Annotated in this window: 55 protein-coding genes and 1 pseudogene (1 of these 56 only partly in view); 18 read left to right on the top strand and 38 right to left on the bottom strand. The window is 61.5% G+C overall.

Annotation, left to right across the window (positions count from 1 at the left end):
• Positions 1 to 91, top strand: the 3' end of a protein-coding gene (locus tag HX855_RS04115; RefSeq protein WP_177088960.1) for a LysR family transcriptional regulator. It extends 800 nt beyond the left edge of the window; the window shows 91 of its 891 coding nt (coding positions 801–891); the start codon falls outside the window, past its left edge; it ends in the stop codon at positions 89 to 91.
• A 50-nt stretch (positions 92 to 141) separates the two neighbouring features.
• Entirely contained in the window at positions 142 to 816 is a 675-nt protein-coding gene (locus tag HX855_RS04110) for a GNAT family N-acetyltransferase (RefSeq protein ID WP_177088959.1), read from the top strand.
• Positions 817 to 967: 151 nt separating this feature from the next.
• On the opposite strand, the gene HX855_RS04105 is transcribed toward HX855_RS04110, so the two are convergent.
• Both HX855_RS04105 and HX855_RS04100 read right to left on the bottom strand, forming a co-directional pair.
• Complete coding sequence (locus HX855_RS04105; RefSeq protein WP_177088958.1) at positions 968 to 1345, bottom strand: hypothetical protein; 378 nt, start codon at positions 1343 to 1345, stop codon at positions 968 to 970.
• A gap of 116 nt (positions 1346 to 1461) precedes the next feature.
• Positions 1462 to 2064, bottom strand: a complete 603-nt coding sequence (locus HX855_RS04100; RefSeq protein WP_177088957.1) for a TetR/AcrR family transcriptional regulator — start codon at positions 2062 to 2064, stop codon at positions 1462 to 1464.
• A gap of 90 nt (positions 2065 to 2154) precedes the next feature.
• On the opposite strand from HX855_RS04100, the gene HX855_RS04095 reads away from it, so the two are divergent.
• Positions 2155 to 2760 carry an NAD(P)H-dependent oxidoreductase gene (locus HX855_RS04095; protein WP_177088956.1) on the top strand — a complete coding sequence of 202 codons (606 nt, stop codon included), beginning with the start codon at positions 2155 to 2157 and terminating at the stop codon, positions 2758 to 2760.
• Here HX855_RS04095 and HX855_RS04090 read toward each other — a convergent pair.
• The 5 genes from HX855_RS04090 to HX855_RS04070 form a co-directional block, all read right to left on the bottom strand.
• The gene (locus HX855_RS04090) at positions 2732 to 3160 is read right to left on the bottom strand and encodes a DoxX family protein (protein WP_218175944.1); all 429 of its coding nucleotides are present in this window, start codon (positions 3158 to 3160) and stop codon (positions 2732 to 2734) included. The two genes, HX855_RS04095 and HX855_RS04090, sit on opposite strands and share 29 nt — an antisense overlap.
• The gene (locus HX855_RS04085) at positions 3161 to 3550 is read right to left on the bottom strand and encodes a hypothetical protein (protein WP_177088955.1); all 390 of its coding nucleotides are present in this window, start codon (positions 3548 to 3550) and stop codon (positions 3161 to 3163) included.
• Between the two features lie 32 nt (positions 3551 to 3582).
• A complete protein-coding gene (gene aroA, locus HX855_RS04080; protein ID WP_177088954.1) occupies positions 3583 to 4839 on the bottom strand; it encodes a 3-phosphoshikimate 1-carboxyvinyltransferase in 1257 nt (418 codons plus the stop codon).
• 105 nt (positions 4840 to 4944) lie between these two features.
• On the bottom strand, positions 4945 to 5124 hold the full coding sequence (locus HX855_RS04075; protein ID WP_177088953.1) for a hypothetical protein: 180 nt from the start codon (positions 5122 to 5124) through the stop codon (positions 4945 to 4947).
• 119 nt (positions 5125 to 5243) lie between these two features.
• Positions 5244 to 6143: an NAD-dependent epimerase/dehydratase family protein gene (locus HX855_RS04070; protein WP_177088952.1), complete on the bottom strand. Its 900-nt coding sequence runs from the start codon at positions 6141 to 6143 to the stop codon at positions 5244 to 5246.
• 102 nt (positions 6144 to 6245) lie between these two features.
• Here HX855_RS04070 and HX855_RS04065 point away from each other — a divergent pair, with 102 nt between their 5' ends.
• Positions 6246 to 7157 (top strand): LysR family transcriptional regulator, encoded by a 912-nt coding sequence (locus tag HX855_RS04065; protein WP_375140055.1) that lies wholly within the window; start codon positions 6246 to 6248, stop codon positions 7155 to 7157.
• Here the strand turns inward: HX855_RS04065 and HX855_RS04060 are convergent.
• On the bottom strand, positions 7154 to 7954 hold the full coding sequence (locus tag HX855_RS04060) for an isocitrate lyase/phosphoenolpyruvate mutase family protein (RefSeq protein WP_177088951.1): 801 nt from the start codon (positions 7952 to 7954) through the stop codon (positions 7154 to 7156). The genes HX855_RS04065 and HX855_RS04060 overlap by 4 nt on opposite strands.
• 174 nt (positions 7955 to 8128) lie before the next feature.
• Here HX855_RS04060 and HX855_RS04055 point away from each other — a divergent pair, with 174 nt between their 5' ends.
• Positions 8129 to 8482: a DUF1428 domain-containing protein gene (locus HX855_RS04055; protein ID WP_177088950.1), complete on the top strand. Its 354-nt coding sequence runs from the start codon at positions 8129 to 8131 to the stop codon at positions 8480 to 8482.
• Positions 8483 to 8694: 212 nt separating this feature from the next.
• A complete protein-coding gene (locus HX855_RS04050) occupies positions 8695 to 9324 on the top strand; it encodes a lytic polysaccharide monooxygenase auxiliary activity family 9 protein (RefSeq protein WP_177088949.1) in 630 nt (209 codons plus the stop codon).
• Between the two features lie 173 nt (positions 9325 to 9497).
• Here the strand turns inward: HX855_RS04050 and HX855_RS04045 are convergent, their stop codons facing one another.
• From HX855_RS04045 to HX855_RS04025, 5 genes are all read right to left on the bottom strand, one after another.
• On the bottom strand, positions 9498 to 10052 hold the full coding sequence (locus HX855_RS04045) for a UPF0149 family protein (protein ID WP_177088948.1): 555 nt from the start codon (positions 10050 to 10052) through the stop codon (positions 9498 to 9500).
• An 87-nt stretch (positions 10053 to 10139) separates the two neighbouring features.
• Positions 10140 to 11393, bottom strand: a complete 1254-nt coding sequence (locus HX855_RS04040) for a chloride channel protein (RefSeq protein ID WP_177088947.1) — start codon at positions 11391 to 11393, stop codon at positions 10140 to 10142.
• 114 nt (positions 11394 to 11507) lie between these two features.
• Positions 11508 to 12191, bottom strand: coding sequence for an anti-sigma factor domain-containing protein (locus tag HX855_RS04035; protein WP_177088946.1), 684 nt, complete (start codon positions 12189 to 12191; stop codon positions 11508 to 11510).
• Positions 12188 to 12715 (bottom strand): sigma-70 family RNA polymerase sigma factor, encoded by a 528-nt coding sequence (locus HX855_RS04030; RefSeq protein WP_177088945.1) that lies wholly within the window; start codon positions 12713 to 12715, stop codon positions 12188 to 12190. The genes HX855_RS04035 and HX855_RS04030 overlap by 4 nt, the downstream gene beginning before the upstream one ends.
• Positions 12716 to 12786: 71 nt before the next feature.
• Positions 12787 to 13305 (bottom strand): DUF3455 domain-containing protein, encoded by a 519-nt coding sequence (locus HX855_RS04025; protein WP_177088944.1) that lies wholly within the window; start codon positions 13303 to 13305, stop codon positions 12787 to 12789.
• Positions 13306 to 13442: 137 nt separating this feature from the next.
• On the opposite strand from HX855_RS04025, the gene HX855_RS04020 reads away from it, so the two are divergent.
• Positions 13443 to 14222, top strand: a complete 780-nt coding sequence (locus HX855_RS04020) for a class I SAM-dependent methyltransferase (protein ID WP_177088943.1) — start codon at positions 13443 to 13445, stop codon at positions 14220 to 14222.
• An 82-nt stretch (positions 14223 to 14304) separates the two neighbouring features.
• Complete coding sequence (locus HX855_RS04015) at positions 14305 to 15090, top strand: sulfite exporter TauE/SafE family protein (protein ID WP_177088942.1); 786 nt, start codon at positions 14305 to 14307, stop codon at positions 15088 to 15090.
• Here the strand turns inward: HX855_RS04015 and HX855_RS04010 are convergent.
• Positions 15087 to 16322, bottom strand: a complete 1236-nt coding sequence (locus HX855_RS04010; RefSeq protein ID WP_177088941.1) for an acyl-CoA dehydrogenase family protein — start codon at positions 16320 to 16322, stop codon at positions 15087 to 15089. The genes HX855_RS04015 and HX855_RS04010 overlap by 4 nt on opposite strands.
• Positions 16323 to 16585: 263 nt before the next feature.
• Between HX855_RS04010 and sfnG the strand changes: the two genes are divergently transcribed.
• Entirely contained in the window at positions 16586 to 17677 is a 1092-nt protein-coding gene (gene sfnG, locus HX855_RS04005) for a dimethylsulfone monooxygenase SfnG (protein ID WP_177088940.1), read from the top strand.
• A 13-nt stretch (positions 17678 to 17690) separates the two neighbouring features.
• On the opposite strand, the gene HX855_RS04000 is transcribed toward sfnG, so the two are convergent.
• On the bottom strand, positions 17691 to 18287 hold the full coding sequence (locus HX855_RS04000) for a hypothetical protein (RefSeq protein ID WP_177088939.1): 597 nt from the start codon (positions 18285 to 18287) through the stop codon (positions 17691 to 17693).
• Between the two features lie 44 nt (positions 18288 to 18331).
• The gene (locus HX855_RS03995; RefSeq protein WP_177088938.1) at positions 18332 to 19450 is read right to left on the bottom strand and encodes a GNAT family N-acetyltransferase/peptidase C39 family protein; all 1119 of its coding nucleotides are present in this window, start codon (positions 19448 to 19450) and stop codon (positions 18332 to 18334) included.
• Positions 19451 to 19544: 94 nt separating this feature from the next.
• On the opposite strand from HX855_RS03995, the gene HX855_RS03990 reads away from it, so the two are divergent.
• From HX855_RS03990 to HX855_RS33780, 3 genes and pseudogenes are all read left to right on the top strand, one after another.
• Positions 19545 to 21131 (top strand): RimK family protein, encoded by a 1587-nt coding sequence (locus HX855_RS03990; RefSeq protein ID WP_218175943.1) that lies wholly within the window; start codon positions 19545 to 19547, stop codon positions 21129 to 21131.
• Between the two features lie 6 nt (positions 21132 to 21137).
• Positions 21138 to 22079 (top strand): magnesium transporter CorA family protein, encoded by a 942-nt coding sequence (locus HX855_RS03985; protein ID WP_177088937.1) that lies wholly within the window; start codon positions 21138 to 21140, stop codon positions 22077 to 22079.
• A pseudogene (locus tag HX855_RS33780) lies at positions 22076 to 22201 on the top strand (outer membrane lipoprotein carrier protein LolA); the annotation flags it as partial. The gene HX855_RS03985 and the pseudogene HX855_RS33780, both read left to right, overlap by 4 nt.
• Positions 22202 to 22574: 373 nt before the next feature.
• On the opposite strand, the gene map reads toward HX855_RS33780, so the two are convergent.
• Both map and HX855_RS03975 read right to left on the bottom strand, forming a co-directional pair.
• Positions 22575 to 23330: a type I methionyl aminopeptidase gene (map, locus tag HX855_RS03980; RefSeq protein WP_177088936.1), complete on the bottom strand. Its 756-nt coding sequence runs from the start codon at positions 23328 to 23330 to the stop codon at positions 22575 to 22577.
• A complete protein-coding gene (locus HX855_RS03975; protein ID WP_010169638.1) occupies positions 23327 to 23530 on the bottom strand; it encodes a ParD-like family protein in 204 nt (67 codons plus the stop codon). The genes map and HX855_RS03975 overlap by 4 nt, the downstream gene beginning before the upstream one ends.
• Positions 23531 to 23788: 258 nt before the next feature.
• Here HX855_RS03975 and ilvA point away from each other — a divergent pair, with 258 nt between their 5' ends.
• Entirely contained in the window at positions 23789 to 24808 is a 1020-nt protein-coding gene (ilvA, locus tag HX855_RS03970) for a threonine ammonia-lyase, biosynthetic (protein ID WP_177088935.1), read from the top strand.
• A 503-nt stretch (positions 24809 to 25311) separates the two neighbouring features.
• Positions 25312 to 25581, top strand: a complete 270-nt coding sequence (locus tag HX855_RS03965; protein WP_177088934.1) for a DUF1652 domain-containing protein — start codon at positions 25312 to 25314, stop codon at positions 25579 to 25581.
• On the opposite strand, the gene HX855_RS03960 is transcribed toward HX855_RS03965, so the two are convergent.
• From HX855_RS03960 to HX855_RS03950, 3 genes are all read right to left on the bottom strand, one after another.
• Positions 25578 to 25976 (bottom strand): hypothetical protein, encoded by a 399-nt coding sequence (locus HX855_RS03960; RefSeq protein WP_177088933.1) that lies wholly within the window; start codon positions 25974 to 25976, stop codon positions 25578 to 25580. The genes HX855_RS03965 and HX855_RS03960 overlap by 4 nt on opposite strands.
• 96 nt (positions 25977 to 26072) lie before the next feature.
• Complete coding sequence (locus tag HX855_RS03955; protein ID WP_177088932.1) at positions 26073 to 26333, bottom strand: DUF2790 domain-containing protein; 261 nt, start codon at positions 26331 to 26333, stop codon at positions 26073 to 26075.
• A gap of 158 nt (positions 26334 to 26491) precedes the next feature.
• Positions 26492 to 26713, bottom strand: coding sequence for a hypothetical protein (locus tag HX855_RS03950; RefSeq protein ID WP_177088931.1), 222 nt, complete (start codon positions 26711 to 26713; stop codon positions 26492 to 26494).
• Positions 26714 to 26968: 255 nt separating this feature from the next.
• On the opposite strand from HX855_RS03950, the gene HX855_RS03945 reads away from it, so the two are divergent.
• Together HX855_RS03945 and aqpZ are read left to right on the top strand one after the other, a co-directional pair.
• A complete protein-coding gene (locus HX855_RS03945; RefSeq protein ID WP_177088930.1) occupies positions 26969 to 28210 on the top strand; it encodes a hypothetical protein in 1242 nt (413 codons plus the stop codon).
• A 114-nt stretch (positions 28211 to 28324) separates the two neighbouring features.
• Positions 28325 to 29017 (top strand): aquaporin Z, encoded by a 693-nt coding sequence (gene aqpZ, locus HX855_RS03940; protein ID WP_177088929.1) that lies wholly within the window; start codon positions 28325 to 28327, stop codon positions 29015 to 29017.
• 519 nt (positions 29018 to 29536) lie between these two features.
• Here the strand turns inward: aqpZ and HX855_RS03935 are convergent.
• The 17 genes from HX855_RS03935 to HX855_RS03855 form a co-directional block, all read right to left on the bottom strand.
• On the bottom strand, positions 29537 to 32140 hold the full coding sequence (locus tag HX855_RS03935; protein WP_177088928.1) for an autotransporter outer membrane beta-barrel domain-containing protein: 2604 nt from the start codon (positions 32138 to 32140) through the stop codon (positions 29537 to 29539).
• A 156-nt stretch (positions 32141 to 32296) separates the two neighbouring features.
• Positions 32297 to 33235, bottom strand: coding sequence for a carbohydrate kinase (locus HX855_RS03930; protein ID WP_177088927.1), 939 nt, complete (start codon positions 33233 to 33235; stop codon positions 32297 to 32299).
• Between the two features lie 12 nt (positions 33236 to 33247).
• On the bottom strand, positions 33248 to 34729 hold the full coding sequence (xylB, locus tag HX855_RS03925) for a xylulokinase (protein WP_177088926.1): 1482 nt from the start codon (positions 34727 to 34729) through the stop codon (positions 33248 to 33250).
• A gap of 150 nt (positions 34730 to 34879) precedes the next feature.
• Complete coding sequence (locus HX855_RS03920; RefSeq protein ID WP_177088925.1) at positions 34880 to 36361, bottom strand: mannitol dehydrogenase family protein; 1482 nt, start codon at positions 36359 to 36361, stop codon at positions 34880 to 34882.
• 18 nt (positions 36362 to 36379) lie between these two features.
• A complete protein-coding gene (locus HX855_RS03915; RefSeq protein WP_177088924.1) occupies positions 36380 to 37483 on the bottom strand; it encodes an ABC transporter ATP-binding protein in 1104 nt (367 codons plus the stop codon).
• Positions 37484 to 37520: 37 nt separating this feature from the next.
• Entirely contained in the window at positions 37521 to 38351 is an 831-nt protein-coding gene (locus HX855_RS03910; RefSeq protein ID WP_088424302.1) for a carbohydrate ABC transporter permease, read from the bottom strand.
• Positions 38352 to 38361: 10 nt separating this feature from the next.
• Complete coding sequence (locus tag HX855_RS03905) at positions 38362 to 39288, bottom strand: carbohydrate ABC transporter permease (RefSeq protein WP_177088923.1); 927 nt, start codon at positions 39286 to 39288, stop codon at positions 38362 to 38364.
• Positions 39289 to 39453: 165 nt separating this feature from the next.
• Positions 39454 to 40764: a sugar ABC transporter substrate-binding protein gene (locus HX855_RS03900; protein WP_177088922.1), complete on the bottom strand. Its 1311-nt coding sequence runs from the start codon at positions 40762 to 40764 to the stop codon at positions 39454 to 39456.
• A gap of 277 nt (positions 40765 to 41041) precedes the next feature.
• Positions 41042 to 41947, bottom strand: coding sequence for an AraC family transcriptional regulator (locus HX855_RS03895; RefSeq protein ID WP_177088921.1), 906 nt, complete (start codon positions 41945 to 41947; stop codon positions 41042 to 41044).
• A 71-nt stretch (positions 41948 to 42018) separates the two neighbouring features.
• Positions 42019 to 43302 (bottom strand): glycosyltransferase, encoded by a 1284-nt coding sequence (locus tag HX855_RS03890; protein ID WP_177088920.1) that lies wholly within the window; start codon positions 43300 to 43302, stop codon positions 42019 to 42021.
• An 88-nt stretch (positions 43303 to 43390) separates the two neighbouring features.
• The gene (locus HX855_RS03885) at positions 43391 to 48055 is read right to left on the bottom strand and encodes a dermonecrotic toxin domain-containing protein (protein ID WP_177088919.1); all 4665 of its coding nucleotides are present in this window, start codon (positions 48053 to 48055) and stop codon (positions 43391 to 43393) included.
• 200 nt (positions 48056 to 48255) lie between these two features.
• Positions 48256 to 49332: a nucleoside hydrolase gene (locus HX855_RS03880; RefSeq protein ID WP_177088918.1), complete on the bottom strand. Its 1077-nt coding sequence runs from the start codon at positions 49330 to 49332 to the stop codon at positions 48256 to 48258.
• 27 nt (positions 49333 to 49359) lie between these two features.
• Positions 49360 to 50670, bottom strand: coding sequence for an MFS transporter (locus tag HX855_RS03875; RefSeq protein WP_177088917.1), 1311 nt, complete (start codon positions 50668 to 50670; stop codon positions 49360 to 49362).
• A 277-nt stretch (positions 50671 to 50947) separates the two neighbouring features.
• On the bottom strand, positions 50948 to 51580 hold the full coding sequence (locus HX855_RS03870) for an N-carbamoylsarcosine amidohydrolase (RefSeq protein ID WP_177088916.1): 633 nt from the start codon (positions 51578 to 51580) through the stop codon (positions 50948 to 50950).
• Positions 51581 to 51756: 176 nt separating this feature from the next.
• A complete protein-coding gene (locus HX855_RS03865) occupies positions 51757 to 52509 on the bottom strand; it encodes an Asp/Glu racemase (RefSeq protein ID WP_177088915.1) in 753 nt (250 codons plus the stop codon).
• Between the two features lie 11 nt (positions 52510 to 52520).
• Positions 52521 to 53330, bottom strand: a complete 810-nt coding sequence (locus tag HX855_RS03860) for an alpha/beta fold hydrolase (protein WP_177088914.1) — start codon at positions 53328 to 53330, stop codon at positions 52521 to 52523.
• Positions 53327 to 54460, bottom strand: a complete 1134-nt coding sequence (locus HX855_RS03855; protein ID WP_010169602.1) for an FAD-dependent monooxygenase — start codon at positions 54458 to 54460, stop codon at positions 53327 to 53329. Before HX855_RS03855 ends, HX855_RS03860 begins: the two co-directional genes overlap by 4 nt.
• A 307-nt stretch (positions 54461 to 54767) precedes the next feature.
• Here HX855_RS03855 and HX855_RS03850 point away from each other — a divergent pair, with 307 nt between their 5' ends.
• Both HX855_RS03850 and HX855_RS03845 read left to right on the top strand, forming a co-directional pair.
• Complete coding sequence (locus tag HX855_RS03850) at positions 54768 to 55820, top strand: 2,5-dihydroxypyridine 5,6-dioxygenase (protein WP_177088913.1); 1053 nt, start codon at positions 54768 to 54770, stop codon at positions 55818 to 55820.
• 292 nt (positions 55821 to 56112) lie between these two features.
• Entirely contained in the window at positions 56113 to 56547 is a 435-nt protein-coding gene (locus tag HX855_RS03845; RefSeq protein WP_177088912.1) for a MarR family transcriptional regulator, read from the top strand.
• Positions 56548 to 56582: the final 35 nt, after the last annotated feature.

The raw sequence follows: 56582 nt of genomic DNA, 5'->3' as shown, positions 1-56582 counted from the left end.
CACCGTATCAATGCTCTGGCACCCGCGCCTGGACGCCGACCTGGCCCATCGCTGGCTGCGGGGTTGCCTGCGGGAGGTGTGTGCGCAATGAACCAGCAGGTACACTCCGCGTCGTCATGACACGAAACACCAGGAATTCGAATGTTCAGCCTTACCCGTTACGAAACCCCATGCCCCGAGCCGATCAACGCGCAGATTCTGCAGATGGTGGTCGACTACCTGACCGACATCAGCATGGTCGCCATCCCGCCGAGCAACCTGCTGTACAACGTCTATCAGTATGCGATCGGCTACGAGGTGCACCTGTACCTGGACGCGCTGGGCGGGTCGAAGGGCATTGCGGTTGAATTGATCGTGGCGCTGGACGCGCAGGAACAGGTGATGGGCTTTCTGCTGTACCTGCCGGTGAAGGACGATCCCGAGGCGTGTGGCGTGGCGTATATGGCGGTGCATGCCAGCCATCGACGCAAAGGCGTGGCGCGGGCGATGATCCAGGACATGCTGGCCCGCTACCCCCATGCCGAACTGACGTGCGCCGTGGAGAAGGTGCCGGCGTTTGAGTCCATGGGCTTTCAGGTGCGTGGCGTACGCGGTACCCAGGTGCTGATGAACACCCGCGACTACAGCACCGACGGCTTGATGGGCCTGTTGGATGTGGCGTCGATCTACAGCTCGCTGGAGGTGCGGCAGATCCACACCTACCTGCTGCAAAAGCACGGCAAGCGAGCGATGGTCGATGCGGAGAAACAGCGCGATCGCCACTTCGACCAGATGACCCACAAAGCCCGGATGTTTGTGCACGCAAGGCAGGGATAACGCAGAACAATGTGGGAGCGGGCTTGCTGTGGTGAGGGGGCTTTTCCCCCGTCGGGTTCACCACAGATTGATGGGGCCGCTTCGCAGCCCAACGCGGGGCAAGCCCGCTCGCCACAGCAAGCCCGCTCCCACTTTTTGATGGGTATGTCTGTTATGGCTTGGCCAGGTTCCAGTTGCCGCCAACGCCGTCACCGGTGATGTCGCCCGGCTTGCTGTCCTTGACCCAGGTGTACAGCGGCTGGCCTTTATAGGCCCACTGCTTGCTGCCATCGTCACGGCTGACCACGGTGTAGCCATCGGCGTCCTTGGCGCCGGCCGAGGCGGTCAGGGCCGGCCAGTTGGCCAGGCATTGGCCGTTGCAGGCGGATTTGCCGGCGCTGTCCTTGGCGAAGGTGTACAGGGTCATGCCCTTGCCATCCACCAGGACTTTGCCCTTGGCGCTGTCAGCGATGGTGGCAGGGGCGGCGAAGGCCATGGTCGAAGCACACGCAATCACAACAGCGGCAGCAAGGGAGAATTTTTTCAGCATGACGAACTCCTGGGGGTTTTTCTTGGTTTGAGTACTGGCCTTGTGCTGTATTCACAAGGCGTACTCAGGTAAACACCCGTCGCGCCGGTTTATTCCCCGCCCTTGTTTAATTCTTTTTAAACACGTCCGCGATTGACCATCGCCTTGATGCTCGCAAACAGCTCTTCCTGCGCCTCCACCGGGCTGATTTCCCCGCTGGCGGCGGCCTGGGACAGGGCATCTGCCGCGCCCAACATTCCCCTCAGGCCGGCTTGGCTTATCATGCCGTCTACGGCAAACGGGGCGAGGGCATCGCGGCACTTGCCGAGGAAAATCACGTCGTACGCTCGCTTGATGCTTTCCAGTTCCGGGCTGCCGGCCAGCGCCGCAATCACGCCGGGAATTTCCCGGCCCTGCAGCAACACACAGTCGACATAACACGAGGCGATCACCCAGGCGCGGTCGTCCAGGGTGGGCTCGCTGGCCTCGATGGCGCTGGCGAACACCTGGTTCTGGCGGGCATCGAAGTCTTCATACAGCGCCGCCAACAGCCCTGCACGGGTGCCGAAATGGTCATACACCACCGGCTTGGTTACCCCGGCCAACTCCGCCAGGTGCCCCAGGCTCAGGGCATCGGTGCCTTCTTCGCGCACCAGTTGCCAGGCCATATCGAGCAACTGGCGCAACCGGTCATCCCGGGACAGGCGACGGCGAGGGGCAGGGGATTGATCGCTTGACATGCTTATATACCAAAAGTAACTTACCAACGGTAACTTAGCCCAAGCCTACTCAATTTGCCTTCCCGCCGCTACCCCGAAGGAGTCACTGCCATGCACGCCCTGATCGTTATTGCTCACCACGATCCCCACTCCCTGACCCACAGCCTCGCCAAACAGGCGGCGGCCGGCATCACGGCCGCCGGCCACACCTTCGAAATCGCCGACCTGGCCGCCGAAGGTTTCGACCCGCGCTACAGCGCCGCCGACCATAAAGTGCATCGCACCCGCGCCACGCCGCCCGCCGACGTGCTGGCCGAACAGGCCCGGCTCGACCGCGCCGACGCGTTGGTGCTGGTGTTCCCGATCTACTGGTGGTCGATGCCGGCCTTGCTCAAGGGCTGGATCGACCGGGTGTTCGTCAACGGCTGGGCAATCGACTACAGCCTTGAAACCAAGGTGGTGAAAAAGCTTGGCCATTTGCAGGTGCACTTGCTGGGTGTGGGCGCGGCGGATGAAGGTGTGTTTGAACGCCACGGCTACGCCAACGCGATGCGCACGCAAATCGACCACGGGATCTTTGATTACTGTGGGGCGAAAGTGCTGACCTCCGAGCTGCTGCTGGACTCGGAGAGCGGTGCCGCCGAGCAGCATCTGGAGACGGTGGCGCAGTTGGGGCGGCAGCTGTTTGTCAGTCTCGAGCCTTGCGAAACCGCCTGAATGGCCATGTGACCCAGTCGCCGCAGAACAACGCCAGCCACACTAATACCGGTTGAAACGCCAGTCGGGGCGCGTGATACGCCCAGCCCAGGTCTACACCACCCACCGGGATATGTTCGATTGCATGTTTGATATTTGCCGGAAATACACAGACCGCGTAGAGGGCAAACAGCGCGCCGGCAAGCCTGCGTAGCCTTGGCGCAAGCAGCGCCAGGGCACCCAGCAACTCCCCTATTCCGGTGAGTACCACCACGGAATACGGGTAAGGCACCCAATCCGGAACAATGCTAACGAACCCTTGAGTGGCGTATAGGTGAAAACAGCCCGCGACGAAGTAAAAAACAGCGAGTAACAGACGCAGGACTCGCCGGATTTTATCCGTGCCATTCGCGGCAACCACTCAAACCTCCCTGAACAAGTCATGGGCATCCAGCAACCGGTACGCAATCTCCGGCCGCTTCTCCATGCCCTTGCGAATCGCTGCCGGAATTGACTGCCGGGTCTTGCGACACAGCCCCGGCAGCTCATCGATAACGATCTGGATCCCGCGCATGCTTTTGACTTCCGTATGCCCGGGCGCGATGTGCACGCGGATGCCCAGTTGCTGGTGCATCAGCTGTTGCATGCGCTCCAGGTCTGGCAGGCTTTGCAGGTTTTCCAGGCGTTCGAGCAGGCGTTTTTCTTCCTGGCGCGTCAGGTGCAGGATGCGTGCATCGGCGCTGGGAAGGTCGAGCAGTTGCTCACGCTTGCAGTCGCAGGCGCCGGGAGGGCAGGGTTGGCGAATCGTCATCAATACTCCCTCCCGTTACCGGCGCCGACGGCTTACCAGGTCAGCTCGACCCCAAGGCTTTCCAGCGCTTTCCAGTACTCAGGATAGGTCTTGCCGACGCAGTCCGGGTCCTGAATCCTGATGCCCGACACCTTCAGGCCCGCCAAGGCAAAGCACATCGCGATGCGGTGGTCGGCGTGGGTGTCGATCAGCGCGTTGCAGGTAGTGCCCGCCAGGGCCGGATCGCTGGCCACCAGCAAATCATCACCTTCAATGGTCGCCAAACCGGCACGGATTTCATTCAGGCCGTCATGCAGGGCCTGCACCCGGTCACATTCCTTGACCCGCAGGTTGGCCAGTTCGGTGAAGCGTACCGGCGTGTGGTTGAACGCGGCCAGCACGGCGAGGGTGGGGATCGCATCCTGCATCTGCGAACCGACAACCACCGGCTGCATGTGCGGGAATTGCGCGATCACGGCCTGGGCTTTTGCATCGGGCTGGGTGAAGTCCTGCGGGGCGACGCCGAGGTCGATACGGCCACCGGTCAGCACTTCGGCGGCCCACAAGTAAGTGGCGGCGGAAGCGTCTGGCTCGATCAGGTAGTCGTGGGCGGTGTAGCCGGTGGGGGCCACGCGCCAGGTGCTTTCATCGACGATGTCCACCTGGGCACCGAAGGCGCGCATGCAGTCCAGGGTCAGGTCGACGTAGCCACGGGCGCCGATGTCCTTGCCGGTCAGGGCCACTTCAATCGGGGCTTCGCCGCACGCCGCCAGCATCAACAGCGCCGACACGTACTGGCTCGACAGGCCGCCGTCGATCTCGAAACGCTTGGCCTGCACCCGGCCGCTGCCGTGCACCGTCACCGGTGGGCAGCCGGTGGGGCTGTCGACCTTGATGCCGTTCTGGCCGAGGGTCGCGAGCAGCGGGCCGATCGGGCGTTTTTGCATGTAGGCGTCGCCGTCCAGCACCACGGTGCCTTGTACGGTGGCCACGGCGGCGGTGAGGAAGCGCATTGCCGTGCCCGCGTTGCCGAGGAACAGCGGCTGCGCCGGCAATTGCAACTTGCCTACGCTGGTGACCACGAACGTGGTGTCGTCCGGTTCATCAATCACCACGCCCATCTGCCGCAGGGCCACCGACATGTGGCGGGTGTCATCGCTTTTCAACGCGCCGCTCAGGCGGCTGGTGCCCTTGGCCAGGGCGGCCAGCAGCAGAGCGCGGTTGGTGATGGATTTGGAGCCGGGGGGCGCTACCTTGCCGTTCAATGGAAAGTTGGGCGGTGTAACGGTCACGGTTTTCTGCGAACTCAAGGTACAAGGCTCCTGCTTCAAGGCGGGTGGCGTTTGGCGGACACGAATAATCGGCCAAACACGCTACCGTTGTCGAGCGGGGATCGCAGCCGGCGTGACGCGAGCTCAGGTCAGCAGCATCACGTCGATGCGCTCCTTGCCCTTGCCAGTGTTTTTACGCTTGAGCGCCAGTGGCCCGATTTCACCGGTAGAGCGCGGGTGCGTGCCACCGCAGGCCATTTGCGCAAAACCGGCGATCCACCAGAATCGGCGCTCGGCGCCGCCGATGCGGATTTGCACGGGCATGCCGGGCGTCAGAGGGTGTTGTGAGTCAGGGGCCTGTCCGTGGCAAATGGCGTGCGCCTGATCATCGCGTCACGCCATTTTTCCTGGCTAGCGGATGCTTCGCCGTGGACAGCACGTACTCATAGCGGCATCTCATGGCCGATCCAGTCCAGGATCGAACGGTGGCGCGGCGTCCAGCCCAGTTCCGCGCGAGCACGCTTGGCCTTGACCCGACTATTGGTACCGAAGGTGTAATGCACGTGCGTCGGGTCCCAGTGTTGCTCGGCTTCCTCGGCCGGCCATGACTGCACCGCGCCCAGGTTCATGCGCCTGGCCAGTGCGGCGGCCATGTCGAAAAACGACGCTTCGCCGTTCTCCAGAAAGTAAAACGCGCCCGCCGGGGCTTTTTCCACGGCCAGCAGGAACAGGTGCGCGACGTCATCTATGTGCACGTTGGACCAGCGATTAATTCCGGCCCCGACGATGCGCATCACCCCGGTCTCTCGGGCGCGCGCCATCAGGAACGGCAACTGGAAGCTGTGATCAGTCAAGCCATGGCCCACGCCGTAGATGTTGCTCGGGCAGATCACCACGCTGCGAATGCCCAGTTCGGCGGCGGCCATCAGGCGCAGGTCGATATCGTAGCGGGCTTGCTTGGGTGGCTCGATGATGAAGGGCGTGTCTTCGTCGAAGATGTGTTCGGACAGCGTATTGCCCAACGCGTCATCGCCGATGATGCTGGAACCGCTGGTGTGGATCAGCAGCTTGCCGGAGCCACGCAGCGCCTCGATAAACGCGTCGACGGCGCCGGCGTGGTCGCTGTTGGCGGCATCGATCACGGCATCCGCCTGACGTGCTTCGTCGATTAGCAGCTGACGATCATCCAGGCTGCCGATCACCGGGGTAATGCCCAAGGCTTGCAGGCGTTCGGCTTTCTGCGGGTCGCGCAGCAGGCCGCGCACGCGGTGGCCTTGGGCGATCAGGTGATGGGCGACACTGCCGCCGACGAAACCATTGGCACCGGTAAGGAAAATATTCATGGGTAAAAGCCTGTGGCTGAGGAACGAGCGACCACCATAGGCTTGAACAATTAGCGGAAAAATGGGCTTGAGTTCTGTTTAGAATGGACTCCAGAGTCCTTAATGGATAAGCGTATGGAAAGCCTGAATGCCATCGGTGTATTTGTCGCGGCGGCCGAAGCCCGCAGTTTTGTCGGCGCGGGCAGGGCGCTGGGTATCTCGGCGTCGGCGGTGAGCAAGAGCATCGCCCGGCTGGAGGCAAAGTTTGGGGTGCGGCTGTTCCATCGCAGCACGCGCAGCATCACCCTCACGGCCCAGGGCACGCAGTTTGTCGAGCGTTGTCGGCGCGTGCTGGCGGAGCTGGAAGTGGCGGGTGAAGAACTCTCGCAAACCCTGGCAGCGCCTCAAGGGCCGCTGCGGGTGGGGCTGCCGATGATTGCCCGGCCGTTTCTGGCGATGTTCGGTGAATTCCAGGCGCTGTATCCGCAGGTCCAGTTGGACCTGGAGTTCAACGACCGCCTGGCTGACGTGATCGCTGAAGGTTTCGACGCGGTGATCCGCAGCGGTGCGCCGAAGGATTCGGGGTTATCGGCCCGCCCGCTGGGTACGTACCGAATGTTGATCGTCGGTTCCCCGGATTACCTGGCACGTAACGGCACGCCGAGTTGCCCGGAAGACCTGCACGGGCATCGTTGTATCCATTTCCGTTTTCCCGCCTCCGGCAAATTCCAGGCCTGGCAGATGCGTCGCGATGAGCGCGCACTGGAACTTGAGCTACCACGCTCGATGGTCTGCAATTCGGTGGAAGGCCGCATGGAGCTGGCCGTGCAAGGCCAGGGCCTGACCTACGCCGCTGACTTCGTGGTGCGCGATGCGCTGGCGGGCGGGCGTTTGGTGGAGGTGCTCGGGGATTACACCTGGGAGGGCGGCCAGTTCAACCTGCTGTGGCCGTCGGGGCGGCAGGTGCCGCCCAAGCTGCGGGTGTTTATCGAGTTTATTGTGAGCAATATGCCGCTGGTGCGCGGGGCGCCTTAATCCGCCATGCGACCATTCAAGTCGCCATAGGTGAACGCCTTGAGTTCGTGGGTATCCAGTTGCCCGGTACGCAGGAAGCCTTCGGCCAGGCTGTGCATCGCACCGTACAGGAACTCGGCGATGCTCGAGCCCGCCGTCAGCCGGCGCACGCCCAGGGCTTGCAGCGTCTCGGGCGCGGGCAGGCCGGCCCAGGCCAGGACGTTGACGGGCAGGGTGGTTGCCTGGCAAAGCTGCCGGATCTCCTGCTCCAGGTGGATACCGGCGGCGAACAGGCCGTCGGCACCGGCACCTTGATACAGCGCCGCACGCTTGAGCAGTTCCTCAAGGCGCTGCGGCTCGGGCGCCAGGCCTTTCAGGTACACGTCGCAGCGGGCGTTGATAAACAACTTCACGCCACAGCTGTCCGCCACACGGCGGGCGACCTCGATCTTGCGCGCCAGCAGGTCAGGCGTGCCGGCGCCGTCCTCAAGGTTGATGCCGACGGCGCCTGCGTCGATCACGGCCTGGATCACCCGGCCGACCTGCTCCGGGTCGTCGGAGTAACCCGCCTCGATGTCCACGCTCAGCGGTACGTCAATGACGCGGGTGATGGAATGCACGGTGCTCACCAGCAAGGGCAGGGGCAGGTGATTGCCGTCCTTGTAGCCGTGGGTCCAGGCAACGGCCGCGCTGCTGGTGGCGACGGCCTGGCTGCCCAGTTGCGCCACCAGGCGTGCACCGCCTGCATCGGCGACGTTGGGCAGGATCAACAAGTGGGCGTGGTGCAGGGCGTGGAAGGCGCTGGCGTGGGCGGTCATGGTGAGTCAGTCCTTTGAGCGGGTTGTTGTGTTGAAGGCGCCTGTCATATCAAGAATCGTCCCGGCCTCGCAAGGGTTAAACCACCGCTGGTCGATATTTCCCACGTCGATGTCGATTGAGCGCCTGATTGATCGACTACAGGCACAACAACCCGTCGCATCAGGAGATTGACCATGTCTTACGTAGATGGCTGTGTGATTGCGGTACCCACCGCACACCGCGAACAATTCATCCAGCATGCCAAGGCCGCGGCCGTGGTGTTCAAGGAGCACGGCGCGCTGAATATCGTCGAGTGCTGGGGCGACGATGTACCCCAAGGGCAGGTGACCTCTTTCCCCATGGCGGTGAAGCTCAAGGACGATGAAACCGTGGTGTATTCCTGGATCGTGTGGCCGTCACGGCAGGCGCGTGATGCCGGGATGCGCAAGGTGATGGAGGACCCGCGCCTGAAGGCGGACGCCAATCCGATGCCGTTTGATGGGCAACGCATGATTTATGGCGGCTTTGAGATGATCCTCAACACCTGAAGCCGGGTGTTCACGGACGGCAGCTGTAGTCCGATCGCCTGTCGCAGGGTAGGACCGACGATAGGCCCGCTGAAGGACTACTGTGAAAACGCCGCAAAACAAGGACATGGCGCGATTTGTCTGACAGAACTGTCGGGTAGACAACCCGGCGGGGTGGGCTAAGTTCAAGGCGCTTCCCATGACGGGAAGCCTTCAATCAAGGAGTGACTGAAATGAACAAACCCCAGACTCAACTCAGGCATGGTCGCGTCGTGACCCCGGCCAGCCGTGGCTCGGTGGCGGTGGAACGCGGGCTGCTGGAAAACTGGCAAGTCAACGAAATGGAAGGCGGCAAGAACTTCCCGGCCCTCAGCGCGGGGCCGTTTCCGGCGCCTTATGAAACCGACGACCAAAGCGTCACGCCGCCCGGCGATGGGCACATCCTCAGCGGCGGCAAGACCGATGCCCGCGACTGTGTGAACTTCACCGACGACGAAATGAGCAAGAAGCTCAACACCCCGTTTACCTGGCCCTTGCTGAATGTGGACGCCGGCCAGGTGTTCAAGGTGCAGTGGGACTACACCGCTGCGCACGTGACCCGTGGCTATCGCTGGTTGATCACCCGGGACGGCTGGGACCCCAAGCAGCGCATCAGCCGCGCTCAACTGGAGGCCACGCCTTTCCACGAGGATTTTTACCCTCAGGTGCCGTACTACCAGCACTCGGCTGAACTGAAGGCCAAGGTTGAACATCAAGTGACATTGCCCAAGGGCAAGAAGGGCGGGCATGTGCTGGTGTTGATGTGGATCGTGGCCAACACCGGCAATGCGTTCTATCAGGCGTTTGATGTCGACTTCAAATAGCGGCAACTGAACCTGGAGGCAAAACACACTGTGGCGAGGGAGCTTGCTGTGGGCAAGGGAGCTTGCTGTGGCGAGGGAGCTTGCTCCCGCTGGGCTGCGGAGCAGCCCTAAAAAGCCAAGGGCGCTTCGCACCCAGCGGGAGCAAGCTCCCTCGCCACAGGTGTTGCGTTAAATCAGCGCTGGGCCAACCAGTAGTCGTGCAACGCGCGGGCGGCCGGTTCGATAGCGGCTACCCGTTGCTGATGGGCATCAACATCCAGGTCTGCCGGCAGTTCGAAGTTGTCCTGCTCGGCGCACCAGGAAATCTTCTCCAGTTGCCCGGCCTGTTCGACGGGCAGCTCTGGCCAGTTGCCAATCGCGGCGCCACGGATATAACCAAAGCACCATTCTTCCGCCAGGGTCAATGGCTGGCCCTGATGCTCGGTTTCATCGAAACGTGCCTTGAAACCCTGGGCGTCGGTCGCCAGTTGGGTGGCGATAGCGTTCATATGGCGCACGCTCAGCTCAAGAAACCGCTTGGCTTCTTCCGGGCTTTCCCAATCCGGGTTCTGCCCACCGAAGATGCCGGGGAACCATTCGGCCACATCCACCTGGGCGGGGCTTGAGACCAGGGCGGTGAAGTAGCCGTCCAGCTCGGCCAGGTTCAGCACCGAATGGTCGTCGCCATACTTGAGCAGGGTTTCGTCGATGAACTCGAAATCGGCGGCGGCAAGGGGTTGATCGTGCATGGGGCTGTCCTTTGTGCGTAGAGCGCCGCTGATGGGGCGGCTTAAAGCGCGGAGGATGGCGCGTGACGGGTTTTTAATCCAGCCTCTTCAGCGCTTTTCCCACAACAGGCACAGCTTGCTCATGCACATCGAGCCCGCCACCGCGAGAATGATCGGCACCAGGAAGTCATGGTCGATGCGGGTAAATTCCGCCACCAGCACAATCGCCGTCAGCGGCATGCTCATGCTCGACGCCAGGAACGCCGCCGCGCCGATGATCGCAAACGCTCCCAGCGGTACGCCGGGCCACAGCAGGCTCCAGGCGCCGCCGAGGATGACGGCGAGCAAGGCGCCGTTGGCCAGCGCCGGGGTCAACAGGCCGCCTTCGGCACCGGCCCGCAGGGTGCCGGCAGTGATCAGCACCTTGACCACCAGCAGCACGGCGGCGAGGGCGATGGTCAACTCGCTGTCGAAGCCCAACTGCGCCGGGCCTTTGCCGTTACCCAGAATCTGCGGCAGGAAAATCGCCAGGCCACCGATGATCGTGAAGTTGATCAACGACAATACCGGCAGCCGCCAGCCACGGGCGGCGTTGCTGCGGGCCGCGCCAGTCAGGCGAGTGAAGCCATAGGCGGCCAGGCCAAACACCGGCCCGCAGATCAGCGCCCAGGCGATCAACCCGGGGCTGAGCACAAAGTGCGGCACCACGTATTGCGACTCCGCCCCCAGGCCGATCCAGGCCACCGAGGCGCCGATGGCCGAGGTGGCCAGGGCGATCACCGCTGCCGGCCAACTGAACACGCCCACCAACACTTCGAGCACAAACACCGCGCCCCCCAGTGGCACGTTGTACACCGCCGCCAACCCCGCGCCCGCGCCGCAGGCGACGATCAGGCGGTGCATGTCCGGTGCCAGGCGTGCCCGCTGTGACAACCAGGTGGCGGCCAGTGCGCCGACTTCCCGTGGCGCCACTTCACGGCCCAGGGGCGAGCCAAGGGCTACGGTGATGATTTGCAGCACGGCGTGGGCGAGGGTGGTCTTGGGCGGCATGATCGGCGCCTGGGCCGAGACCGCCTGCTTGATGCTCACCAGTGGCCGGCCATAACGGTAGATCAACCACCAGCCCACGCCCGCCACCAGGCCGCAGGTGATCAGCACGAGCACCCGGCGTTCGGGCGAGGCCGCGGTGACGCCGAGCAAAAAGGTTTCATGGCTGATCAGGCTGTCGAGGCTGTAGCCGTAGGCCAGGTGCTGGATGCCGTGCAGCAGCAACGCCAGGAGCATGCCCCCCAGGCCGGCGCCGATGCCGGTGAAGATGACGACGAGGGCGAGAATCAGCAGTGAACGGGTTTTTGAGGGCATGGAGGGTCCAGGGAGCCGGGTTTTCGAGCCCGATTCTATAGCGCAATGATGACGCTACAGCTCCGAGATGTAATGCACGTGCACGAACGGGCCTGCCACAACATTGCATTACCTTCAGAGTACTTTAACGGCCCGGCCGATTGCCTGAATCGGACCTGTCGGCTTGCCGGTTTTCGACCCGCCGGAGTTTTCCAGGGTCAGCTCAAACAGCTGGTTGGGGGCCAGCGGCGGGAGTTTGTCCAGGGGCACCGAGAGTGATTGCCCGGGCTTGACCAAACCGAGGGATACCGGGCCTTGCCAGTCTTCGCCCTTGGTCCAGAACTGCAAGGTCTTGTCCGCCGGCACTTCCATGATGCCCAGGGGGATCAGTTGGATTTCCTGGGTGTTACTGGCCTGGATCACCCAGCCCGGCGCCTGGTTTTGCGGGGCCACCAGCACCACCACATAAGCGGTCGGGTTGACGGCTGCCGGTGGGGTCAGCAGCAGCGTCGCCAATACCAGGCTCGCCGCGATGCCGGCACCCGCCAGCCCGCGCCACAGGGCCAGCCTGTTCCACCACGAGACGGGCGCGTCCGGGGCGGGGGAGTGCCCCAGGCTGCGCTCGATGCGTCGCCATAAATACAGTGAGGGTGTCACCGGTTCAGCCTGCTCGGTCAAGGGCAGCAGGCGCTGTTCCCAGGCGTCCACCGCCGCGCGCAACCCGGCGTCGGTGGCCAGGCGCTGTTCCACCTCGGCGCGTTGCTCGGCGGGCAAGGTACCGAGCACGTATTCGCTGGCCAGTTCGTCGATGCTGTTCATGCCATGCACTCACGCAATGCCGCGAGGCTGCGTTTGATCCACGCTTTCACGGTGCCCAGCGGGGTGCCGAGTTTGTGCGCGATTTCGCTGTGGGAGTAACCGTCTACATACGCATGCAGGATGCAGGTGCGGCGGCCCGGGTCCAGTTGTTCGAGGCAACGGTAGATTCGCCCCGAGCGCGCCTGATACTCGAAGGTGTCGCTGTGTTCCACGGTTTCATGCTCTTCGCCCAGGGGCACTTCGCGGCCATTGCTGCGCACCGCATTCAACGCCAGGTGCCGGGTCACGCTGTACACCCAGCCGCGCGCCGAGCCTTTGTGTGGGTCAAAGCCGGCGGCGCCGTTCCAGACCTTGATAAAGGCGTCATGCACGACGTCTTCGGCCAAAGCCTTGTCCCGCACGATGCGCACGGCGACACCCAGCAGCCGGCTGCTTTCCTGTTGATACAGGCGGCGCAGGGCCAGTGGTTCGCCCCGGGCGCAGGCCAGCAGGCAGGCTTCATAGTCAAAAACGGTTTCAGGCAAGGACACGGTTTCCAGGTCGATGCCCCGGCGGTGAGCCCGGGGCGCTTTTGCAGCAGCGTAGACGACTTTACTTAATTGGCCGCCCAGAAGATGTAGTCGGCCTGGTACTTCACCACTTCCTGCTTGCCCTTGTTGGCCGCCGTGCATTCGGTGCTCGGCGCAACGCCGCCCTTGAGGGCCACCCGCTGGATATACGCGACGCCACTCATGGCGCCCTTGCCTTCGGCGGGGTTGGCCTTGACCAATTGATAGGGCAGGTTGCCCGCGCTGGACGGCGCCACCGCCAACTGGGTGCCGGTGACTTTCGAACCGTCCTTGGCCTGCCAGGTGGCCGGCGGGCCGAAGTAGCTGCCCACTGCCTGGCCGCTGCGGTCATTGAGCACGGCCTTGGGCCCGACGAAGAACCATTCGGTCTGGCCGACGGCGTTGGCCTTGTCCCGGCATTCGTAGGTGATTTCGCCGACGCCGGTGGTTTCCATCGCCACCTTGTGACCGTCCGGCACCTTGATGCTGTCGGGCACGGTCTGGGCAAAGGCGGTGGGGGCAGCCGCTAACAGGCAGGTCACGCAGAACATTGCTTTGGCGTTCATCGGTGTCTCTCCATAAGGGCAGCGAGGCGCTGCTGCCTGTACTACCCACGACACGCACAAACGGATGCAGCGATTAGAAAATAAATCGGCAAAGGCGCACACTACGGGCCCCCGCACTACCAGAGGAGCGATTGGCAATGACCGGTGTTCACACGTCTGCTCAACAGGGTTTCTCTACTCAGGCCGTCACGTACGCCCAAGGCCGGCCGGACTATCCACGGCAACTCACGGGCTGGCTGACCGACGCCCTGCAGATCCATCCACACTCCACCGTCATCGACCTGGGCGCCGGCACCGGCAAGTTCACGCGCTTGCTCAGCACCGTGGCGCCGACGCTGATTGCGGTCGAACCGATAGGGGCCATGGGCGCGCAGTTGCAGAAACTGCTGCCGGACGTGCGCCTGCTTTCCGGCACCGCCGAAGCCATCCCGCTGGAAGCGGCCACCGCTGATGCGCTGGTGTGTGCCCAGGCGTTCCACTGGTTCGCTACGGAGGCCGCCCTGGCGGAAATTCACCGCGTGCTCAAGCCGGACGGGCGCCTGGGGCTGATCTGGAATGTGCGGGACGAGTCGGTGGACTGGGTCGCGGCGATCACCGAAATCATCACCCCCTACGAGGGTGATACACCGCGTTTTCACACCGGCCGTTGGCGCGAGGCGTTCACCGGTGAGTATTTTTCCGCCCCCGAAATGACCTGCTTTCCCTACAGCCATGTAGGCAGCCCGCAGGAAGTGATCATGGACCGCTTTCTCTCCGTGAGCTTTATCGCGTCCCTGGCCGAGCCGGAAAAGGCGCGGGTTACCGAACAATTACACACCCTGATCGACACCCATCCGGACTTGCGCGGTCGCGAGACGGTGGCCTTCCCGTATCAGACCCAGGCGTACCGCAGTCAGCGACTGACAAAAAAGGCATAAAGTCAGATCGTATTGATATAAGTCGTTATAAGAAAAATCGCTATGCTGCGGCCAGAATTTTATAAGGCCGCAGGTAGTTGTAATGGATGTGGGTAATTTTGGTTTCTCGATTGCGGGCCTGGTTGTTGGGTTTATCGTCGGCATGACCGGTGTCGGCGGGGGTTCTTTGATGACACCGATCCTGCTCTGGTTCGGCATCAACCCGGCCACGGCCGTGGGCACCGACCTGTTGTACGCGGCCATCACCAAGTCCGGTGGCGTGCTGGTTCACAGCAAGAACCGCAACATCGACTGGACCATCACCGGTTGGCTGACCCTGGGCAGCGTGCCGGCGGTGTTGTTGACCCTGTGGTTCCTCAAGAGCCTGAACACCGACCCCGCCGCCTTGAACGCCGTGATCAAGCAGTCCCTGGGCGTGGTGCTGTTGCTCACGGCCACGGCGATCCTGTTCAAGAACAGGTTATTGGCGTTTGCCCAACGGCATGCCGGCGACGACTACAAGATGGCGCCGCGCAACCTTAATGCACTGACCATCGTCACCGGCGCGATCCTCGGCACCATGGTTGCCCTGACCTCCATCGGCGCCGGCGCCCTGGGCACCGTGGCGCTGTTTATCCTGTACCCGTTCCTGGCCACCAAGCGCCTGGTGGGCACCGAAATCGCCCACGCCGTGCCACTGACCCTGGTTGCAGGCCTGGGGCACGCGAGCATGGGCAACATGGACTGGCACTTGCTGGGCTTCCTGCTGCTGGGTTCGCTGCCGGGGATTTACGTCGGCAGCCACATGGCCGGCAAGGTACCGGACGGGATATTGCGCCCGTGCCTGGCGTTCATGCTGGTGATGATTGGCTTCAAGCTGGCGTTTTAACGCGCCGGCCCGTTGCCGATCTGCCATACAAAGGGCGGCTCGGTGCCATTGATCACCCAGTCGCCGACAATCCGCGCCTTGTAGATCACCGGGTTGTGGGACGACACCGTCCGTGCGTTGCGCCAGTGCCGGTCGAGGGCTTTGCCCTGGCGCACATCCGAGGCCCCCAGCGCGTTGAACAGTTCGCTGGTGGCACGCTGGATCAGTTCCGAGACCACCACCTGCGCCGTGGCTGACTCAATCTCGGCAGCCACATTGGCTGCGCGCTCCACGGCATCGTCCCCACCGAACCGCGCCACATAAGCCCGCTGCGCCGGAACCGCGGCTTTCAGCGCACTGGCTTCGGCAGCGTATACCCGTGCCGCCACTTCACCCACCACCTGCTGAATCTGCGCATCCTGGCTCACATGGGCCGCGTTGCCGTGGCTGTAGATCCGTTTGCGGCTGCGCACCTGATGCGCCACATCCTTGAGGGCGGCGCGGCCGATGCCGGCCAGGGTGGCGAGCAGCACCAACTGGTAAAACGCGGTCTGGTATTTGAAGCGGGTGGCAAAGTCGATGAGGTTTTCAGCCTCCACGACGGCGTCGGTAAAGCGCGAGGTGCCGCTGCCGGTGGTGCGCTGGCCGAAGCCGTCCCAGTCATCACTTTGCACCACGCCCGGCTGGCGGGTGCGGGTGGCGGCAATCACGTCACCGCCGGTGTCGCTGCGTTGGGCGTAGACGTCGATCCAGTCGGAAAACAGGCTGCCGGTGCTGTAGAACTTTTCACCGTTGAGTTTCCATTTATCGCCGTCCGGGCTGACTTTGGTCACGACATCGCCGATGGCCACGCTGCCGATTTCGGTCCAGGCGCAGCCGACGATATCGCCGTCCACAAAGCGCTTGAACCAGATGTCCCGCGCCGCGCCGGGTGCGGCGTTCAGGCGGTCTTCGGCGAACGCGAAGTGCCCGCGCAGGGCCTGGGGCACGTTGGAGTCGGCTTCGGCCAGTTCGATCAGCAATTCAAACAACTGCGGCAGGGAGGCGCCGCCACCGCCGTATTCCACCGGCACGCGCACGGCGCCGAAGCCGGCTTGCTTGAGCCACTGGATGGGCTCGTAGGGCAGGGCGCGGGTTTGTTCGCGTTCTACGGCACCCTCGGCGATGCGCTGGAAAATCGGCCGGAAGCGTGCGGCCAGGGCGGGATAATCGACGCCGGTGGAGAGTGGATTGATCACGTGGTGTTCGGTCATGGGGACGGCTCCTGGGCAGTTGAATACGGGAGCCTTTGCACAGTCCATGCCGGGGGCAACAACCCGTGTTTATGGGGGCAGAGTGGATTCAACTGTTGCTGTGGCAACAGCGAAACGACAAACAGCTGCAATCCATGACACCGCTGCAGGGGGTGTTTTCCAGCCAGTTCACCGTGCAAAGGCCTGTAGCGCGTGGCTCTGGCTGCCACTGGCACACTTGCTGCTCAAGAGCGTGTACATCCCAATGCGCGAGGTACCGTTCAATGAGTCAGCAAGCCGTCAAATTTGCCTACTGGGTGCCCAACGTCAGCGGTGGGCTGGTGGTCAGCAAGATCGAACAGCGCACCCACTGGGGCATCGACTACAACCGCAAGCTGGCGCAGCTCGCCGAAGAGGCCGGGTTTGACTACGCCCTCACGCAGATTCGCTTCACCGCCGGTTATGGCGCCGAATACCAGCATGAGTCCGTCGCGTTCAGCCACGCGTTGCTGGCGGCCACCACCAAACTCAAGGTGATTGCGGCCATCCTGCCCGGCCCTTGGCAACCGGCCCTGGCGGCCAAGCAACTGGCAACCATCGACCAACTCACCAATGGCCGCGTCGCCGTGAATATCGTCAGCGGCTGGTTCAAGGGCGAGTTCCAGGCGATCGGCGAACACTGGCTGGAGCACGACGAGCGTTATCGGCGTTCCGAGGAATTCATCCGCGCCCTGAAAGGCATCTGGACCCAGGACAACTTCACCTTCAAGGGCGACTTTTACCGCTTCAACAACTACAGCCTCAAACCCAAGCCACTGGGCGAGCCGCACCCGGAAATCTTCCAGGGCGGCAGCTCCCGGGCGGCGCGGGACATGGCCGCACGGGTGTCGGACTGGTACTTCACCAACGGCAACACCCCGGAAGGCATCAAGGCCCAGGTCGATGACATTCGGACCAAGGCGGCCGCGAATAATCACTCGGTGAAAGTCGGCGTGAACGCGTTTGTGATCGCCCGGGACACCGAGGAAGAAGCCCGCGCCGTGCTTGCGCAAATCATCGAGCAGGCCGACCCGGAAGCCGTCAATGCGTTTGGCGACGCGGCGAAGCAGGCAGGCAAAGCCTCACCGGAAGGCGAGGGCAACTGGGCCAAGTCGACCTTCGAAGACCTGGTGCAATACAACGACGGCTTCAAGACCAACCTGATCGGCACCCCGCAGCAGATCGCCGAACGCATCGTCGCCCTGAAGGCCGTCGGCGTGGACCTGGTGCTGGCCGGCTTCCTGCACTTCCAGGAAGAAGTCGAGTACTTCGGCCAGCGCGTGCTGCCGCTGGTGCGCGAGCTGGAGGCCAAGGCCGGGATCAAGCAGGTCGCCTAGATTGATCGGGGCGTCAGTCTTTCGGTAACCAGGGCTCGGCGAGGGCCAGCGCGCCCCGGCCTCCCAGGCGCAGGCAGGTGAGTACGGGCAGGCACGCAAGCCCGGTGATTCGCACCTTGGCGGCGGGGAACAATTTGAGTTCCCCGGCCGTAGCGCCGCTGGGCCCTGCATCCGGGATGTACACCGTTAGCCAGCCGTTGTTTTCCTGCTCGGGCACCAGGCAGAACAGCCACCCCTCATCGTTGCTGATGAGCCCTATCCGCGTGCCTTCCAGGTCTTCCAGGCCGGCCACGCGTGACGTGGCTTCTTTGAGCAACTGATAACCCGGTACCTTGCCCAGAATGTTTTCTTCGAGGAAGCGCAGAAACGCCTTGGCCGGTGTTGTCTTGGCCGCCAGCCCCGCCAAAAAGCAGATCAGGACGATTGCGATCAGCGCCACGACGGTGAACAAGGTAATCCCCGCCACACTTTTGCCGGCCAGTATGGGCATCAGCTTTAACACCGGGCCTTCCAGGATGCGTAAGGCTTTCTCGACCAGGATCACGATCAGCAACAGGGGAACGATAAATACGATTCCGCCTGCGGCGGTGATTTTTATGAATCGAAACATGGACGCTCCTGACTCCGCAGTTGTGTTCAGTGGTGAACCACAGGTTAGCTGATGTCTGGAGGCCCATCGGGCCTGGGAAACACCACCACCGCCGCGCGCAATTTGTTGTTGCCGAACCGGCACATTCGCTCGAACTCCCCGTGGCTGACCGGCAAATGCTGGCAGTCCATGGGTTGGCGATGCTGGCTGTGGTCGACGTCCGGGTCGTGCAGGTACACGAAGTCTTCGTCGCAGTCGGTGACGATCACCCAGTGGGGCGACTTGGAGCGGGTCAACCGGTAGCTGCTGATCAACACCAGGGGCTGGCCGCCGTCCCGCAGTACCTGGGGTAAATCCAGCGGGCCGCCGAGTACGCGCTCAACGTCGCTCAATGCCAGTTCTTCCTCGAAGGCGTCATGCACCAAACGCATGACATCTTTTTTATGCTGATCCCGTACGCCATCGAGAAACAACGGCCCGCTGACGTTGACCTGCATGCGCACCCGAAAGCCCCGGCGCCAGGCGGCCAGGGCCAGGCCTTGCGGGCTGCAACCGCCATGGCCGGCGGTCATGAATACGGTGGTTGCCTCGCGCCAGATCTGCAGTTCTTCCCGGCGCTGGGCCACCCGCGCAGGCTCCAGGGCGCCCATGGCCATCAACAGGCTGGCGGCGCCGCAGGTGAAGTCGGTGGTCTGTTGGTAATAGGGCACGCTCAACGCCCGCGCGTCCTGGTGCTGGAGGATGCGTTTTTCCAGGCGCAGGGCGGCAGCGTGGTCTTCGTAATAGTCGTTGATCAAGGCAAAGCGTCGGTAGCCATTGCGCTCGTACAGGGCAATGGCGCCGGGGTTGTCGGTGCGCACTTCCAGGCGCAGGTAGGCGCAGTCGTGTTCCACGGCGCAGGCTTCGATGCGCGTCAGCAATTGCTTGCCCAAGCCCAGGCCCCGGGAGGACTCGGCGATGGCGATGGAATACAGGCGCGCCAGGGACGTGCCCCGGTGGAACAGCACCAGGGCGTAGCCGAGCAAATCGCCGTCGTTTTCCGCCACCAGCAGTTGCCCGTGGGCACGGCTGACCATCCATTGGAAGCTGCGGGTGGAGAGCCGGTCCGTGGTGAAACAGTGCTGTTCCAGTGCCACCAATGACGGCACGTCATCGGGTGTTGCAACGCGAAAGGAAAGAGCCATGTGACCGCCGTAAAAGTTACGTAACGAAACGGGACTTCTCTAAAAGATCGTGCTTAATAGAAAAGGTCTAGTTCTCTAAAGCGGATCAATCACTATGTCAGCGGTACAAGGTCATTGGCGTGAAGTATCCGAGCAAACCGTGTCGGCGACAATAACTTCCAGCGGTTATTTTTCCAGCCCTCCCAAGAGTGCAAGTCAAGTCGTGATCATTGTCGAGCGCAAGGAAGACTGGGCGTCGTACTTCCCCAGCGAAGACATCGTCACCGCCCAGGAGTACCTGGAGCAAACCCGGGAAAACGAGACGGGCAAGCGGGTGCAGGTGATCAACCTGTGCCGCAGCTACAAGTACCTGGGGCACGGTTACTACTGCTCGCTGCTGGCCGAGGCGCGGGGCCACAAGGTCATTCCGTCGGTGCGCACCATCAGCGAACTGACGAAAAAGTCGCTGTACGGCCTGGCCCTGGATGACCTGGATAAAACCCTTGATAAAGCCTTGAGTCATCATCTCTACAGCAACACCGAAGGCTTTACCCTGACACTTTATTTTGGCCGAACCAATATTGAACCCTTGCAGGATTTGGCCCGGCAGTTGTTTGAAGCGTTTCCCTGTCCGATTCTGTTAGTTGAGTTCCGCAAGAATAACGGCTGGCACATCGAAGGTATTAAATCCGGGGTGCTGCACAAGTTGCGCGATGATCAGGAAGATCAATTTGCCAATGCCCTGGACAACTTCAGCCGCAAGATCTGGCGGCAACCGCGCTCCCGCCGTCTGGCCCGCTACGACCTGGCGATCCTCCACGACCCGCAGGAACAATTGCCGCCTTCCAACGCCCGCGCCCTGGAGAATTTCGTACGGGTCGGCAAGGGGCTGGGCATCGATGTCGAGCTGATCGAACGCAAGGACTACGCCCGCCTGGCCGAATACGACGCCTTGCTGATCCGCGAGACCACCAGCGTCGACAACCACACCTACCGCTTTGCCAAAAAGGCCGAGAGCGAAGGGCTGGTGGTGATGGACGACCCGGCGTCGATCCTGCGCTGCACCAACAAGGTCTACCTCACCGACCTGCTGAAAAGCCATCAATTGGGCATGCCCGCCACCGAAATTCTCTACAAGGAGCGACCCGAAGATTTCGAACGGGTGGGCGAGCGCCTCGGCTTCCCGCTGGTGCTGAAGATCCCCGACGGGTGTTTCTCCCGCGGCGTGATCAAGGTCGAAAGCCAGCAAGCGCTGCTGACCGCCACCGCCGAACTGTTCGAACATTCGGTGTTGTTGCTGGCCCAGGAATTTTTCTACACCGAGTACGACTGGCGCATCGGCGTGCTCAACCGCAAACCGATCTTTGCCTGCCAGTACTTCATGTCCAAGGGCCATTGGCAGATCTACAACCACAAGGCCATCGGCCAGGACATCAACGGCGAGTGCCGTACCTTGGCGGTCCACGAGGCGCCCAAGGCGGTGGTGGAACTGGCGGTGAAAACCGCCAACCTGATCGGCGACGGCCTGTACGGCGTGGACCTCAAGCAATCCGGCGATAAAGTGGTGGTGATCGAGGTCAACGACAACCCCAACATGGACGCCGGCATCGAAGACGCCTACCTGCAAGACGACTTGTATTCCCTGGTGCTGGAGGAGTTTGTGCGACGCCTGGAGTTGAAGCGTCAAGGCCAGGTGTGGTGACGCGCGATGATCCAGCGCTTTGAATTATCCGACGGCAAGTTGTACAACAGCCTGGGGGACGACGGGAACGTCCTGCTCTTCAGCAATCCGGACGCCCACGAGCGCAAGTACCTGCGCGACTGCTACAAGCTCGATGAACATGCCCTGGCCTCGGCCCTGGACCCGGACGAAGTGTCCCGCATCGAGTTCCACCCCGAGAACCTGTTCCTGATCTGGAAGCGCCCGGAGAACTACTCCGGCGGCGGCAACCTGGTGTTTGAAGTGGCGTCCTGCGGCTTGCTGTTTTCCGGGGATCAGTTGCTGGTGATCGCCACCGATGACAGCCAGTTGTCCGGGCTCGGGGCGCGCCGGCCGTTGCGCACGCCGCTGGATGTATTGCTGGACCTGCTGCTCAACAACATCCACCACTACCTGGGCCACCTCAAGGTGATCAAGATGGTCGCCCGGGAGTTGCAGCAGCAGTTCAACGCATCGATGAGCAACCGCCACCTGATGCAGATGTTCAGCCTCAGCGAAAGCCTGATCTATTACATCAACGCCCTGCACAGCAACGGCGCGGTGCTGACGCGCCTGCGCAACCATGGGGAGAAGGAACATTTCAGCGCTGAAACATTGGGCCTGATCGATGACCTGATCATCGAGAACAACCAGTGCTACAAGCAGGCGGAGATTTACTCCAACGTGTTCTCCGGGCTGATCGATGCCCGGGGCAACCTGATGAACAACAGCATGAACAACCTGCTGCGCAAGCTGACGTTGATCAACGTGGTGTTTTTGCCGTTGAACCTGATCGCCAGCGTGGGCGGGATGTCGGAGTTCAGCATGATGACGGCGGGCACGCCGTGGTGGATTTCGTACCCGTTGTTTATGGCGGCGATGGGGTTGGGGGCGGGGTTGATGGTGTTGGGGTTGAAGCGGATTGCGGGGAATGGCGACAAGGCGGTGTGAACGGATCCACTGTAGGAGCGAGCTTGCTCGCGAAAATCGTCAACGATGACGGGGATATCCTGCATGCATGCGGTGCTCTCAGGTTTTTCGCGAGCAAGCTCGCTCCTACAGTGATTTGGGTCGGACGGGCTGTAGGGTCAACACCTCAAACCCGCCCCGCGTCACCGCCACGGTAGGTTCCTACTGCGCCGACAAGCTGCGATCGTTTGTGATCGTTCCCACGCTCTGCGTGGGAATGCATCCCGTGACGCTCTGCGTCACCACTGTGCAAGGCTTGAGCCTTGCATCGTCAGCTGGACGCAGAGCGTCCGGGGCGGCGGTCCCACGCAGAGCGTGGGAACGATCATCAAAAACTGAAGCGGGCACGGTCCAAATGTGGGAGCGGGCTTGCTCGCGAATGCAGTCTTCGCGTTGATGCATTCGGTGGCTGACACACCGCCTTCGCGAGCAAGCCCGCTCCCACACAAGCCCGCTCCCACAGGGGATTTGTGTGATTCAGGCGTCCGGCTGCAACGTCAACACCTCAAACCCGTCCCGCGTCACTGCCACGGTATGTTCCCACTGCGCCGACAAGCTGTTGTCCCGCGTCACCACCGTCCAGCCATCCTTCAAGCTGCGCACCTTCGCGCTGCCCTGGTTAAGCATCGGCTCAATGGTAAACACCATGCCTTCACGCAGTTCCATTCCGGTACCGGGGCGGCCAAAGTGCAGGATCTGCGGGTCTTCGTGCATCTCCCGGCCAATGCCGTGCCCGCAATATTCACGCACCACGCTGTAGCCGTTGCTCTGGGCATGGCTCTGGATGGCGTAGCCGATATCCCCCAGGCGTGCGCCGGGCTTGACCTGGCGGATGCCGGCCCACATGGCTTCAAAGGTCATCTCAACCAGGCGCCTGGCCTTGGGTGCGACGTTGCCAATCATGTACATCTTGCTGGAGTCGGCAATAAAGCCGCCTTTTTCCAGGGTGATGTCGATGTTGACGATGTCGCCGTCCTTGAGCACGTCTTTTGCACTCGGCATGCCGTGGCACACCACCTCGTTGATCGAAGTGTTGATGCAGAAGGGGTAGTCGTACTGGCCCAGGCTCGCGGGCCGCGATTGCAGGTCGTTGCGGATGAAGGCTTCCACGGCGCTGTCGATCTCAAGCGTCGACTGGCCGGCGGCGACATAGCTATCGAGCAGGGTGAAGACCTTGGCCAACAGGCGGCCGGATTCGCGCATCACGGCGAGTTGCTCGGCAGTCTTGATCATTGGCTGCGCCCCCGGATCAGGTCGGGTTTGTCCAGCAACAGTTTGTTGATCAGGTCGTTGTAAGCCAGGTGCGGATTGAGTTCGGCGAGCAGGCCGATCTTGATCCAGAACTCGGCCTGGGCGTTGATGGAACGGTCCATGGTGGCGCTGGCCAGACGGAGTTGTTCGTGCAATTGGTCGGTGATCTTGACGATGCCCATGAGCTTCACTGTGCTGAGTGGATATACAAAGCGTATACGTTTCGTATGCTTCCCGTAAAGCCTGGCGTTTCGCCATTGACTTGCCCGGCAGCGCCGGTTAATTTTGATTCATGACATTTCAAACCCTTCGTTGCCAGCCAAGCATTATTACCGCCATTCCTCATTTGGCGGGATAGCGCTCGGCTGCACCCAAACCCGCCCTAGAGGCGGGTTTTGTTTTTCCGTCTCCTGGGCCCTGTAAACACCCAGGAGACACCCATGAGTACCCGCCCAGCGAGCCAGGCCCACGATTCGGGATTGCTTGAGCACTACGTGAAAAAGATCCTGGCCGCCCCGGTCTACGACCTGGCGGTGCGTACGCCATTGCAGGCCGCGCCGGCGCTGTCGGCGTTGTTGGGCAACCAGATCCTGCTCAAGCGCGAAGACCTGCAACCGACCTTTTCCTTCAAGATTCGCGGTGCCTACAACAAGCTGGTGCAACTGAGCGATGAGCAAAAGGCCCGGGGCGTGGTAACGGCGTCGGCGGGCAACCATGCCCAGGGTGTGGCGTTGGCGGCGCGGGAGTTGGGGATCAAGGCGACCATCGTGATGCCCTGCAGCACCCCCGAATTGAAGGTGCTGGGCGTGCGCTCCCGCGGCGGCGAAGCCGTGTTGCAGGGGGCGAGCTTTCCGTTTGCCCTGGCCCATGCACTGCAACTGGCCGAGGCCACGGGCAGCGCCTTTGTTTCGCCGTTCGACGACCCGGATGTGATCGCGGGGCAGGGCACGGTGGCCATGGAAGTGTTGCGCCACCAGCAAGGCCCGTTGGACGCGATCTTTGTGCCGGTGGGCGGCGGCGGGTTGATCGCGGGTATCGCGGCCTACGTCAAATACCTGCGCCCTGAAGTGCGCATCATCGGCGTCGAGCCAGAAGGTTCCAGTTGCCTGTTGGCGGCCTTGCGTGCCGGCGAGCGTGTGGTGCTGCCGAGTGTCGACAGTTTTGCCGATGGCACGGCCGTGGCGCAGATCGGCGCCTACGGGTTTGAAATCTGCCGGCACCACGTGGATGAGGTGATCACCGTCAGCAACGACGAACTGTGCAGTGCCATCAAACTGATTTACGACGACACGCGGTCGATCACCGAGCCTTCCGGCGCGCTGGCCGTGGCCGGCATCTGCAAGCATGTCGAGAAGACGGGTATTCAGGGGCAAACATGGGTGGCGATCAACTCAGGGGCCAATATCAACTTCGATAGTTTGCGACATGTTGCTGAACGAGTGGCGGCACAGGCAGGTTAAACGTTTCATCTAACGAATGTTTAATCAAGGTGTGAATCACCCGTTTGGATAGGGTTTTTTAATACATAAAAAGTGCCTTTCCCGCACTTATAACGGGCGGCCTTTCAATTTGCATGATGCCAAACGGGGGTTATTGCAGGATGCATGAACCGGCGCGATGTTTTTTGTCCGGATGTGCCAATTTTTCAGGGGCGCACCGGCGCATCCCTGGCGGCATGTTTAATGCTTTAAAAGATCTTGTTACAACTCTGAATGAGCGAGCCACACGGTGACTAACCCCTCGAACGGAGGGTTAATGGCGGTCTGCCACGTAACTTATATAAGTAACGCTGCTGCTTATGAGGAAAGGATCCAACGCGTCTCGAATCGGCCTAGTACGCTGGGTAAGTGAAGTCGCCTGCCAGGGCCGGTAAGGCGCAAAGGGCAACCGTTTCAGTACGGTCGCCCGTAATAACGACATTGATAACAATCGATTGGCAATCTCATAAAAGGAGAGGTCGGCCATGCTTTCGGATCTGGAACTACGCGGCATTATTGAAGGAAGTTTCCTGCCTAAACGTTGTGAAGTCACCAAGGCGCCAGACGCTTCGCTGACGGTGAAGGTTTATCACGAGATCGACCATGACCGGGTTGACCTGGTGGTGACCGGCATTTGTGCCAACAAGCTCGACAGCAGTCGGGCGATCTGCAACTTGATTACCGAGTTGCGCGAAGACCTCAAGCATACCCACGCCCCGGCACTCAAGAGAGCCGGAGCGCGTCCCTACTATTAAACGGACGGCTGAGCTTCAGTCAGTGAAGACTTGCGGGCCTGGATAAATGCCAGGCCCAACGCCGTTTCCGTGATCACCGCCAGCAAAATCCCCGGGCCCGCGTGGCCGCTGATCCATTCGCTGATTCCCAGTGTCGCCAGCACAAAACAGCCCGCCACAAAGCCGGAGGTCAGGGCGTGTCGTGTCGCATCGGGCGGGGCATGGCGGGCGCGGTAAAACATGATGCCGATGGCGAGGAACAACGCGGCATTGCGGCGGGCGACCAGGCCGGTGGCGCTGGAGTATTCAACACTCCACACCCACAGCAGCAGGTCGGGGCGCAAACCCCAGATCAGCGCAAGGGCGAAGCACAGCAGGGCGGTGAACAGGGCGAGGGGGCGGAAGTGCAACTGCATGGCGAATCCTTTCAGCCGATAGACAAGGGCGCAAGGATAACGCTTGGCAACCGCAGGAGCGAGCGGGCTCACCCCTGCAACGGCGTTGTCAGGGCATCAATTCTGGAAATCACAGGCCTCGGACAGTTTGCGATAGCCCACATCCTGGATTTTGCCGGCGCTGTCCACGAACTTGATATCGGCCTTGATCACTTTGCACTCGTTGGTATCGGTTTCATGCATGGCCAACACCTTCTGCACATCCATCTTCTGGCCGTATTTATAAGGCGTGACCACGGGCGCGGTATCCGCCTGCGCGATCCCCGTGACAGCCGTCAGGGCCAGTGCAGCACCGAGCATTAACGTACGCAGTTTCATGGTGTATCTCCGCAAGTCGTTCGCGGGCTTATCAACGTGATAAGTCGCGGCCGCCCTGGGCAACGGCCGGAGCCGTGCGAGTGCGGTCGATTCAACTCTCGTCTCGGCGGATTAACCATGGATTAATTGAGGCTTTACTGACAAAAGCTTCATCTTGCCTACCAATTGGGCAGTAGGGCGGGCGATGTATATGAGTCTGCTGCGACGGGAAATAAGTCGGCCTTAAGCAGCACATCTTCAAAAATATGCGTATCAAATGTAAAAGCGGTGGACTCAAAGGGAACAAGCCCGAGTGGTACCTCGGTATCAAGGTGCTCGCCATGTACCGCTGATGTCGCCAGCGCCATGCCCCACACTAACCAGACCATTGCAGTTTTCACGGAAGAAACCTATCGGGTCATGACGCGTCAACGGCTGCTTGCGTCCCATCCAGCGCGATTTCGGCTACGCAGGTGCTGCTCGCGACATTGCCGTGATCGCTCGAAGTCCACCAATTACGCCTTTTTTTCTCGTCGCACAACCTGTCAACTTTGACAGTTGTTGGCCCTGGAATCTATGCCATAACTTAGGTGGCCCGGCGCTTGAAAAGTGTCATTCGCCGACCATGAAATTCGGCCTCCAGGGAAAGAACAGCCATGAAAAAGTTGATCAAAAGTACGCTTGCCCTCTCTATGGTGGGCGCTATCGCCCATACGGGGCTGGTCAGCGCGGCCACGTTTGTCGGGGAAGGAACGGCCGCCGGGGCGCAATGTGTTTCCCAGGGTGTCAATAATTCGGGCGTTGTGGTGGGCACCTGCACACCGGGCAATTCTTCCGGGCCATCGGTGGCGTGGGTCGCGATCACTGCCGGCACTGAAGTCCCGTTGCAGCCGCTGGTAAGCGGCCAAGGCTGTACTGCCTTGGCTATCGACAATAATGGGCAAATAGCCGGGACCTGCAAAATGGCGGACAACCGGTCCACCGCTGTAATTTGGAACAGCTCAACACCAAGTGCTGCACCTGCCGCATTGCAAGCGGTCTCGGTACTCGGCACAGGATTGCTGCCCGAAGTCCGCACTGCCATCACCGCCTTCAACCAGAGCGATGTGTTAGGGGGGGCAAGTTTAAGTGGTACTAATGTTGCGACAGCAGTCCTGTGGTTTTCGGGGAGCACGGCGCCGCTTCAGGTATCCGCGCTGCATGACAACTGCTTTGTCGCCGACTTTAACAACACACCTATAAATGGAGTGCCTAGCGTTGCTCTCAACTGCCCGAATCCCGGGTCCAGTAACACCGTCGCCAAAGTCGTGCAAAAAACCGGACTGCTCGGCACGCTCTTTACTACGACGTTGCCCATACCGGCCGGCAGCACGGGTTGCAGCGTAAGTAGCGTCAATGATGTGGTGCAGTTTGTCGGCACCTGTCACTTCTCGGCTCCGGATGTGCCCCATGCCGTTTACTGGGCCAGTCCAAGCGCCACCCCGGTTCAACTGAGCAGTATCAGCGGCGTGCCGGGTACACCTCGAATCGCCGGGCTTCGGTTGAACAATAACGGAAATGCCGTTGTGTCTTACCAAGACAGTAATGGCCACGGCCAATTGGCTTTTTGGACACCCTCGACGGGTATCACCCAATTGATCCCGATGCTTGCGGGCGGTACGCACATAGGCTTTGTGGGGTTGAGTGATAACAACACCGTAGCACTCACCAGCGAAAACGCCGGTGAGCATGCTCAGGCCGCTACCTGGACTTCTACGACCGGCACCGTGGCTATTCCACAATTCAGCGGCGGTCAGGAAAGCCGGCTGACGGCGATATCGTCGAACGGCACCTACGCGGCGGGAGGTGCTGAGGATAGCGTTGGTACCGACGACGCTGTCGTTGCAACGCTGCCATAGACACTAAGCTTTCCTGTTAACCAGATAAGTCTGATACAGGCGGGGTGATCCCTCTTGCTACCGTCGCCACCGGGTCCATCAATCGGATGGCGTTGGTATCAGGTGGAGTTGGGTTTGCAAAAGAAAATCGCAGCAGAGTTTTTGGGGACGTTCTGGCTGACGTTCGGTGGCTGTGGCAGCGCGATACTTGCCGCGGCGTTTCCGGAATTGGGTATTGGTTTTGCCGGTGTTGCCCTGGCCTTTGGCCTTACGGTGCTGACCATGGCATACGCGGTGGGAGGCATTTCGGGCGCGCACTTCAACCCGGCGGTGACCATCGGCCTGTGGGTTGGCCGTCGTGTGCCGGGCGTTGATGTCGTGCCCTACATCATTGCCCAGGTCGCGGGCGCAATGGTTGCTGCCGCCGTGCTGGCGCTGATTGCCAGCGGCCGGCCAGACTTTGAAATGGGCGCGTTCGCCGCCAATGGCTATGACCACCTGAGCCCCGGGCAGTACAGCCTGCTGGCCGCGTTGGTGGTTGAGGCGGTGGCGACGTTCTTCTTTGTGTTCATCATCATGCGCGTCACCGGTCCGGGTTCGGCCGCGGGGTTTGCGCCGATTGCGATTGGCCTGACACTGACCCTGATCCACCTGGTGGCCATTCCCGTGACCAACACCTCGGTCAACCCGGCGCGCAGCACCGGGCCGGCGCTATTTGCGGGAGGGGAATACCTGATGCAACTGTGGGCGTTCTGGCTGGCACCGATGGTCGGTGCGGTGGTGGGAGCTGTGGTGGCGAGGGCGGTGACCTGTCCAAAGGAAGCGTAAGTCGACGAGAGGGGGGGCACGTGGATGTTGCTTGCCGACTCCCTCCGTTTCGGGCCAGGGACGGCAAGCCAGGCGGGATCTTCAGGGCAGTGAGAATTGTAAAAGCGCGCCTCCGAGGGTTTCGGTCCCGTTGGTTCCCTGCAAAAACAAAGCGCTCTCGCTGTTGTCTCCAGTACTGAGAGCGCCCCAATCGACAACAATAATATTGCTGTTGGTACTGATACCATCCAGACGAAAAGCCCCGAATGTATTTTGAGCGTCGCCTAGATTGAGCGGCTGCGCCAAAGCGCCCCCACAAGCAAACAGTGTCGCTATAATCGTTATTGCAAAGACCGTTCTACTACCCGGCCTGGAATCTGTTGGTTGAGTGCGCCGACTGTTGGGTTGCATGACGGATAACATATTCGCTACTCCTTTCTCATGCCTGAGTTATGGCACAAAAAAAAGAAATGACAACTGTCAGAGTTGACAGGTTGTGGCGGCAGTAAAAAGAGAGTAGCCGACCTGTAAGAGCCATCCCTACCAACTGACCCGCACCCCGGCATTGCCGCTGACACCTTCAAACGCATTGCTGTCCAGTTGGGTGTTGTAGTCCGCCGCCAGGTACACGCTGACGGTGGACGACAACTTGGCGACAACCCCTACGCCCAGGTCGGCGGTGGACGACTTGTGATCGGTTTTAATCCGGTCGACATCGTCGTACGTCACGGTGTCGCTGCCGCCAAAGGTGCGCCACGCGTTGACCCGCACATAGGGCTCGATGGGTGTGTTCTGCACCAGGTAACGCCCCTTCAGACGTGCGCCCAGGCGGCCGGTCCAGTAATCCTGGGAATCGAAAGACACCTTGGAGATACCGTCGTTCTGGCTGTCCATGTCGATGTGCTGGTTGATCACTTGCACTTGGGGTTCCACCACCCAATGATCGGACACGGCAATGGGATAGCCGGCTTCTGCCGACAACGCCAGCGCATGGCCTTTGTTGTCGATCTTCACGTCACGGTCGGACTTGCTGTCACCGTCAAAGCGCGTGCCCATGGCCACCAGGTCCACATACCAGCCTTTGGGGTCGGTCAGGGTCCAGTAGGCGCCGAAGTTATCGCCGTCCAGTTTCACCCGCCCGGAACGGGTGTCCTCAAAGCCCATGGCGAAGCCTTTGATGTCACCTTGCAGGCGGCTTTGGCCGATGAACAGACCGAAACGCTGGGTCTGCCCGCCGCTGGTCTCGGCGGCGTAGAGGTCATGGCCGACCTGATAGCCTTTGATGGAACCGTCGAAGCTCGGCGAGACGGTGCCTGTCCAGCTTTTGTTGAAGTCGCTGCCATAGGCGCGGCCCCAGCCCGCCGGCACTGCTCCGGTTTCGCTGAGCAGGCTCTGTTCGCCCTGCCGGTCATGGAAGGTGCCCAGGGCTTGCAGCGTCATTAATTGCGCGGCGGGGACGACCACCGAGTACACCGGCACTTCGAGGCGATACAAGGGGATTGGCTCGGCGCCGGCGATGGCGGATGGTAAAACAGGGTTGCTGGCGGCCGACTCGGGCGAGTTGGCCGCTGCTTCCTGGCTGGGCGGTGGAGCAGGGGGCTCAACCGGCGCGACGGGCTGTGCGGTCGGTGGTTCCACGGGCGGCTCATCCGGGGCGACCACCGGCGGTACCGGCGGGATGGGGGGCACGGGCACCACCACCGGTGGCGTAGGTGGCACCGGCGCAACTGCTGGCGGTTGCACGGCAACCACCGAGGAGCGCAAGTACCAGTTGTTCTCCGTGCCTGCGGTGACGCCGCCCTTGAACAGCAGGTATTCGTAGGCACCGGCAGACACCGAGCCTTTCAGGGCAAAGGCGTCGGTGCTGCTGGTCGCTCCATTGAGCGCTTGCACCACCTCGATCCCGTTATTTTGCGTAAACCCGCCCGCGCCGCCGAGGTTAGTCACGGCCAGCTGGGTATGCCCGCTGATGGTACCGTCGGACACCACCAGCTTGTCGCTGGCGGAACTGTCATCACCGAGTACCGATTGCAGCCACAGTTGGCCGTTGTTGCCGACATAGTTGCCATACACCGTCAACGTGTCCGTGGCGCTGTTGCTGCGGCTGGTCATGTCGATGGTGCCGGCGTTATTGAGAGTCGCCAGAGCGCCTGCGGTGTAGGGGCGGATGCTGCCTTGGGTAACGCCCAACGTGCTGCTGCCGTCGATATTGAAGGTGCCGGTATTGCTGCCGCTGTCGCCGAGGAAAAAGTCTGCGGCCAGGTCGAAGCGTGAGTTGTTATTGAGGTTGACCGTCTCCCAACCGATGTAACGCGCGGCGGTACTGGACGTGGTGTTGTCGAAGGTCAATTGGTCGTTGCCCAGGCCGCCGTCAATCGAGGGTGTGGAGCCGAGCAGGGTTTCATTGAGGCCGCTGAGCAGCGCGGTGTCGTTGCCATCGCCCATCAGCACGGCGGATTTGATCTGGCCGCCATTGGTCCAGTTGAAGGTGTCATTGCCGACGCTGGCGCGAATCTCGCCGTTGATCACGCCACCACTGATGCTGATGCTGTCATCGCCGCCACTGGTGCTGATGTTGCCGCCGATGGAACCCCCGGAAACGATGATCGTATCGGTACCAAAACCGGTCACCAGGTTGCCGAGGATCGCCCCGCCAGACATGTCATAAATGTTGTTGTCCAGCTTCATGTCGACCCGGCCGATGGTGCCACCGGTCTGTTGGGCCACATCACCGTCTTCGAATGCACCGACGATGGTGCCGCCGCTCATGAAAAAGGTGTCACGGCCATCGCCCTGGGCAAGGGACTGGATCTGCCCGCCACTCATCACGAAGTCGTCGATGCCGGTGCCTTGCTGGACCGCGCCGGTAATCAGCCCCGAGCGGATTTGCACCGCGTCCTGGCCGGTGCCAAAGGTCACGCCGCCATTGATGGTACCGGTGCCACCTGCCGGCAGAATCAGGGTGTTATTGCCCAGCAGGTCAGTGAGGCCGGTGCTGCTGCCACTGTCACAGGTATAGGTGTCGTTGCCCGGGCCCGGGGTGAGCACGCATGCCGCTTGGGCTTGCTGGGGCGTGAGGTAATGCAGTGAGAGGATGCCGACAGCCAAAACGGCGCGAGGAGAGAAAGTCCGTTTATTGCGCATTTATCTGCCCTGCTTTTGTTATAAAAAACGATACATTTCGTAGGGTTTAGTACAGATCCTCGCGCATCACATGACTTTCGGACAGACGACATAATGGCTGAAAGCCACATATTATGTGGCTTCAGGGTGGCGCATTGGGTGTGAGCGGGGTGCCTGTCAGTCGAGCTGACGACGGTAGGGCAGGTCCGGACCGGTCTTGCCGCAGGTGAGTGCCGCTGCGCGAATGGCGAAGGTGAGCATGCCGTTGATCTGCTCGCGGGTCAGCTGTTGCAGGCCTTCCACCGAGTCCAGTTGCTGCTCGGTCAGCCAGGTGATCAATGCCGCCTGGAAGGTATCGCCAGCACCCACGGTATCGGCCATGACGACTTTTACGGCCGGCGCTGACCACGTGCCGTGCTGACGGCTGAACACGGTGGCGCCGTCGCCGCCACGGGTCAGGAACACCAGTTGGCAACGGTGCTGCAACCAGCCTTGCAGGACGCTTTCCGGTGTCTGGCCGGGGTAGAGCAGGTGCAGGTCTTCATCGCTGACCTTGATCAGGTCGGCATGCTGGACCAGTTCGGCCACACGGGCACGCCACAGCTCGATGTTCGGCTCCGGGTTCAGGCGCACGTTGGGGTCGAGGCTGATCAGGCGCTTGCCGCTTTCCCGGCGGACCAGGGCCAGCAACGTGTCGGCAATGGGCTGCACCACCAGTGAAAACGATCCGATATGGACGCCACGCACTTCGTCGCCCAATGCGGGCAAATGTTCAAGTTGCAGCTGGCGGTCGGCGCACCCTTCACCGCGAAAGCTGTACTGCGGTGAGCCATTGGCCCCCACGGCGACCATTGCCAGCGTGGTGGGCGCGCAGAATTCCAGCAGGAAATCCTCGCGCACGCCTTCCTCCTTGAGCACCTGCAACAGGCGCCGGCCCAGGTAGTCGTCGGAGATCCCGGCGAAAAAGCCCGCATCGATTCCCAGGCGGCGCAAACCCACCGCCACGTTGAACGGCGAGCCGCCGGCAATCGCCTTGTAATTGACCCTCGACGCCTTGCCGCTGGCATCGTCCTCGCTGAAAAAATCAAACAGCGCTTCGCCACATACCAAATACATATTCGTTCGCTCTTAAAGGGATGCCACGTGCTGTTGATAACGCTCATAAGCCTGCTGGTAGGCGCTGACGCTGCCGGCATCCGGCAGGGTGCGGCTGGCCGCGTCGACGCTGACGCAGCGCTGGCACAGCTGCGCCAGGCTTTCACCGGACTGGCACCACGCCGCCTGGATCGCCGCGCCCAGGGCAGCGGCTTCGCTTTGTTCGGTGCAGACCACTTCGGTGTTCATGATATCGGCAACCATCTGGCGCCACACCGGGCTTTTTGAACCGCCGCCAATCAGGCGGATGCTCTGGCTTTCGAGGCCGGTCTGGCGCAACAGGTCCAGGCCGTAGCGCAGGCCGAAGGTGGTGCCTTCAACCACCGCGCGGCACAGGTTGGCGCGGGTCAGGTTGGTCATGGTCAAGCCGTGCAGGCTACCGGTGGCGTGGGGCAGGGCGGGCACCCGTTCGCCGTTGAGGAACGGCAGCATGCTCACGCCGTCAGCGCCAATCGGGGCCGCGGCTACCAAGGCGTTGAAGGCCGCCAGGTCGAGGTCGAACAGCTCACGGATAACCCCCGTGGCGTTGGTCAGGTTCATGGTGCAGATCAACGGCAGCCAGCCGCCGCTGGACGAGCAGAACGTTGCCACTGAAGCCTGCGGGCTGACGTTGGCCTGATCGGCGAAGGCATACACGGTGCCGGATGAACCCAGGCTCATGGTGATCACGCCAGGGGCGATGTTGCCGGTGCCGATGGCGCCCATCATGTTGTCGCCGCCGCCGCTGGAGACGCGCGCATTCGGGTTGATGCCCAGGCGTTCGGCGATGGCAGGCAGGACAGTACCGACGGTTTGATCCGCTTCGATCAGTTCAGGCAGCGCGGCTTCCAGGCGGCCTTCGGGGTCGATGTGGCGCAACAGCGCGAGGTCCCATTCCCGGGTGCGCACGTTGAAATAACCGGTGCCGGAGGCATCACCGTATTCCGCGCAGGCGCGACCGGTGAGCCAGTAGTTGAGGTAGTCGTGGGGCAGCAGGATATGGGCGATGCGCGCGAAAACGTCCGGGTGCTGTTCGCGGGTCCACAACAGCTTGGACACGGTATAGCCCGGTGCGATGGCCACGCCGAGGCGTTCCAGGGAACCACGCTCGCCGCCGAGGTGCTGCAGCAGGCGATCGTTTTCCGGTGCGGTTTCGGTGTCGCACCACAGCTTGGCCGGGCGCAGTACCTGGCCCTGGTCATCCAGCAGCACCAGGCCGTGTTGCTGGCCGGAGACGCCGATGGCGAGGATGTCCTGGCCGTCCACGCCGGCCTGTTGCAAGGCGCGGTGGGTGGCTTCGGTGAAGGCGTCCAGCCACTCCTGGGTGTGCTGTTCGCGGCGGCCGTTGGCGCCGCTGATCAGGCTGTGGCTGGCGGCGCCCAGGCCCAGCACGTTGCCGCTGGTGGCGTCGAGGACGACCGCCTTGGTGCCCTGGGTGCCGCAGTCGATACCGAGGTAGAGGTTTTGCTGGGTCATGATCGTCGCTCAGCAGTGTTGTTTTTGGAGTGAGAATGCGATCAAAGTGGGAGCTGGCTTGCCTGCGATGGCGGTCCTTCAACCAGCAACTATGTAGCTGATACACCGCTATCGCAGGCAAGCCAGCTCCCACATTTTGATTTGGTTCTGTCAGTGGATATTGGCGAGCAGCCGCTCCAGCGTTTTGCTCACGCCCACATCCTGCAGGCTGTTGAAACACCGCTCAAACGCTGCCACAAACTCGGGCGAGTTGGGAATAGCCGTACCAAAAATCTCTTCCACACCCAGCAACCGCTGGCTGATCAACCCGTCTTCCGTCACCAGCCCCTGGCAAAACTCGGCGCGGGGATCCGGGATGCGATAGATCACGCCATTCTCGTCCACGCCTTTCAAGTACAGGGCCCATGCCGCCACCACCAGCGCGGCACGCTCGGTCTCGCGGCCATCGGCGATCAGGCGGTTGATGGTCGGTACGGTGAATTTGGGAAACTTCGACGAACCGTCGGAACACACGCGCTCCAACTGATCGGCAATCGCCTGGTTGGAAAAACGGTCCACCAGGGTCTGTTTGTAGTCGGTCAGGTCGATGCCCGGCACCGGTGCCAGGTTTGGCGTCACGTCCAGGTCCATGTAGGCGCGCATGTAGGCCACGAAGAGTGGGTCGTTCATGGTCTCGTGGACGAAGCGATAACCCTTCAGGAAGCCCAGGTACGTCAGCGCCAGGTGGCTGCCGTTGAGCAGGCCGATCTTCATTTCTTCGTAGGGCGTCACGTCATCGGTGAACTGCACGCCCACCGTCTCCCAGGCCGGGCGGCCGTTGACGAATTTGTCTTCCAGCACCCACTGCACAAACGGTTCGCACACCACCGGCCAGGCGTCGTCGATGCCGTGTTCGTCGTGCAGTTGCAGGCGGTGGGCGGTGCTGGTCATCGGCGTGATGCGGTCGACCATGGCATTGGGAAAGCTCACATTGGCCTTGATCCAATCATGCAGGTCAGGGTTATGCAATGCGGCGAAGGCCAGCAAGGCCTTGCGGGTCACGGCGCCGTTGTGGGGCAGGTTATCGCAGGACATTACGGTAAAGGCTGGAACGCCGGCGGCGCGGCGCTGGGTCAACGCGGCGCAGATAAAACCAAACACGGTTTTCGGCGAGCCGGGGTTGGCCAGGTCGTGCTGGATCTGCGGCAGGTTGGCCATGAACTCGCCGTTGCTGTCGTCGATGCAGTAGCCGCCTTCGGTGATGGTCAGCGAGACGATGCGAATTTCCGGGCTGGCCAGCTTGTCGATCAGCGCCTGGGCGCCGTCTTCGGCCAGCAGCATGTCGCTGATGGAACCGATAACCCGCACTTCGGTGTTGTCGGTGTCGCCCAGTTCATACAGGGTGAACAGGTAGTCCTGGCCGGCCAGGTCGTCCCGGGCCTTGCGGTCTTCAGCGCGCAGGCCGACACCGCAGATGCTCCAGTCCAGGCCCACACCCGTGTTCATCAAGGCATCGGTGTAATACGCCTGGTGGGCGCGGTGGAACCCGCCGACACCGATATGGGCGATGCCTTGGCGCGTGTCGGCAATCGCATACGCCGGCAGCTGTACTTCAGGGGCCAGTTGCGTGAGGTTTTGCTTGTTCAGTTTCATCGGGAAATTCTCGCGAAATCAGGCGGCAGCGCGCAGGGGGCGGGCCACGGCAACGCCGTCAGCGTCGAACAGATGGCATTGGGTCGGGTCCAGGTACAGCTGCAGGGTTTCGCCGTATTGGCTGGCCATGTCGCCGCGGATACGCAGGGTCAACGGCTCTTTGCTGGCGGTGATGACGTGGCAGAACGTGTCGCTGCCCAGGCGCTCGCCGACGTCGGCGGTGACGGTCAGGGTGGCCTGCCCGGGGGAGGCGATTTCCAGGTGTTCCGGACGAATGCCCAGGGTCACCGCGCTGCCGACGCTCAAGGTTGCGCTGATCAGGGGCAGGCTGATGCGGCCGCCGGCGTCCAGTTCGAGTTCACAGCCCTGGGCATCCACGCGGGTCACCTTGCCTTTGAGGAAGCCCATTTTCGGCGTGCCCAAAAAGCCCGCCACAAACAGGTTGGCCGGCTGGTGATAGAGCTCCAGCGGCGAGCCCACCTGTTCCACACGGCCGCCGTTCAGCACCACCACCTTGTCGGCCAGGGTCATGGCTTCAACCTGGTCGTGGGTCACGTAGATCATGGTGGCTTGCAGCTCTTTATGCAGGCGCGACAGTTCCAGGCGCATCTGCACCCGCAGGGCGGCATCGAGGTTGGACAGCGGTTCATCAAACAGGAAGATCTTCGGGTTGCGCACAATGGCGCGGCCGATCGCTACCCGCTGACGCTGGCCGCCCGACAGTTGCTTGGGCTTGCGCTCAAGCAACGGGCCCAGTTCGAGGATGCGCGCCGCTTCGTTGACTTTGCTCTCGACAATTTTCTTGTCGATACCCGCCAGGTCCAGGGCAAACGACATGTTTTTACGCACGCTCATGTGCGGGTACAGGGCGTAGGTCTGGAACACCATCGCCAGGTCACGCTTGGCCGGAGTCACTTCAGTGATGTCGCGGCCATCCAGTTCGATGGTGCCGTCGCTGACTTCTTCCAGGCCCGCAATCAAGCGCAGCAGGGTGGATTTACCGCAGCCCGACGGGCCGACGAACACCACGAACTCCTTGTCGTTCACCTCAAGGTCGATGCCCTTGATGATGGACAAGCCTTCAAAGCCTTTTTGCAGATTCTTGATTTTCAGGTTGGCCATGATGGGCCTCCGCTTCTAAATATGTTTGAAGGAACCGTTACTTCACGGCGCCGAAGGACAAGCCGCGGACCAGCTGTTTCTGGCTGATCCAGCCAAAGATCAGGATCGGCGCACAGGCCAGGGTCGACACGGCAGACAATTTGGCCCAGAACAAGCCTTCGGGGCTGGAGTAGGAGGCGATCAATGCGGTGAGTGGCGCGGCGTTGGACGACGTCAGGTTCAGCGACCAGAACGCCTCGTTCCAGCACAGGATCAGCGACAGCAACACCGTGGAGGCCAGGCCACCCTTGGCGATCGGCAGCAGCACCCGGACCATTTCCTGCCACAGGGTTGCGCCATCCAGGCGGGCGGCTTCGAGGATGTCCTTGGGGATGTCCTTGAAGTAGGTGTAAACCATCCAGACCACGATCGGCAGGTTGATCAGGGTGTAGATGATGATCAGCGCGATGCGGGTGTCCAGCAGGCCAAAGGTCTTGGCCAGCAGGTAGATCGGCATCAGCACGCCCACCGGCGGCAGCATCTTGGTGGAGAGCATCCACAGCAGCGTGCCCTTGGTGCGCTTGGTCTCGTAGAACGCCATGGAGTAGGCGGCCGGTACCGAGATCAGCAGGCACAGGGCGGTGGCGCTGAACGAAATCAACACTGAGTTCCAGGCGTAGCTGAAGTAGTTGCTGCGCTCGTTGATGTGCAGGTAGTTCTCCAGCGTCGGCGTGAAGATGAACTGCGGCGGCGTGGCGAACGCGTCGATTTCGGTCTTGAAGCTGGTCAGCACCATCCAGAAGATCGGGAAGAAAATCAGGATCGCGATGGCCCAGGCCAGGGTACCGAGCAACACGCTTTGCAGGCGGCGGGATTGTTGAAGCGTCATGGCGCGGCCCTCAAGGCTTGTCAGTCAGGTTTTTGCCGATCATCCGCACCAGGATAATCGCCGCGATATTGGCGATGACCACGGCAATCAAGCCGCCGGCCGAGGCCATGCCCACATCGAACTGCACCAACGCCTGGTTGTAGATCAGGTAGGCGAGGTTGGTCGACGCGTAGCCGGGGCCACCGTTGGTGGTGGTGAAGATTTCAGCGAACACCGAGAGCAGGAAGATGGTTTCGATCATCACCACCACGGCAATCGGACGCGCCAGGTGCGGCAGGGTCAGGTGCCAGAAGATCGCAATGGCGCCGGCACCGTCGAGGCGGGCGGCTTCCTTTTGTTCCTGGTCGAGGGACTGCATGGCGGTCATCAGCAGCAGGATCGCGAAGGGCAGCCACTGCCAGGACACGATGATAATGATCGACAGCAACGGGTAATGGGCGAGCCAGTCCACAGGCTGGGCGCCGAACAGCTTCCACACGTAGGCGAGAATCCCCGACACCGGATGGAAAATCAGGTTTTTCCAGATCAGCGCACCGACGGTGGGCATGATGAAAAACGGTGAAATCAACAACACCCGCACCAGGCCGCGACCGAAGAACTCGCTGGCTTCCAGCAGGGCGCTGATCAATACACCAAACACCACGCTGATCAGCAACACGCTGCCTACCAGCAGCAGGGTGTTGGTGGCCCCGGGCAAGAAGCCCGAGTCGGTGATGAAGTAGGTGAAGTTCTCCAGGCCCACGAATTGGTTTTCGCCGGGGTAGAGCAGGTTGTAGCGAATCAGTGAGAAGTACAGGGTCATGCCCAGCGGCACGATCATCCACAGCAGCAACAAGGCCACCGAGGGGCTGACGAGGAACCAGCCGGGGTTGATCAGGCGGCTTTTACGCGGCGTGTCCGGCGTAGCGGTTTGCACTTGGGCTGTGGTGGTATTCATGGTGATCAGGACCAGTCAGGTACATGCAGAGCGAGAGTCGAAGCGCGGTCAATGTGGGAGCTGGCTTGCCTGCGATGGCATCAACGCGGTCTGACTGACAGACCGAGGTGCCTGCATCGCAGGCAAGCCAGCTCCCACATAAAGTATTACGGTGGTGTGCCCGGGTTACTTGGGATAACCGGCCCGCTTCATTTCGCGTTCGGTGAAGGTCTGGGAATCCGCCAGGGCTTTTTCCACCGTCGAGCCGCCGGTCAGGGCGCTGGAGAAGAACTTGCCGACCTGGGTACCAATCGCCTGGAACTCAGGAATGGTCACCAGCTGGATGCCCACATACGGCACCGGTTTGGCCGACGGGTCTTTCGGGTCGGCGACTTTCAGCGATTCCAGCGTCACCTTGGCAAACGGCGCCGCCTTCATGTATTCGTCGCTGTAGGTCGACTTGCGGGTACCTGGCGGTACGTTGGCAATCCCGTCGGTCTTGGCGACCAGTTGGCTGTATTCCTTGGACGTGGCCCAGGTGGTGAACACCTTGGCGGCGTCCTTGGCCTTGGAGCTGGTTGGAATCCCCAGGGACCAGGAGTACAACCACGACGTCCCTTTCTCGGTTTTCTCGTGGGGTGCAAAGGTGAAGCCGACGTGGTCAGCCACTTTGCTTTGGGTCTTGTCGGTCACAAACGAGCCGGCGACGCTGGCGTCGACCCAGATCGCGCACTTGCCGCTGTTGAACAGCGCCAGGTTTTCGTTGAAGCCGTTGCTGGAGGCGCCCGGCGGGCCGGATTTCTTCATGTTGTCGACGTAGAACGTCAGGGCGTCTTTCCACTCAGGCCCGTTGAATTCAGGCTGCCACTTCTCATCGAACCAGCGCGCGCCGTAGCCGTTGGCCAGGGTGGTGATCAGCGCCATGTTCTCGCCCCAGCCGGCTTTGCCGCGCAGGCACAGGCCGTACTGTTCTTTGTCTTTGTTGGTGAGTTTGGCGGCGAATTCGCCGATCTGGGTCCAGGTGGGGTGCTCAGGCATGGTCAGCCCGGCGTCCTTGAACAGGTCGGTGCGGTAGTAGGTGATGGAGCTTTCGGCGTAGAACGGCAGGGCGTACAGCGAACCCTTGACGGAAAGGCCATCACGTACGGATGGGAAAACGTCGTCCAGGTCGTAGGAAGCAGGCAGGTCCTTCATCGGTTCCAGCCAGCCTTTGGCGCCCCAGAGTGCAGCTTCGTACATGCCGATGGTCAGCACGTCGAACTGTCCGCCCTGGGTGGCGATGTCAGTGGTGAGGCGTTGGCGCAGGACGTTTTCTTCGAGTACCACCCAGTTCAGCTTGATCTCCGGATGCTCGGTCTCGAAGGTTTTCGAGAGCTTTTGCATGCGAATCATGTCGCTGTTATTGACGGTGGCAATGGTCAGGGTTTGCGCACCGAGACTGACGGCACTGAGGGTCATGCAGGTACAGGCAAGCAGAGCTTTAGCTGTGAACTTCATCGCGCACTCCATTTCTGCGCCCAGGGGCTACAGAAGGACAGTTATTGTTGTTGTGTCTTCCACGACAGCTGGAAGAGTGTGCGTTGATTACAGCCTTCAATTGGCGTGCTGACAAATCCTTGGGAGCACTTTTAGTGATACTTTTTTGCACTTGGTCGGAAAAGAGCTGAAACGGTTTACTGTAGGAGCGAGCTTGCTCGCGAAAAAGGTACATCCACCGCAGCGATGCGCCTGGAATACTTTCGCGAGCAAGCTCGCTCCTACAGGGGGGGAAGGATTAAGCCAGATTCTGCTCGGTCAGGCGCTGCACGGCCAACCGCCGGTAGTGGGACGGTGTCATGCCCTTGAGCTGCTGGAACCGGCGATTGAAGTTGGAGATGTTGTTGAAACCCGACTCAAAGCACACATCGGTCACGGCTTTGTCGCCATCGGCCAGCAGCTCGCAGGATTTGCTGATGCGCAGGCGGTTGACGAACTCGATGAAGGTGCGCCCGGTGGCCTGCTTGAACACGCGGGAGAAGTAGGTGGGCTTCATGCCGAGGTAGTCAGCCACTTCCTCCAGGGACAATTCCCGCGCGTAGTGGGCAAAGATGTAGTCCACCGCCCGGTTGGTGCGGTCGATGCTGTGTTCGTCCGCCAGTTGCGGGGTGGTCACGCCGGAGAGCAACTGGTAGTCCTCGCAGGCGCTGAGCACTTCCATCAGGATGAAGAAGTGCCCCAGGCGCGCCATGCCCTGGGCGTCCTCGATGCGTTGCATCAGGGTCATGGCCTGGGCGATGGTCTTTTTGCAGCGGAATTCGATGCCGTATTGCGCCCGTTCCAGCAGTGGGGCCAGGGTCTTGAGCTCGGCGAAGATCTGGCCGCCGCCTTCAAACAGGTCGTCGGTGAAGTTCACCAGCATGTCGCGCTTGGGCACCACTTCGTCCTCGGCCACCTGGCTGATCCAGTTGTGGGGCAGGTTGGGGCCGGTGAGGAACAGGCTTTCCGGGTAGAAGTTGCCGATGTAGTCGCCGATAAACACCTTGCCGGAGCTGGCGACGATCAGGTGCAGCTCGTATTCCTTGTGGAAATGCCAGCGCACCAAGGGGCACGGGAAGCCGTGTTGGCGATAGATGATGGACAGACCGTTGTGATCGTCCATCAACTCGTAGGAAGGGTCGGTGATTCTCGCTGCTCGGGTCATGCTGCCGTCGCTTTATTGTGGTTGCGAAAAGGATAATGCCCCCTTGCGCGCCACCTCGCCAGCGTCGGTGTTTAAACGCTGCGGTTTTTTGCCTCGATCCACTGCGCCATGTACTGGGTACTTTTGTGCAGGTGATGGCGCAGCATGCTGCCGGTGAAATTGTTGCGGCGGTGCTCGGCCAGTTCGCGCCGGCACTGCTCCAGGCACGCCACCAGTGCGGCACCGTGCAGGTCCTTGGCATAACGGCGGGCCAGTAATTGCCGGCCGTCTTCCTGCGCCTGGGCCCAGCGTACCTGGTCTTGATAGAGCGCCACGGCCTCTGCCGCCATGGCGCTGGCGCTGTGCTCGACCACGCCGGGCCACGGTTCACCCATGGCTTCGGCGCCAATCGGTGTGGTCACGCTCGGTGTGCCACAGAGCATTGCGTCCGCCAGCTTGCCCTTGATCCCGGCGCCAAATCGCAGGGGTGCCAGGCAGATACGCGCCGCCGTCATCACCTGCAAGGCGTCTTCGGCCCAGTTCATCACATGAAAGCCCTGGGCCGGGTTGTGCAGGGCGGTGGCCTTGGGCGGCGTGTAGGCGCCATACACGTGGAGTTGAGCACCGGGCAACTGCTGGCGGATCAGCGGCCACAGGCTGTTCTTCATCCACAGCACGGCATCCCAGTTCGGCGCATGCCGGAAGTTGCCGATGCTCAAGAAGTGCGCGCGGTCTTCAAACGGCGCAAAGGCTTCGGTGGGCGGCGCCACCATCAGCGGGCACCAGTGGAGCAGGGCGGCGGGCACCTTGAAGTACTCGGTCAGCAAGCGGATCTCCACATCGGAGATCATCAGGCTGATGTCGCAGCGGTAGATCGCGGCGATCTCGCGCTTGGCCAGGTCGGTGTCGGCCATGCAGGCGAATTCGGCGGCCAGGTCCTGGCTGAACAGCGGGCTGAAGTCGTCAGCGTCGGGATGAACCTTCAGGAACGCCTTGAGCCGTTGTTGGCGGGCATCCCGCAGGCTTTGCAGGTCTGAGCTTTCCAGCACGCGAAGGGCATTCGGGCAGCATTTCTCCACGCGCCAGCCGAACTGCTCTTCCATCATGAAACGGTCGAACAGCACGATATCCGGGGCCAGTTGCTGGATAAACGTGTCGAAACTGCTGTTATTCAGCTCGATCGCACATTCGCGAATGCCCAGGGCGGGCAAGTCGGCCTTGTGCTCACCGGTGGTGGCCGGGCTGCTGAAGGTGATGTCCCAGCCCTGGGCCAGGAAGCTTTCCAGAATCTGCATCATGTGCCCGCCGGCAGCCGAAGAGCGGGGTTCGGGCCAGACGTAACCAACGACCAGGACTTTGGTGGCGGACGGGTTCATGAGCAGGGTGTTCCTGTGGGCAAAAAACGGCGCGATTAAACCATATCTGGCCGGGCATCGCGCCGTGTTGTGACGGGGTACAGGCCGTTCACGCGCTCAAGGCCGGCTGAATGTAGCCCTGGCCATCCGGGCTTTTCGGCAAATTGAACAGCGTGTTTGTCCAGTTACGGTCGAGAGGGCTCATGTTGGGGTTTGCGCCGTCCCGGATCTTCCAGCCCAAGGCCGCCCATCTGTTCATGGTGGCCTCCAGTTCGGCGGTGTATTGCCGGGCGGGGCAGGCAATTTCGGCCCACGGGTCAACGATCCAGGCATCAGCCCACTGCGGTTGGGAGAAGTCGACGGTATCGCCAGGTAATATCGACGGGCCGCCAACGACGGTGAATGCATGAGCGTCGCCCGCGCTCCAGGTATAGGCGTTGCCCCCACTCTGCGCGATGATGTCCCGGGCGAGCAGGCTCATTTCCCCGCAGTTTCCGGCGCCACTTTTCAGGGCCTGAGCCCCAAGGTCGTGGGTGCGGGGGTTGGCGGTCTTGCGCAACCATACAAGGGCTTCGTTGGCGGCATCGGCGCGTTTGATGTCAGCGACTGAGCGCACCTGGTTGCTGGGGCCCAGTCCGGTGGCCTTCATCGCACGGTCCACCGATTCCTTTGCGTTCATTGCGTAAAACCGGTTTTTTTGTTCTTCGGTAAAACTCGCGAAATGACTGGGTTTTGTCAGGGCGGAAACTTTGTTCGGCATCATTGAAATATTCGCTTGGCCCAGTGCGCCTCGGGTTTGCAACTGGAACACCACTTCGCGTTGCTGCTCGGCGTTCATCGTGGCGGTGGTGGCTTTCAGTTGAGCGATGTCCGCTTTCGAGTAGCCATTTTTTTCCAGTGACGCGTAGGCGTCCTTCAGTTTCGGCAGCGCGATGAAGTTGGCGTCGTTGGGGTGTGCCGAATTGCCCTGGCGTACATAAAATTTTGATCGGTATTTTTTTGCCAGCGCCAATTCAAACTCTGTCGCTCCACATTTGGTGAACGTCACATTCGTGGACTCGGGTGTGGTGAGCTTCACGTAATAGAATTCGGCGGTATCGGCCTCGACTACGAGGTATTGGGAGGGGTCACCTGCTCTAGGGCTGGACACCACAATACCGCGCATCTCACGTTGGTCGTTGACGCCGGGGCTGATGCTGCCGAGCTTCACCACCCGGGTTTCTGCCTCAAGGAACTTGTTGGTGGTTCCCGAAGGGAGGCCGAAGTGAGGATCGTCGATTATTTTTCCGTCGATAAGTGTCTTGTATTCAATAGGCTTGAGGGTGGGCAGAGGTACCAGCTTGGCGCCCAATTCAGTATCGACCATTTTGTGCAGGCGCCTTTCGCGAACCACGAACCGGTCGCTGTTGAACAGTTTGCGCGGGGAAGGCAGCAGGCGCTCGTGTTCCAGCGCCTGCAACTCCTGTTGCAGCTCGTTGCCGGTGCTGACGATGATCCTGGAGAAACACTCATCGTTGGCGCCACGCCTTACGCGGCCACCGGGCGCCGAAGGCACCGGGCAAATGGCTTCGTAGTTCTGCAGCTCCGCCTCATGTGCGGCGGACTCAAGGTCCGTCAGTTGCCCCGGTTGTTCGGGGTTGTAGCGGTAGACTTTCTCGCCGTCCACCACATCGAAGCCGTCGGAGCGTGGGATGACATAGGCATCTTCGGCCAATGATTGCTCGGTGACCAACGACGGGGCGCCGTCAAAGAAGGTTTCACGTTGCAGCGGGAGCGTTGATGGCGCGCCGGCACCTGGCAGCACGAAAGGATCTTCAGGAACGCTGCTTGCCCCCGCGGAAAACAGGGCGTTGAGTGCACCGTCCGCCGCTTTCAACGCGCCGTCACTGCGCTCGGCCAAGGTGTCACCCGAAACGGATTTTTCGACGCCAAGGGCTGTTTCAGCGATCGCGGCGGTGCTGGCAACCCCGGCGGCGATGATGCCCGTGGGGGCCAACTTTGCTAGCAACCCTGTCCCGACAGTAATGTCGTTGAGCCAAGCGTCGCGAATGACCTCGCTGTTTGATTTGATCGCCAGATCCGCATCACTGCTCATGCGTTTTTCGGTGACATCCGTGATGTGCTGGAAGACATCGCCGTGAATACGGATGTTGCCGCGATCAATGGTGATGCCTTCTTCCTGATCCCATTGGTTTGTCGCCAGCCTGGCCAGCGAGGTGTCGACCCCGTAATAGCTGATACCGTCCTGGCGGTCATACACCGAGAAGTGCGACGCCAACGCCTTGCGCTTCTCCGGATCCCTGGCTTGGTCGACGATCCACTGGTCCATTTTTTCCAGAGAGTCGAAGCGAACAAAGTCCGGGTCGCCTCCCGGCACGTACAGCACCTGTCTGCCGTCACGCCGGCCATTGGAGTAGAGGTACTGCCCATCGTCCTGAGCGGTGAAGCGCACGATATCGGACCCATAGCCATTGATGTCCAGGGGGTAGGCACGGACAACACCGCGTGTCGCTGTCGATGCCTGCAACTGCTCGACGGTTATCGGGGCACGCTCGTCCGCCGAAACATTCGACGCCGCGGCCATGACCAGCAGGTAGTCGTCGCGGGTGAATTTTTGCTCATCTGCAAGCGTTGCCTGCTCTGCCGGGGAACGCGCTTCGTAGGCCTGCCATTGCTGGCGGGCCTGGGCAATAAACCGGCCTTTGAGGATCGTGCGAAAGTCGTCACGGTGCTGGTCCCAGAAATTATCCAGCTGGGTCGTCATGAGCGTCTGGAGATCGGTTTTCCAGCTTTCGTTCATCACCTCTGAAGGGGCGAGGGCAAACTTGTGGTGTTCTCCATAACCCTCAGGATCCGTGTACAGGCCCGAGGTGGCGTCGAGCATGCCGGGAACCCAGTCGGCCTCACTGAAGTTCTTCAATAAGGCATCCGGCAAGCGCAGTGAGCTTTTGATACGTCGGTGGGACAGTTCTTCGGACGTGCGGGCCGTGTCAAAGCGGTTGTGGTAAATAGTGTCGGCATCCACCGTTTTACCCGTGAGCTTGAATATGATCGCCTCGGCAGATTTCTTCGCCTCAGCCCGGGCGTTTGGCAGTTGCGCTGCGGTGGTGCCGACAATGTGTTCAAACCTGCGTTTTTCCGCCATGGCGCGGCCAAGGTTGTCGTAAAAGGTCGCCGCTTGCTGCTGATGGTGTTCAAGGGAGGGGATCGAGTGCTCAGGGGTGGCCAGCAGGGAATCGAACGCACCCCTGTGTTCCAGGTACTCGGCCCGCTCCAGGGCTTGAGCGGCAGTGTCAGTGGGCGGCTCATTGTAAAAGCGGGCGACCATGTTTACGGGCACGTCGATAAACCGGCTCAAGCGGGGCATCTGCAGTGATTGTTCGGCACCCGGCGCGATGAGGTTGCCTACCGCCAGGATTGGGCCGGCAATAGTCGCCCAGCCTGAATCGTCTGCCAGGTCGAAGGTTGTCGGGGAGCCGTTCACCAGGGCGGTTGCCTGCCCGGTCGCGGGAACAACCTTGAGTGTGCCCGGGTCCACGTTTTGCCGGACCAGCCATGCCTGGACCGCCTCGTGGTCAAACAAACCGCGATAAAGGTCGAGCCAGCGGCCCAGCAACGAGTGGCTGGGAACAGTGACCGAGGGCTCTGATTTACCTGCGGCCGCTTGTCTCAGTGCGTGGGAATAAGCCACCGTCAACATTGTCTCTTCGGAAAAGAGGTCGACATTACCGGTGAGGAAGGTCACCAGTTGGTCGACTTGCTCGCGGTTTTCCGGCAGTGGCTTGCCCAGGGTTTTCAGGAAACGCTCGAGGCTGGCCGCGCCCCCGGGCTCGGTTGCGTGCAGTTGGTCATAGGTTGAGCCTGGCTGGAGATTGACCTCGGTCGTGGCCAATACAGAAGGGAGCGTTGCGGGTGTGATTTGGCCCGTGTCCAGGCGGGTACTGATGCGTTTCAGTTGCTGCGCGAGGTTATCTTTATCATAGACATCGCCAACGATTCGGCGATGCATCGCCAAGGCCTGTGGGCCCCGAGCCTTCTCTGATTTGAGCGCGGACGGGAAGCTGTCGTCGTAGAACGCGTTGACCATGGAGGTTTTCAGCGTGCCGCTCATGACCTCAGTGTAAGACAGGGGCGCGGGGAGTCCGCTGCCGATGACGTTTGCTTCTGCAATGGCCAGGTTGCGGATTGCGATATTCGAGCCGCCTGCACTCTCGATGGTGAACCTCACCAACCTACCGTTGATCATCCCGTTGAGGCTGGAGGTGGAAGGAAGAAACTTGATGCTGGACGGGTCAAAGCCGGCCTCCTGGATAAAGGCTTGAAAGGCCGGGCTGAGCAGTGCAGTGCGCAATTGGCTCAACCATTGTCCAAGGGTCGATTGAGGAGGCACCGCAAGGGGCGTGTCGGCTTGCGGGTCGGCGGCATTCGCCAGGCTATTCGCCACGTCCTCATCGGCCTCGGCGCGGGTTGAAGTGTTCGGATCCCGACTGACGCTGGGCGCTGAAGAGCGGCGTTGCCGTACACCTTGCATTGGCGCATCAGCGGGCAGTGAGTCTTCCAGCGCTTGACGCGCCAGGCCGAAACCGGCGTGTTTCGCACGCGGGGCTGTTTGCCCGGGTGGCTGTTCGGTCAACGCGTCAGGGGTGTGCGTGACGGCTGGCGGAGCGTTGAGTGGCAGCTGCGTGCCGGTTGAACGGAGGCGGGGGATGAAGGCGCTGTCGTCCGGCGGAATAGGTCGGGTGGTCGCAAGGAAACGGGACTCGACACTGCTCATGGAAGCTCCTTGAAATAGGCACGTCGGACGAGAGATGACCGAACTTACCCCGTTATGTCGAGCCCTGCGCCGTAGGCGTTCCGAAGAAGGCGAGCGGGAGTTTGGCGGGGTATTTCAAGGAAAGTGGCAGGCAGGCACAGAGGGGCACCCGTTGGCCTGGCATTTGCCGCAGACGCAACGGGTGAGTGTGATGGATGGCGTTATTTTTTTACCGGCGTTGGCAGCGTCACCAGCCCGACATAGCCGTCCCAGAACTGTTTCTGGTCCACGGCAAACACCACCTTGGCCTTCTGCGTGCCCACCGGCGCGCCTTTCTTGTAGCCCAGTGCCCGGCCGTAATCGGCGCCGAAGGTCGCGTCTACGTCCACCCACAGTTCGCGGGACTCGGTGACGATCCCGGGGTTCACCAGAAACAGCGCCGGCAGGCTGTCCCAGGTGAAGCTGTGGTACGACGGGTCCTTGTCGAACAGCGGGCCGAACTCGTGTTTATACAGGTCGGCAATCGCGCCTTGGTGGGCAATCACGCGCTCATACACTGACTTGTCGAAGGTGACTTTCTCACAGACATCATTGGGGAAAATCACGTGTTCGATGGGCGAGCGCAGCACGATCTTCGCGGCCTCCGGGTCGAACCACCAGTTAAACTCCGCGGCCGGCGTGGTATTGCCCGGAATCTCCAGGGCACCGCCCATGTACACGATGCGCTTGATCAGCGGCACGATGTCGGGCGCCGAGCGAATCGCCAGGGCGATGTTGGTCAGCGGGCCCACCGCCAGAATCGTTACCTCGTGGGGGTTGGCCCGCACGCTGTCGACGATGAACTGGGCGGCGGTTTCCTTGCGCAGCTTCGTGTGGGTGGCCAGGCCATCCGGTGGCGCGATCAGCTGTGAGGCGCTGGTGGGGCGCGGGTTTTTGAATGCCCCCGGCCAGCCGGAGCCGAACAGGGTTTTTTCCGCCTCATAGGTGGCGTAGTCATGCAGCAACGGATAGGCAGCGCCGGAATACACACCCACTTCCTTTTCCACGCCCATGCGTTCCACCGCCTTGAGGGCGTCGACCTGTTCCTGGTCGACCCAGGCGTTGCCGCTGACCAGGGTCATGCCCAGCAGGTCGATGCGTTTTTGCGCATGCAACTGGGCAAGCATGATAAAGGCCTGGCCGTCATCGTTGAGCACGTTGAAGTCGGTGTCGAAGATGACCTTTTCTGTGGCCTGCGCCGTACCGGCACACAGGCCGACGGCGACAAGCAGGGCACAGCGCTTGATGAAACCTTGCATGGAGACTCACCCGATAAGTTGTTGTTATTAACGGTTCACCAGTTTCGCCGGCAAGGCGATGACCAGGAAGCTGCTGAGAATCAAGCAGCCGGCAAAAAACCACAAGGCCCCGGCACTGCTGCCTGTGACGTCAATCGCAACCCCCATCAACGAGTTGCTCACCAGGCCGGCGATGTTCGCCAGGGAGCAGGCCAGGGCAAAACCGGTGGCCGCGGCGGTGCCTTTGAGAAAGGTCGCCGGCAGGCTGAAAAACACCGGCACCGCACCGATGATCGCCGCCGAGGCAATCGCAAACAAGGCCACGGTGGCGACCACGTTATGGGTGAAAAACGTGCTGGTGGCCATCGCTGCCGCGCCGATGAAAAACGGCACGATGATGTGCCAGCGGCGTTCGCGGTGTTTGTCGGAGCTGGCACCGATCAGCAGCATGCCCAGCAGGGCCGCCACGCTGGGCAAGGCGGTGAGCATGCCGATATGGAAGGTGTCGGTGATGCCCGCGTTGCGGATGAACGTGGGCATCCAGAATCCCATGGCGTAGGCGCTGAGCAGGATCGAGAAGTCGATACCGCCGAGCATCCACACCTTGAGGTTGAAGAACCCGTCGCGAAAGCTGTGCTTGCTGTGGGCACCGTCGGCGTCGTCCTTGCGCAGCTCGTTTTCCAGCAAGGTCTTTTCTTCAGGCGACAGCCACTTGGCTTGCTGATAGGTGTTGGGCAGTGCCCAAAACGTCCAGATACCGAGCAGCACGCTGGGCACCGCTTCGATCAGGAACAGCCACTGCCAGCCGCGCAGGCCGCCCATGTTGTCGAAGTGGCCCATGATCCAGCCGGACAACGGGCCGCCGATCACGCTGGACAGCGGCAGGCCGATCATGAACAGCGCAATGATCCGCCCCCGGCGATGGGTGGGAAACCAGGTGGTCAGGTAATACAGCACGCCCGGCAGGAACCCGGCCTCGGCGGCGCCCAGCAGGAACCGCAGGATGTAGAACTGGGTGGTGGAGGTGACCAGCATGGTGCAGGCCGAGAGCAGGCCCCAGGTGATCATGATGCGGGCGATCCAGATCTTTGCGCCGACCTTTTCCAGGACGAGGTTGCTCGGCACTTCGAAGAGGATATAGCCGACAAAAAACAGGCCGGCGCCGAGGCCGAACGCGGTTTCGCTGAAGTGCAGCTGGTCGAGCATCTGCAGCTTGGCGAAGCCGATATTGATGCGGTCCAGGTAGGCCGCGAGGTAGCAGAAACACAGGAACGGAATCAGCTTCCAGGTGATCTTGTGGTAGAGCGTGTGGACCGGATCGGCGACCGTAGTCGCGGGCGCTGCATTCGCAATGGGCATTGGGGTGTCTCCTGGCGGTGACTTATGGTTTTTATACGGCCGCTTTTTCAGCACTTCGGAGTGCTGTGAAAGCGACTTCCAAAGGCAGTGACAGAAGACTGGGAGTTGCACCGGCTTTCTCATGTGGGAGCTGGCTTGCCTGCGATGGCGGTGGATCAGTTGAGACTGCTGTGACTGAAGCACCGCCATCGCAGGCAAGCCAGCTCCCACATTTGATCGGGTGCGGCTCACAGTTTTGTGCAAGACCGCACTCTGTGGCGCGGTTCTTAATGAAACCTTATTGCTCCTTGAATGTGCTCATCGCCTCCTGCTTGCTGACCACGTCGCCGTACTTGCTGTCGATATCAAACAAGTTGGCTTCATGGGGCGCCGAGTGACGGTCGCCGACGCATTCGCGCACGACGATGGTGCGAAAGCCGTGTTGCACCGCATCTACGGCAGTGGCCCGGATGCAGCCACTGGTGGAGCAGCCGGCCAGTACCACGGTGTCGATGCCCTGGGCGTGCAGCATCGGGGCCAGGCTGCTGCCGAAAAACGCACTGGCGTATTGTTTGGTGATCACCACTTCATTGGCCAGGGGCAAGACTTCGGTGCAGAACGCGGCGAGGGGGTTGCCCTCGACCATGTCTTTCATCACCGGCGCCTTCTTGACCCAGATGCCGCCGTCGGCGAAATGGCCGGGATGGTAACGGATATTGGTGTGCACCACGGTGATCCCGTGTTGCCGGGCGCTGGCCAGCAGTTCAACGCTTTCGGCGACGGCACTGACCACGCCTGGCGCAAACAAGGGCGCGCCTTCAGTGGTGTAGCCCTGCATGAAGTCGATCATCAGCAGCGCGGACTTTTTGCCGAAGCCGATGCGGTTGCCCCAGACGCCCTGATAGTTGGCGTCGGCGGATTGTTCGCTCATCTTTCAGTCCTCATTCATCACCTGTGGCGAGGGGGCTTGTCCCCCGTTGGGCTGCGGAGCAGCCCCAGTAGTGTTGCTGCTTTGAGTCAGATGGAACTCGATTGTCGGTTTTGGGGCCGCTTCGCAGCCCAACGGGGGACAAGCCCCCTCACCACAAAGGTGTTGTCAACGCAGGGTTAGTAGGCGCCGGAGAGCAGGGCGCCGGCGCCGGGGACGATGGGTTCCAGGTCCAGGGCCTTGAGCATGGCGTAGGTGGTGGCGATGGCGGCGGTGAGCACCGGCAGGCCGGTCTGGGCTTCGACCTTGGCGACCACAGGCAGCGACTGCATTTGCACGCAGGCCGACAGCACGATCACGTCGACGCCTTCCAGGTTCATCCCGGCAACAATCGCCGGCAGGTTGGCCGGGTCGTGGCGGGCCACTTCAAGGTTGTCGGGGATTTCCAGGGCGCGCCAGTCCACCACTTCAAAGCCTTCTTCGCGGATGTAGTTCACCACCAGTTCGGTCAGCGGCTTCATATACGGCGCGACGATGGCGATGCGCTTGGCGCCCATGACTTTCAGGCCTTCGATCAGGGCGCCGGCGCTGGTGATCACCGGGGCGTTGGCGTCGTTGTCGGCAGTGGCCTTGCGCAGGCGCTGTTCGGAGTTGCGGTGGTAACCCAGCCCCATGGCCATGATCGCCACGAGGCAGGCGTAACCCAGCACGTCGACCTTGGCGTCGGACAACTCGAGGGCGCAACGGTCGGACTCGCCGTCCATCGCCGCCAGTTCTTCCTTGCGCACTTGCTTCATGCGCATGCGGCTGGAGTGAAAGGTGAAGCGCTCCGGACGGATCGCCTGGCGCGCGTTGAGCATCGCCGGGATCTCGGTTTCCATGGTGGTGTTGGAACTCGGCACGATCTGGCCGATGCGGTAAGGCTTGAGCATGGTGGTCTCCGTTATGCAGTCAGGGGCTGGCCGAGGAAGTCGCCTAGGGCGGTGAAAAAACCTTCAAGGTCGTCCCAAGGGATCATGTGTCCCGCATTCGGGACGTGAGCGACCTGCAGGCTTGGCTGTAACTGCCGGACTTCTGCGACATCTTCCGGCTGAATAACACCGCCGCGTCCGGCAACAATTAACAGGGCAGGCGCCTCCAGGCGCGGCAGGTCCTGATGGAAGTCGACGGTGTGGAAGTCATTGAAGGCGCGCACGATCGCCGGTTCGTAGCAGGTGTGCAGCCATTCGGCCCGCAGTTGCCGTTGCTCGTCAGTCCAGGTAGGGCAGAAGGCGCGCATCGCCTCGGCATCCATGCCCACCCGTGACTGGCGAATCGAATCGACGTACCACGGCAGTTTGCTGGGGTATTCACGACGGCCAGGGCCGGACACCGGTGGGTCGATCAACACCACGCGGTTCACGCCTTGGGGATGGCGCACCGCACTGCGCACGGCAAACCGCGCGCCCATGGAATGGCCCATCAGGTGATAACGGTCGAGTTTGAGGGCGTCGGCAAAGGCACCAATGTCCTCGGCGCAGGTGTCGGCGCTGTAGTCCAGCTCCGGACCGGTGGACGACAGGCCGCGACCGCGCACATCCAGCACGTAGGTGTCGAAATGCAGGCCCAGGCGTTCTGCGACAAACCCCCAGGTAATCGCCGGGCTGGTGATGCCGGGAATCAGGATCAGCGCCGGGCCCTTGCCGCCGTAGCGCAGGTAGTGCTGGCGAATGCCGTTGGCCTGGACGTTGCCGCCGTAGAGAAAGCTGCTCACGCGGCCACCCCCGATTTCAGCTGTTGGGCGTAGAGGTCATAGCCGTAGACCCAGTCCGGGTCTTCCTGGGTGCGCAGCCAGGTGTTGGCGTTGGACACGGCCTGGACCCGGGACGCGCGTTCCTTGCGGTTGGCTTCGTACAGCTCGAAGGCGGTGCGGTAGTCGCTGATACCGGTTTCCTGCAGGCAGCGGGTCAGCATCGCCGCGTCTTCGATGGCCATGCCGGCGCCCTGGGCCATGTGCGGCTTCATCGGGTGGCAGGCATCGCCCAGCAACACCAGGCGGCCACGGCTCCACAACGGCAACGGATTGCGGTTGCGCAGCGGCCATTTGGTCACGCTTTCGGTGGATTCGATCAGGGCCTGGACGGTGGGGTGGTAGCCCTTGAACGCGTCGAACATCTCTTCGCGGCTGCTGTCGACGAAGGCGCCCTGGAAGTCCCATTCCGGGTGCGGCACACCGGTGACGTAGTAGTACTCGTCGCGCTTGCCGGTGGTGTAGTAGACCATCATGTGGCGGTCCTCGGTCCACCACTTGATGCAGTCTTCGAACTTCAGGTCGTACTTGGCCAGTTGATCGCCACGGATCAGTGCGCGGTGGGCGACCCAGCCGCTGTACAGGGGTTTTTCCGCACCCAGCAGCTCTTCACGGATGCGCGAGTTGATGCCGTCGGCACCGATCACGATGTCGGCGTAGGTCACTTCACCGTCGGCGAAGGTCAGGCGCACCTGGGTGTCGGTTTCTTCGAGGGTTTCCAGGCGCTTGTTGAAGTGCAGGGTGCCGGGCTTGAGGGTGGACATCTGCAGCGCGTGCAGGTCGCCGCGGTGCACGGTGATGTAGGACGCGCCGTAGCCAGTCAGGGGAATGCGTGACAGGTAGTCGCCGGTTTCACCGTCGCGGCTGAACCAGTGCTCGGGGTGCGAGCCCATCAGGTCCAGCTGTTTTTCGATGCCCATGCGCCGGAAGATTTTCATGATGTTGGGCCCCATGTGGATCCCGGCACCCAGGCGGGAAAATTCCGGCGCCTGCTCGTAGATGTCCACGTCGAACCCCGCCTGTTGCAGCAGGGTGGCAGCGGCGGCACCGCCAAGGCCGGCGCCGACGATTGCGATTTTTTGTGTGCTTCCCATGGGGCGTGGTCCTCTTTTTCGAATGATGGCCGGCGGTGTCTGTCCGCAAGGTTTTTAAAGTGTATACGCTCATTTTTTCAAATGAAAAGCCCGCGCTAGAAAAATTGTTTTTTGGCCATATCGATCCCGTGTCACCGGTTAACCCCACTAAACATTGGGTATGTGTGGAATGGTAACGTTTTGGCGTGGTGCTTGCAGTCAAGCCTGAAATCAGTTCTTATCGTTATTAATTGGCGTATACGCTATAAAAACGCACTAGAGTGAAGCGCGCTGCCAGATCTTGGTGCAGCCTCTGAGGAGACAGGAAATGCCGGTAAGTGATTGCGAACTGACCCAGATGTTTGAACACGTGTTGAAGCTCTCGAAGGTCGATCCGACCCAGAGCGTTGCCGTGCTCAAGAGCCATTACTCCGACCCGCGTACCGTGCGCGCCGCGATGGACGCGGCGCAGCGTTTGGGGGCCAAGGTGTATGCGGTGGAGTTGCCGTCGTTCAACCATCCCCGGGCGATGGGCAATGACATGACCGCCTACTGCGGCGACACCGCGCTGACCGGCAATATCGCGGCCCAGCGAGCGCTGGAGGCGGCGGACCTGATCGTTGACACCATGATGCTGCTGCACTCGCCGGAGCAGGAGCAGATCCTCAAGACCGGCACGCGCATCCTGCTGGCGGTGGAGCCCCCGGAAGTGCTGGCGCGCATGCTGCCCACCGAGGCAGACAAGGTGCGGGTACTGGCGGCTGAAGAATTGCTGAAAAAGGCTCGCTCGATCCACGTCAAATCCCGCGCCGGCAGCGATTTTCGCGCGGCGCTGGGGCAATACCCGTCCGTTACCGAATATGGCTTTGCCGACGAGCCGGGGCGCTGGGACCACTGGCCGAGTGGCTTCCTGTTCTCCTGGCCCAACGAAGAAACCGCCGAAGGTGTGCTGGTGCTGGACATCGGCGACATCCTGCTGCCGTTCAAGACCTACACCCGGGAGAAAATCACCCTGGAGATCGAGAAGGGCTTTATCACCAACATCCACGGCGGCTTTGAGGCGGAATACCTGCGGGACTACATGAAATACTTCAACGACCCCGAGGTGTACGGAATCTCCCACATCGGCTGGGGCCTGCAGCCGCGGGCGCAGTGGACAGCCATGGGCCTGCACGATAAAAACGACGGCATGTGCATGGATGCCCGGGCGTTCTACGGCAACTTCCTGTTCTCCACCGGGCCCAACACCGAAGTCGGCGGCACCCGCAAGACCCCGTGCCACATGGACATCCCGCTGCGCAATTGCGATGTCTACCTTGATGACCAAGCCGTCGTCATCGCCGGCGACGTGGTAGCCCCCCAAGCCTCCCTGGCACGCTAAACCTCCCCTGTAGGAGCTGGCTTGCCTGCGATAGCGGAGTGTCAGACAACAGAGAGCTGGCTGATCCACCGCAATCGCAGGCAAGCCAGCTCCCACATTCGATTTGATTCCTTCAGTGGCTGATGCTTGAGTCCAACCCACAACCCCGCCATCATGCCACCCCATCGACTACCGCCTTCGCGAGCAAGCCCGCTCCCACATTTCGACCGTGTTCCGGCAATGAGAACCTTGAGTCATTTCCACAACCCCGCCATCATGCCACCTCATCGACCACCGCCTTCGCGAGCCTGCCGTGCCTGATTCCTACGTTTTCTCCGAGCAAGTCGGCCACCTGCTGCGCAAGGCCTACCAGCGCCACCTGGCGATCTTCCAGCAGAACGTCGGCGACTCCCAGCTCACCGCCGTGCAGTTCGTCACCCTGTGTGCCCTGCGCGATCACGGTGCAAGTTCGCTCACCGAACTGGTCAAGGCCACCGCCGTCGACCAGGCGACCATCCGCGGCATCGTCGAACGCCTCAAGGCCCGCGAACTGATCACCCTGGAACCCGACGCCCAGGACAAACGCAAAGTGGTGGTCAACCTGTCCGCATCCGGCGCCGCCCTGGTGCAGCAAACCGTGCCTTGCGCTGCGACCATCACCGAACTGACCCTGAGCAACCTCAACCCCGCCGAACGCGTGGCCGTCCTGTTCCTGCTACGCAAAATGATCGACGACCCCCAAGCCTGATCCCCCGACTTCCGAGGCTGATCCCCGACTTCCAA

It is taken from the genome of Pseudomonas sp. IPO3778 (assembly GCF_013386825.1).
Classification (GTDB): domain Bacteria; phylum Pseudomonadota; class Gammaproteobacteria; order Pseudomonadales; family Pseudomonadaceae; genus Aquipseudomonas.
This window is presented reverse-complemented; position numbering and strand designations above follow the sequence as displayed.

Excerpts from the sequence above, each read along its gene's own strand:
- HX855_RS03945 (WP_177088930.1), top strand. The coding sequence starts at position 26,969 with ATGAAAAAGTTGATCAAAAGTACGCTTGCCCTCTCTATGGTGGGCGCT.
- HX855_RS04025 (WP_177088944.1), bottom strand. The coding sequence starts at position 13,305 with ATGAACGCCAAAGCAATGTTCTGCGTGACCTGCCTGTTAGCGGCTGCC.
- HX855_RS04050 (WP_177088949.1), top strand. The coding sequence starts at position 8,695 with ATGAACAAACCCCAGACTCAACTCAGGCATGGTCGCGTCGTGACCCCG.
- HX855_RS03865 (WP_177088915.1), bottom strand. The coding sequence starts at position 52,509 with ATGCTCAAGCCTTACCGCATCGGCCAGATCGTGCCGAGTTCCAACACC.
- HX855_RS04075 (WP_177088953.1), bottom strand. The coding sequence starts at position 5,124 with ATGCCCGTGCAAATCCGCATCGGCGGCGCCGAGCGCCGATTCTGGTGG.
- HX855_RS04040 (WP_177088947.1), bottom strand. The coding sequence starts at position 11,393 with ATGCCCTCAAAAACCCGTTCACTGCTGATTCTCGCCCTCGTCGTCATC.
- HX855_RS03985 (WP_177088937.1), top strand. The coding sequence starts at position 21,138 with ATGATCCAGCGCTTTGAATTATCCGACGGCAAGTTGTACAACAGCCTG.
- HX855_RS03855 (WP_010169602.1), bottom strand. The coding sequence starts at position 54,460 with ATGGGAAGCACACAAAAAATCGCAATCGTCGGCGCCGGCCTTGGCGGT.
- HX855_RS04060 (WP_177088951.1), bottom strand. The coding sequence starts at position 7,954 with ATGACCGCCCACGCCAGCGCCTTCCACGCCCTGCACCACGCCCACTTG.
- HX855_RS03915 (WP_177088924.1), bottom strand. The coding sequence starts at position 37,483 with ATGGCCAACCTGAAAATCAAGAATCTGCAAAAAGGCTTTGAAGGCTTG.
- HX855_RS04020 (WP_177088943.1), top strand. The coding sequence starts at position 13,443 with ATGACCGGTGTTCACACGTCTGCTCAACAGGGTTTCTCTACTCAGGCC.
- HX855_RS04045 (WP_177088948.1), bottom strand. The coding sequence starts at position 10,052 with ATGCACGATCAACCCCTTGCCGCCGCCGATTTCGAGTTCATCGACGAA.
- HX855_RS03890 (WP_177088920.1), bottom strand. The coding sequence starts at position 43,302 with ATGAACCCGTCCGCCACCAAAGTCCTGGTCGTTGGTTACGTCTGGCCC.
- HX855_RS03895 (WP_177088921.1), bottom strand. The coding sequence starts at position 41,947 with ATGACCCGAGCAGCGAGAATCACCGACCCTTCCTACGAGTTGATGGAC.
- map (WP_177088936.1), bottom strand. The coding sequence starts at position 23,330 with ATGATCAAGACTGCCGAGCAACTCGCCGTGATGCGCGAATCCGGCCGC.
- HX855_RS03920 (WP_177088925.1), bottom strand. The coding sequence starts at position 36,361 with ATGAAACTGAACAAGCAAAACCTCACGCAACTGGCCCCTGAAGTACAG.
- HX855_RS03880 (WP_177088918.1), bottom strand. The coding sequence starts at position 49,332 with ATGCAAGGTTTCATCAAGCGCTGTGCCCTGCTTGTCGCCGTCGGCCTG.
- HX855_RS03905 (WP_177088923.1), bottom strand. The coding sequence starts at position 39,288 with ATGAATACCACCACAGCCCAAGTGCAAACCGCTACGCCGGACACGCCG.
- HX855_RS04035 (WP_177088946.1), bottom strand. The coding sequence starts at position 12,191 with ATGAACAGCATCGACGAACTGGCCAGCGAATACGTGCTCGGTACCTTG.
- HX855_RS03900 (WP_177088922.1), bottom strand. The coding sequence starts at position 40,764 with ATGAAGTTCACAGCTAAAGCTCTGCTTGCCTGTACCTGCATGACCCTC.
- HX855_RS04000 (WP_177088939.1), bottom strand. The coding sequence starts at position 18,287 with ATGTTTCGATTCATAAAAATCACCGCCGCAGGCGGAATCGTATTTATC.
- HX855_RS03995 (WP_177088938.1), bottom strand. The coding sequence starts at position 19,450 with ATGGCTCTTTCCTTTCGCGTTGCAACACCCGATGACGTGCCGTCATTG.
- HX855_RS04010 (WP_177088941.1), bottom strand. The coding sequence starts at position 16,322 with ATGACCGAACACCACGTGATCAATCCACTCTCCACCGGCGTCGATTAT.
- HX855_RS03935 (WP_177088928.1), bottom strand. The coding sequence starts at position 32,140 with ATGCGCAATAAACGGACTTTCTCTCCTCGCGCCGTTTTGGCTGTCGGC.
- HX855_RS03955 (WP_177088932.1), bottom strand. The coding sequence starts at position 26,333 with ATGAAACTGCGTACGTTAATGCTCGGTGCTGCACTGGCCCTGACGGCT.
- HX855_RS03850 (WP_177088913.1), top strand. The coding sequence starts at position 54,768 with ATGCCGGTAAGTGATTGCGAACTGACCCAGATGTTTGAACACGTGTTG.
- HX855_RS04110 (WP_177088959.1), top strand. The coding sequence starts at position 142 with ATGTTCAGCCTTACCCGTTACGAAACCCCATGCCCCGAGCCGATCAAC.
- HX855_RS04105 (WP_177088958.1), bottom strand. The coding sequence starts at position 1,345 with ATGCTGAAAAAATTCTCCCTTGCTGCCGCTGTTGTGATTGCGTGTGCT.
- ilvA (WP_177088935.1), top strand. The coding sequence starts at position 23,789 with ATGAGTACCCGCCCAGCGAGCCAGGCCCACGATTCGGGATTGCTTGAG.
- HX855_RS03870 (WP_177088916.1), bottom strand. The coding sequence starts at position 51,580 with ATGAGCGAACAATCCGCCGACGCCAACTATCAGGGCGTCTGGGGCAAC.
- HX855_RS04095 (WP_177088956.1), top strand. The coding sequence starts at position 2,155 with ATGCACGCCCTGATCGTTATTGCTCACCACGATCCCCACTCCCTGACC.
- HX855_RS04015 (WP_177088942.1), top strand. The coding sequence starts at position 14,305 with ATGGATGTGGGTAATTTTGGTTTCTCGATTGCGGGCCTGGTTGTTGGG.
- HX855_RS03930 (WP_177088927.1), bottom strand. The coding sequence starts at position 33,235 with ATGTATTTGGTATGTGGCGAAGCGCTGTTTGATTTTTTCAGCGAGGAC.
- HX855_RS03910 (WP_088424302.1), bottom strand. The coding sequence starts at position 38,351 with ATGACGCTTCAACAATCCCGCCGCCTGCAAAGCGTGTTGCTCGGTACC.
- HX855_RS03885 (WP_177088919.1), bottom strand. The coding sequence starts at position 48,055 with ATGAGCAGTGTCGAGTCCCGTTTCCTTGCGACCACCCGACCTATTCCG.
- HX855_RS03965 (WP_177088934.1), top strand. The coding sequence starts at position 25,312 with ATGCTTTCGGATCTGGAACTACGCGGCATTATTGAAGGAAGTTTCCTG.
- HX855_RS04100 (WP_177088957.1), bottom strand. The coding sequence starts at position 2,064 with ATGTCAAGCGATCAATCCCCTGCCCCTCGCCGTCGCCTGTCCCGGGAT.
- xylB (WP_177088926.1), bottom strand. The coding sequence starts at position 34,729 with ATGACCCAGCAAAACCTCTACCTCGGTATCGACTGCGGCACCCAGGGC.
- sfnG (WP_177088940.1), top strand. The coding sequence starts at position 16,586 with ATGAGTCAGCAAGCCGTCAAATTTGCCTACTGGGTGCCCAACGTCAGC.
- HX855_RS03990 (WP_218175943.1), top strand. The coding sequence starts at position 19,545 with ATGTCAGCGGTACAAGGTCATTGGCGTGAAGTATCCGAGCAAACCGTG.
- HX855_RS04070 (WP_177088952.1), bottom strand. The coding sequence starts at position 6,143 with ATGAATATTTTCCTTACCGGTGCCAATGGTTTCGTCGGCGGCAGTGTC.
- HX855_RS04065 (WP_375140055.1), top strand. The coding sequence starts at position 6,246 with ATGGATAAGCGTATGGAAAGCCTGAATGCCATCGGTGTATTTGTCGCG.
- HX855_RS03960 (WP_177088933.1), bottom strand. The coding sequence starts at position 25,976 with ATGCAGTTGCACTTCCGCCCCCTCGCCCTGTTCACCGCCCTGCTGTGC.
- HX855_RS04085 (WP_177088955.1), bottom strand. The coding sequence starts at position 3,550 with ATGACGATTCGCCAACCCTGCCCTCCCGGCGCCTGCGACTGCAAGCGT.
- HX855_RS03975 (WP_010169638.1), bottom strand. The coding sequence starts at position 23,530 with ATGGGCATCGTCAAGATCACCGACCAATTGCACGAACAACTCCGTCTG.
- HX855_RS03875 (WP_177088917.1), bottom strand. The coding sequence starts at position 50,670 with ATGCCCATTGCGAATGCAGCGCCCGCGACTACGGTCGCCGATCCGGTC.
- HX855_RS04055 (WP_177088950.1), top strand. The coding sequence starts at position 8,129 with ATGTCTTACGTAGATGGCTGTGTGATTGCGGTACCCACCGCACACCGC.